Below are 56,367 nucleotides of genomic sequence, written 5' to 3'. Positions count from 1 at the left end.
CGGTCAGCAGCACCCGATCCCGCTCCAGCGTACCGAGCGCCGTGGTAGAGACCTGCGGCTGGCAGGCAGTCAGCAGGCTAAACAGGCCCAAAGGCAACAGACAATGACGCAAGATCGACACTCCTCTCGTGACCTGCAATCTCGTCCCGATACAAGGCATTCCGGGGCGCTGGGCCGGCACGTCTCTCACTGACAAGCCGGTTCATTGAGTGGTCAGCATACCCGCTGTCATCCCTGATTTCCTCGTCCCAGCTCACCCATTTGTACTTAGCGCGTTGACCCAAAAAGAGAAATACCCGAATACTGCAGACCGGCGTGATGTTGATGACTCGCGTTTTTAATAAAAAGCCGATTAAATGGAAGCAAGAAGCGATCTCACTGGGGATCATGACGAGAGTAAGGGAGCCGGGTGTTAAGCAAAGAGTGGTTACTGTTATCAGCCGATATGGAATACGCCTGTCTGCGCATCGTGCCCGGGCTGACCAAACCCGTTTCGGAGAGCAACATCCTGGCGTTGTTGCAGGCCTCCAACTGTCGCCGCTACCAGCCGCTGCCTGAGGGGATCAAGCAGGCCATCAGCTTGCTCAATACCCTGTTGAGCAACCCGGCCGCCCCGCTGCCCCGTAACCCCGTGCCCATCGCCCAGCGCCACGATGCCCGTGTCACGCTGATCGTCGAGAAGGACCGGATGAGCGCTGTCGCCCAGATAACCGCCGATTGGGGTGGCAAGTGTCTCACCACAGAACAGCTGGAGCTGGCAATCCAGGCCAGCGAGGCCAACCAGGGAATTCAGGATGCGCTCATTGCCGCAGCCATACAGACCGCCAGGGAAGCGGCACCGGGCTCCTTGCTCAAGTTGCCGGTGGCGCTGGGCCAGGCAGCGGTCAATGGCAAGGACACCCATCTGGAGCTGCTGGTGGAGACACCCGCCGAGCGGATCCTCAAGCCCCAGGAACAAGATAATGGCCGGGTCGACATGCGGGATCTGGGCACCATAGTCACGGTCAAAGCCGGTGCCCAGTTGATGCGGCGCCACCCTGCGACCAAGGGGGTGCCCGGTTTTACCGTCACGGGCCAGGATCTGCCCGCCAAAGATGGCAAAGACAGCACCATGAGCGCAGGCGATGGCACTTGTCTCTCCCCTGACGATCCGGATTTGCTGCTTGCCAGCCGGGCAGGCCTCCCCTGCAAGGAAAAAGCGGGCATGAAGGTAGATGAGGTCTTGAGCGTCAAGCAGGTGGATGCTCGCCATGGCCATATCACCTTTGAAGGGGGGCTCATCGTCAATGCCGACGTCCAGCCCGGCATGAAGGTCAAGGTCAGTGGCGACATCGTCATCGGTGGTTTTATCGAAGGGGCCGAGATCGAAGCTGGCGGCAGCATAACGGTACGCCATGGCATCATAGGTCGGCGCAACGAGCAGGGGGAATACCTGTGCCGCCTCAGTGCCCAGGGCGAGATCCACGCCAGTTATGCCCAGTACGCCAAGCTGGAAGCAGGGGGCGACATCCAGATCCAGAGCCAGCTCAACCATTGTTACAGTTGCAGCGGGCAAGACATCAAAGTGGGCGACACCAATATGCGTAAAGGGCATCTGCTCGGCGGCACCAGCATTGCCAATCGCCTCATCATGGCCCCCATTCTGGGCGCCTCAGCGGCCAACCACACCAAGTTGCAGATCCTTGGCGGCTACTTCACCCACAAGGAGCAGGAGCTGGCCCTGCGCCAGCGCAAGCAGGAGTGCCGGGATCAGTTGGACAAGCTGCAGGATCTGCTGCTCAAGCTGTTGCAGTTGCCCAGCGACAAACGCAACCCCGAGACCCTGCAGAAGATAAAGCTGATCCGTACCAAGCATCTCGAGGAGAGCAAGCTGCTGGATGAGCAGCTGGAGGCTGCTCAGGAGGAGCTGCAAAAGCTGATGGCGGAGATGGATATCATCGCCACCCAACGGGTCTTCTCCGGAGTCGAGGTGGAGATGGCCCACTATCACTGCCGGGTCGATATCGAGCATGGCCCCATCCACTTTGCCATTCGCGAAGATCAGGTGCAGCTGACCCCTTACGTACCGCAAAAATGACCCTGGCCGGAGACAACCGGCCCTCTCCTCATCGCCCTTCCACCTTGCGAGCGGGCGCCCAATACTCGGAATCCATCCCGTCAATCCGTGATCAAGACGGCGATTTTCGCTACACTCGGCCTCCCATTGGCCCCATAGGGCGGGCCAGCCAGACTTCAGGTAGTGAGAGATGTACAAGCTGATCGCATTGGATATGGATGGCACCCTGCTGAACCCCCAGGGCCAGATTTCACCCCGCACCCACGCCGCCATTGCCGCCGCCCGCGCCAAGGGAGTGACAGTGGTGCTTGCCTCGGGCCGCCCGCTGGAAGGGATGAGCCGCTATCTGGCAGAGCTCGGCCTCACGGGGCAGGATGACTACGTCATCTGTTACAACGGCGCTCTGGTGCAGCAGGTTGCCGACCAGCGCATCATTCGCAGCCAGCTGCTCACCGGAAGCGACGCCAGCGCCATCGCCAGACTGGCCGACGAGCTGGAGGTGAACGTACACGGCTTCTCGGTCAGTCAGGGCCTCATCAGTCCCAGAGTCAGCACCTATACAGAGCACGAATCCCGCCTCATCGGCATGCCCATCAATCTGATCGATTTTGCCACTCTGGCGGCCGACGAACAGATCATGAAGGTGATGATGATCGACGAGCCACCCCGGCTCTCCCGCGCTATCGAACGCCTGCCAACCGAACTGTACCAGCGCTACACTGTGGTGCAGAGCGCCCCCTTCTTCCTCGAATTCATGAACAAGCAGAGCAACAAGGGCACAGGAGTCGCCGCACTGGCCGAACATCTGGGCCTTGACGCCTCCCAGGTCATCGCCGTGGGGGATGCAGGCAACGACCATCACATGATTGAATACGCCGGACTGGGCGTGGCCATGGGCAACGCCACTGATGAAATCAAGGCGCTGGCCCAACACATCACGGGTCGCAACGACGAGGATGGCGTCGCCCAAGTGATCGAACGGTTCATCCTGAACGCCTGAGCCAAACAAGGGGCCTCCACCAGGGCCCCTTCTGCTATCTGGCCAACCTGACCAGATGTTTAATATATCCACCACAAGTATCCCCTTCATACCCACTGCATCCCGTCAAAGCCTCTATAAAAGGGACTCAAGCCTGTGTGTCGATCATGGCGATTAACATTTCAGTATCATTTCGTTTGACATATTGAACGGCCTTGGCAGACTGAGATCAGGATCCAGGCCGTCATTGCCCAGGCTGACCGACGATTCTGGTACTGCGGCACGACCCTGATCCCACGACCATGCCTTGAGGCATGCCCTTGCCTTCTCGCTGGCAGCAAGGGCCTTCCCAAGGCGCAGGACCGCAAAGGATAGCCAAGGTGAATCATGACTCGCATCCCCCACACCCCGCGTAAACCCGTCGTACTGATGACAATGGGCGCCCAACCCCGCAACGGTCATGCCTATCAGGTGATGACCCACAAATACATCACCCCCCTGGTGGACATCAGTGGCTGTGTGCCACTACTGGTCCCCACCTGCTGCGGAACAGAAGACCTGGCGCAGTATCTGGATCTGGCCGATGGCGTCTATCTGAGCGGCGCCGGATCCAACATAGATCCTGCCCTCTATGGCCAGGAGAACCTTACCCCGGAGAAGCAGCAGGACAGAGACAGGGATCTGTTCGACATTCCGCTGGTACGTGCCGCTCTCGATCGCGGTCTGCCAATCCTCGGGATCTGTCGCGGCATGCAGGAGATCAACGTGGCCCTCGGGGGCGACATACACCAGAAGGTCTATAGCGAACCCGGCTTTGACGACCACAGGGAAGATTCAGACGATCCGGTCGATGAACAGTACGGGGAGAGTCACCAGGTTGAACTAGTGCCCGGCAGCTGGTTTGCAGATCTGATGGGGCAACCTGCTATCCCCGTCAACTCGCTGCATGGACAGGGGATCAAGACGCTGGCAAAGGGGCTTGAGCCGCTGGCCCATGCCGAAGACGGGCTGGTCGAGGCCATTCATGCCCCCACCCTCTCCCCATTCCTGCTGGCGGTACAGTGGCATCCTGAGTGGAAGGCGACCGAAAATCCCCACTCCATCAAGATCTTCCAGGCCTTTGGTGATGCCTGCCGCCAACGCCGTGATGCCACTCCCGACAACTAGTCACCGAACCCACGCGGCTTGAGCTTGGGCAAGCCACCGCGCTCGGGACGCATAGTGCTGCACACATCCATGCCCTTGAGCCCACGCTGGATATGATCCGGCGTGTGGCCAAACACCATGCCGTTGCTGCGATAAAGGTTGTCATCGTCGAGCTCGAACAGCTCGCCACCAATGAGCATCTGTTCACGACCATCCACCACCTTGCCCCGCTTCAGTGGCAGCGTCATGTCGGTCAGCACCTCGCCGGTGGCACACCCCTCAAGCCAGCGGGCCTCGTCGGAGAAAGGGGTAATGGCAATCTCGCGCCAGGATCCATCCCTGAACTCGACCCTGTATCTGTCAGTGAACAGATCGCATCCAGCCAGTGGCAACAATGCCACCAAGCAGATGATTTTCTTTGTTAATTGCACCAAGTCACACTCTCCTGTCGAGACTGACAACAGCATAAATAAATCGTGTCGCCAGCGCACCCTTTACCCTTGTCTAACCAGCTATGCTGGAAATATCCAACGATAAGGGGCTGTTATGTTTAGCGATAATTTCGTTGCCCTACCTACCTTGCAATGGATTGGCGAACACCCGTTCTGGACCCTGCTGACCCTGTTCTTGCTCATCACCCATTTTCTGCGCAGCCCGGGGCGGCGGCGCGAGCTGATTTCCGAGCTCGGCTTCGTCATGATGAGCATGGTCGTGATCCTGCTGATCCAGTTCGAGGGAGGCTGGTTCCGCCTGCCGCTACCCCATCACTGGCTGGTGGAGATCTCCAGTCTGCTGGCCGGTCTGGTGCTGGTGAAGGTCTGGGGCATACTGCTGTTCCAGTTTCTGCTGCCCCTGTGCCAGATCCGCATACCGCGCATCATAGCGGACATCGTCATCACCGTCGGCTACATCAGCTGGTGCCTGTTCCGGCTATACGCTTCCGGCATGGCCCTTGGCGAGATAGTCACCACCTCGGCCGTCATCACCGCCATCATCGCCTTCTCCATGCAGGACACACTGGGCAACCTGCTGGCTGGAGTCTCCATCCAGCTGGACAACTCCATCGCCATCGGTGACTGGTTGCAGGTGGAAGCCATCCAGGGCCGGGTGGTGGAGATCAACTGGCGCGCCACCACCATGGAGACCCGCAACTGGGAAACCGTGGTGATCCCCAACAGCCACTTGCTCAAGCAGCGTTTCACCGTGCTGGGACGGCGACAAAATGCCCCCCTCCAATGGCGGCGCTGGGTCTGGTTCGATCTGACCCTGGATACATTGCCGACCCAGATCATCGCCCTGATCGAGAAGTCCTTGCGGGAAACCAATCTGCCCTGTGTGGCCAAATATCCTCAACCCGACTGTCTGTTGATGAATGTGGAAGGGGGAATTGCCCGTTATGCCGTTCGCTACTGGCTGACCGACCTGGCGCGGGACGACCCGACCGATTCCATGGTGCGCAGCCTGATCGATGCCGCCCTGCGCCGTAACGACCGGCGTCTCACACCCCCCATTTTCAATGTCTTCATGGCCAAGGAGAAACAGCATCAGGATGCCCGCCACAAGCGCCACACAGTCGAGCGCACCGCCACCCTGCGCAAGTTGCCGCTGTTTGCCATGTTGCAGGAGGATGAGCTGATCCAGCTCGCCGATCAGGTCAAATTCGCCCCCTTCGTCAGTGGCGACATCATGCTGGAGCAGGGGGAGGTTTCCAGCTGGCTGTTCGTGCTGGTCAAAGGAGAAGCTGAAATGCTGGTCAAAGTGGAGGGGCGTGAATTGCCGCTCGGCACCCTCAACACCGGCGACTTCTTCGGCGAGCTGAGCCTGCTCACCGGCGACCCCAGTCCATTCACGGTGCGGGCACTCGGCACCGTTGAAACCTACCGCATCAATCAGGCCATGTTCCAGGAGCTGGTGATGCACAGGGAGTCTCTGGTCGAGCCGCTCTATCGGGTGCTGAGCAGTCGCGAGCAGGAGCAGCAGACACTGTTGGCAAGGGAGGCGGAGTCCATGAAGCAACCGCCGCAGCCGCGTGATCTGCTCAATAAACTGATGAAGCTGTTCAGTGGAGGATGACGTAGCATGGGGCACCACATAATGCCGGGAGACCCCACACAATGTTACTGACCGCACTGGCTTTGAGCGCCAGTCTGCGATTTGACTGCCCGCCAGCCATAGACACCCGCCAGCAGCTGCTGAGCCAGCCTCTCGGCTGGCAAGCCGTGGCCCGGAACAACCAGGGAGAAGCGGGCCAGACCCTGAGCCACAGGCTGGATAACCTGGCCCTGTTCGATGGTGATCCGGGCGAGCTTGCCCAGCTCAAACCGGACAATGGTGACAACGACGAGACTCACTACTGGAGTCTGGACAGCCGCAATCCGCAACCATTTTATCTGGTCTGCCACTATGGAGGCACAGCCATCACCTTGCAGCAGGCGCTCCCCCCGGGCATCAACTACTGCCGCGTCAACCAGACCGACCATGACCAGCTGCGCGGACTGATTTGCCGTCAATAAGGGCCGCTAACAGCAGCCGGAGAAAACGATCAGAGCAGCAGGTCTGCCAGCTCTCCCAGTCCGTTCAGTTCCACATCCGGCAACAATGGCAACTGCCGCCAGGAGCGCTGGCGGTCATTGAGCCAGGCGGCGCGAAAGCCGTGCAGGCGGGCGCCCAGCACATCCGTCACTGAATGATCCCCCACGTGCAGTATCCGGTCTGGTGCCAGCTTGAGGGCGGCCTGCGCCTGGACAAACATGTCCGGCGCCGGTTTCATCCTGGCACCCGCCCCCGCCTTGCAGACCAGGGTGAAGTAATCATTCAGCCCGGCCTGGGTCAGGTCCAGATTGCCATTGGTGATCACCACCAGCGGATAGCGCTCGGCCAGTCGTGCCAGCAACTCATGGGCCGCGTCACTCACTTCAATCTTTGAGCGTTCGGCGAGAAAGCCGGCGAAGACCTGCTCCGCCTCGCGACTGGCGATGGCTGCCGCCATGCCGCCCTGCAACATGGCCTCATGAATGGTCCGCTGGCGCGCCAGACTGACATCCTGGCGCAGCTCGGGATGGGCGATCAGCATGGTGCGTTTGAGATCCAGCCAGCGCGGCTTGTCCAGCATGGCGGTCGCCAGGTATTCGCTGCGCAGATGCTCAAGCATCCACTGCTCGGCCCGTTCAATGGCCGGGCCGTTGTCGTAGAGGGTGTCATCGAGGTCGAACGAGATGGCAGCAACCGGCTGCCAACGGCGATAAAAATGCATTCATGCTCCTTCACTGCGGGGTTATCAAGCCCCCTTGTTCATCTTCCGGCACCCTGGCGGCGTGGATGTTCAGATAACCGCAGACACTCCTTCACAGAGGTAAAGGTCACTCATCTTCCGGCGTGGCAGGATCCCGCTTTGCTCTTGGGTGAGCATTGTCATAGACCTTGGCCAGATGCTGAAAGTCGAGATGGGTATAGATCTGGGTAGTGGAGAGATCCGCATGACCCAGCAGCTCCTGCACGGCACGCAGATCGCCGGAGGACTCCAGCATGTGGGTAGCGAAGCTGTGGCGCAGCTTGTGGGGATGGACGTGGGCATTGAGCGCCTGCTTGTTGCCCCAGCCATCGAGCCGCTCCTGTACGGAACGGGCCGACAGCCGCTGTTTGCGCTTGGAGACGAACAAGGCGTCGGCCTCGTCCCCCGCCAGCAGATGGCGTACCTTGAGCCACTTGTGCAGCCACTCCACCGCCATTCTTCCCATGGGCAGCACCCGCTCCCGCGAGCCCTTGCCGGTCACCTTGAGCTGACGGTCATCGAGCTTGATGTCACCCAGATTGAGCCCCACCAGCTCGGCCAGCCGCAGGCCGGAAGAGTACATCAGCTCCATGATGGCCCGATCCCGTACCGCCAGGGGATCCTGCTCGTCTGTGATGTTGAGCAACTGGTACATCTCGTCCACATCCAGATTTTTCGGCAGCGGTCGCCCCTGCTTGGGGGTCACTATGCCACGGGCCGGGTTGGCGGTGAGCCGTCCCTGGCGCACCTGCCAGTCGCAGAAACTGCGCAAGGCGGAGATCTTGGTAGAAAGGGAGCGGGGAGCGAGCCCGGCCTTGTGCATCCGGGTCACCAGACTGCGCACCTGGCTCGCCTCGAGCCGGGCCCAGTCGCTTACACCCAGCCTGACCAGCTCGGTGGCCATGGCCTGCAGATGGGATTCATAGTTGCTGCGAGTGTGAGGGCTGAGCTGGCGCTCGACCCTCAGGTATTCGATAAAGGCCGCCAGCTCATCGGCCAGAGAGGCTGGCAGAGGCTCGGCGGCAGGGAGAGACGCTTTGGCCGGTTCCCTAGCCATGGGTCAGTTCAGGCAGACGCAACTGCAACAAGCGACCCAGCTGACCCAGCAGCAGGGTGTCGTTATGGGGGCTGAAGTGGCTGGGATCGGAACTGGCAAAGGCCAGCACGCCGAGATCGCCGAGCCGCATCAGAGCCACGGAGTTGACCAGCACATCGTGGCCAAACAAGGCCTGCTTCTCACTCTGGTTGAGGCGGCCAAAATAGTAATCCTGCCCCGGCAGCCGTTGACCCAGCAGTTGCTCGAGTTGCTTGCCGTCCGCCATGAAGCGCAGCTCGGGGCCGCTCAACTGGAATTTCTTCGGGCTGAGCCAGAGCCGCAGGCCGGTCAGCCGCAGCCGCTGCACGAACGCCTTGCCCATCACGGCACTCACCTCGAACAGAGACTGGCAACCATAGAGCTCGCCGTAGAGGTCGGCATAGACCCGGAAGATCCGCTCGTTCTCGCTGGCAATCCCCATCAACTCGGTGATCTCCTGCTCCAGCTGCTCGATGCGCTCCCGCTGCCTGTCCATCTGGCGTTCAACCAGAGAGACCGAGCCTTTGCGTTCATGGGGAATGCGGATCCGGTCCAACATGGCCGCGTGGCGCTGGAAAAACTCGGGATAACGGGCCAGGTACTCCAGCACTGTGGCTTCATCCACCAGTGGCTCCTGCCGTTTGAGTTCGCTCATAAATTGGTTGGTCCATTACAGAAAAAGGGCACTGGGCCCTGACATTATCGCGCAGCAGAGAGGGCTTGCGCCCTCGTCATGCCTATAACTCTATCTGGCCGTCGAATACATGCTCGGCCGGGCCCGTCATATAGACCGGCTGACCCGGCCCCTTCCAGGCGATGGTCAGCTTGCCACCCGGCAGACTGACGGTGACCCGCTCCTTGAGCTTGCCCTGACTGATGCCAATCACCGCCGCCGCACAGGCACCGGTACCGCAGGCCAGGGTCTCCCCCACACCGCGCTCGAATACCCGCAAACGGATCTCGGTGGCGTTGACCATCTCCATGAAGCCGACGTTGACCCGTTCGGGGAAACGCTCGTGCCGCTCCATGATGGCACCCAGAGTCTCCACCGGCGCATCGGCCACCGACGGAACTTCAATGACGCAGTGGGGGTTGCCCATCGAGACCACACCACACATCACAGTATGCTCTTGTGCCCGCAACAGATAGGTTTTTTCCGCCTTCTGGGCCCGAAACGGGATCTTGCCCGGCTCAAACTGGGGAACCCCCATGTTGACCGTGACCTGATTCTCTCCTTCCAGCTGCAGGCTAATGCGGCCACGGGCCGTGCTGACCGCAATGCGATCCCGGTTGATCAGCCCCTTGAGGCGCACGAAACGGGCGAAACAGCGGGCACCATTGCCGCACTGCTCCACCTCGCTGCCATCGGCATTGAAGATGCGATAGTGGAAGTCGAGTTCAGGGTCATAGGGCGGCTCCACCAACAACAGCTGGTCAAAACCGATCCCGAAGTGGCGATCCGCCAGCTTCTTGATGACGTCATTGCTGAAAAACACCTTCTGGGTGACACCATCCACCACCATGAAGTCGTTGCCCAGCCCATGCATCTTGGAAAAATCTATCAACATAGTGCGTTCCTGTACCCTTTAGGCAGTAAATGCTCGGCGCACCAGCGATCCGCTCAATCGTGCGTTCCCCTGCTATCAGGGCCGTCAATGCTCGCAACACCGGCAATCGGTCAACTGCTCGCGCGTTCAACGCACACAGAGACGCATCTGGAAAATCCAGTCGCCGTGGTGCCTTCCTGTGTTCAGGGCAGTAGATGCTCACCACGCCAGAGATCGGCCAACTGCTCGCGCTCTCTGATGAGGAAGGATTGGGTGCCATCCACCAGCACCTCGGCCGCACGCGGACGAGTGTTGTAGTTGGATGACATGGTAAAGCCATAGGCACCGGCGGAGCGTACCGCCAGCAGGGAGCCCTCGGCGATGGCCAGGGTGCGCTCCTTGCCGAGGAAGTCGCCGGTCTCGCAGACCGGGCCGACCACGTCATACAGCGCCTTCTCATGGGCCGTGCGGCTGTCCACCTCTATGATGTTCATCCAGGCGCCGTAAAGAGAGGGGCGCAGCAGGTCGTTCATGCCGGCATCGATCAGGGCAAAGTTGCGAGTTTCACCCGGCTTCAGGTACTCCACCCGGGTCAGCAGCACACCGGCGTTGGCAACGATGGCTCGGCCCGGTTCGAACAGCAGGGTCAGATCCCTACCCGCCAGCTTTTGCTTGAGCGCCTCGGCATACTCGGTGGGATGAGGTGGCTGCTCGGCACCATAGTTGACCCCGAGGCCGCCGCCCACGTCCAGGTGATGGATGTGAATGCCTTCCGCCGCCAGGGTATCGATCAGGCGCAGCAGCTTGTCGGCCGCCTCCATGAAGGGGTTGAGTTCGGTCAGCTGGGAACCGATGTGGCAATCCACCCCCTTGATCTCTATGTTGGCCATGGCCGCCGCCTTGCGATAGATGGCAGGCGCCTGCTCGATGGGGATGCCGAATTTGTTCTGCTTGAGGCCGGTGGAGATATAGGGATGAGTACCGGCGTCGATGTCGGGGTTGACCCGCACCGAGACTCGGGCCTTCTTGCCCATGCTGCCCGCCACCCGGTTCAGACGCTCCAGTTCGGCTTCCGACTCCAGGTTGAAACAGAGGATCTCTTTATCCAGCGCCAGCCGCATCTCGGCTTCGCTCTTGGCCACGCCGGAGAAAACCACCTTGGCCGGATCACCGCCCGCCGCCAGTACCCGCGACAACTCGCCGCCGGAGACGATGTCAAAACCCGAGCCCAGGCGGGCCAGCAGGTTGAGCAGCGCCAGATTGGAGTTGGCCTTGACCGCATAGCAGATCAGATGGGGAATATCGCCCGCTGCCTGATCGAAGGCATGCCAGTGGCGTTCCAGGGTCGCACGGGAGTATACGTACAGCGGGGTGCCGTATTGCTCGGCAAGGTGTTGCAGCGAGGTTTGCTCGGCCTGAAGCTGGCCGTCGGCATCGTAGTTAAAGTGATCCAAGGGGGCGGTTCCTTCCTAAATTATTGCGGCGCGGCCTCTGGGGCAGCTTCAACGGTCGCAGGCGTCTGTGCTTGCGGTGTACTCTCGGTCTGGGGCTGCTCGGGAGGCGGCATGTAAAGCGGTCCCGTCAGGCCACACGCGGCCAAACCAAGAGACAGAAGAGTGGCGAGCAGACACTTGGTAAGCTGGGTAATCATAATGGTTCGCTGCGAAAAAATTTTTGGCCCTCTATAATCGCACTCACATTGTTAAAAGCAACAGGATAAACCGATGAAGGATCACGAGTATCACGCCCTGACCGACGCCTTTTTCCAATATGTGGAAGACACTGTCGACGCAGGATATCCGGATATTGACTGTGAACGTGCCGGTGGGGTCTTGACCCTGTCGTTCGAGAACAAGACCAAGGTCATCATCAACAAGCAGGAGCCCCTGCACCAGATCTGGGTCGCCACCCGCGAGAACGGTTTCCACTTCGAGCTGCAAGGGGAAACCTGGATCGACAACCGCTTCGGCCATGAGCTCAAGGCGCTGCTGACCAAAGCCTGCACCACCCAGGCAGGTGAGTCAGTGGTATTCCCATGATTGACATTTATCCACAGGACGCCCGCCAAGCCGTGATCTGGCTGCACGGGCTGGGGGATTCCGGGGCCGGGCTGGCCCCGCTGGTGGACGCACTGGACTTGCCTGCCGACCTGCCGGTTCGTCATCTGCTGCCCGACGCGCCCGAGCGGCCCATCACCATCAACATGGGCTACAAGATGCGCGGCTGGTACGACATCAAGAGCTTCGACAATCCGGCGGACCGCGCCGTTGAGTCCCATGTGCGTGAATCCGCCACTCGTATCGCCGCCCTGCTGGACCAGCTGGTGGCCGAAGGGTTTGCCCCAGAGCGCATCCTGCTGGCTGGCTTCTCCCAGGGCGGAGTGATCGCCTCCTTTACCGCCCTGCGCCATCCGGTTCGGCTGGCTGGCCTGCTCTGCATGTCCACCTATCTGGCTGCGCCAGATGCCCTGCTGGCCGAGATGAACGAGGTCACCCGCGCCCTGCCCATCTGCTACATGCACGGCATCTATGACGACGTGGTGAATCTCTCCATGGGCTGGGATGCCAAGAACCGGCTGGAAGCGGCGGGGCTCACCCTCGAGTGGCACGAATACCCGATGCGCCACGAGATCTGCCGCCCCCAGCTTGACGACATCCGTCACTGGCTGCTGGCCCGCCTCAGTGCCTGATCGGGTTCACGACGGATAAAACAACGGCCTGCTTCTGCAGGCCGCTTTATATTCGATTTGTTCGAGGCTGTTCGTTTGCCTCTCTTGCGACCCTTCGCCGGGCCACATGAGCTAGCCAGTGGCAGACCCCAGCTCGCGGGCCGGACTGGCGTTGTCACGCATCTGCCCCTGACTGCGGTAGGGGATCACCTCCAGCTCGCCGTTGATCTGCACTATCTCGTAGTACTGGGGCAAGTTGAAGTTGCTGAACTGGCCCGCATCGCTGAAACGCTCGTGACTGGAGGCATAGAAACGGTTCACCCCCTGCACCAGCTCATCCTTGTTGCCGGCAAAATGCTGGTAGATCTCCACCCGGTTCGCCTCATCCAGAATATAGATGTTGGTGCCCGCATCCCGGGTATCAAAGAAGAACTGCACCAGCCCTTCACTGGCGTAGGCATCGACTATGTCGGGCAGATGCTGGCTGTGGGTCTTGTCGAGCCGCAGCGGCAGGTGATCCAGCTTGTTGTGGGAAATATGGCGGTAGAAGTCGATGGCGTTTTCCAGCTTCTTGACCGACACGCCGCGCCGTTCGAAGAAGATGCCGTACTTCTCGCGCCCCAGCGCCAGCGTCTTGACCAGTTGCAGCTTGTCACGGGCGAGACGCAACTCGATGCACTCGGCCACCAGTTGCTGGAAGCGGGTCCGGATAAGAGAGCGGAAGTGCTGGCTGTAACAGAACACTTCGATCATCTCGGGAGCGGCCGCATCCTGATGCATCTTGCCGAGAATGGTGGTGAGAGCATCCACCACGGCTTCGTCGCCCTGGAAGTGCAGGGTGCGGATCTCGCTCCAGGAGTTGCGATAGACCAGATCCACCGAGCCCACCAGACACTCCTGATTGCGACCGAACGAGAACACATCGGCAGCATTGGCGTCGAACTCGATCACCTGACCCATCCAGTGGCTGGTCGGATCCGTCTCCAGGTTGAGGAAAATGGAGAGCTGACGGATCTCGCACGGACGGCTGAGGGCCAGGTTGGTGGCGCGGGGATACTTGACCGGAAAGGTACCGGACAGGTCGCGGCAGAACTGGTGTAGATTGTCGATGTGCAGATCCGAGCCCTGATTGAACAGGTGCACCCGGGACTGGGGCGTCAGCAGACCGTTGAAGTAGGCCCAGGAGACCAGCTTGCTGATGTAGCCGTTATATTCGAGCGGCGCCCGGCCAATGATGTCTACCGGATCCAGTGAATGCTTGTAGAGATACCAGCCGGCGCGGTTGAGGCGACCATGGGGCACCTGCACCAGGCTGAGATCCGGCTCGCTCAGATCCGGCGCTATGGTCAGATTGATGCGCTGCACCTTGCCCGGCAGGCTCTCGAACGCGGCATAGAGCTTGCGTGACAGTATGCCTATGTCTTCCGGGTTGATGGACTCGCTGATGTTGTTGCGCCGGGCAAACTGGATCAGGTTGCGATAGCTCTGCATCAGGGCTTCCAGCAACTCGGCGTGGGCTACCTTGACGTCTTCGACCTTCCACTCCTGGCGGTGATCCAGATGGTGGAGCCGCTCCGGGCTCCAGCCCCAGTAGGAGACCAGCTGGGTCATCTGCTCGCGGCGCCAGGCCGGGGAGTGCTCCTCCTTCGGATGGCTGAGGCCGTCACACACTTTCAGATAGAAGCAGCGGCGCACCAGATCGAGGCGCTGCATGTCACCAATGGACTTGAGGTAGTTGGTCACCTTGTCCAGCATCAGACAGTAGTTGTCGAGCCGGTAGTGCATGCCATCGTTGTGCTGGAACCAGTCGCGACTGGTGACTGACAGCAGACGGGTGTTGGGATACTCGTGAGAGTAAGCCTCCATCAGCACCGACTTGAGCACGGCTTTGTAAGGGGAGTCGATGCCCTTATAGAGCTGCCACAAGGCGGAACCGAAGTACTCCTCGGCAGGAATCCGGTTGAACCCACCCAGATCGAGCCAGTCATCCTGGCTCAGCTTGCCATCCGCAAACAGGCTGTCCACATACTCGTCGTAGTGATCGTCATACTCGGCAGGCACCAGATACCAGAGCAGGCGCTTGCCGGCGATCAGCATGGCACTGCGGTAGAACTCGTCGAGCAGCAGCAGGTGCTGGGCGCTGCCACAGCTCTCTCCCTGCATCTGGGCGTCGTTGCACTGGCGGAACTTGTCTTCGGGGATCAGGAAGAAGTTGAGATCCACCCCCCGCTGCTCGGCCCACTTGGAAAGTTGCTGGCACTTGAGATCCAGCAACTCGAGCCGCGCCTGCGACAAACCGGCCACGTGGCAGACCCAGATGTCGAGATCCGAGTGGCAGCACTGACCAATGGACGAAGTGCTGCCCATGGAGTAGAGCCCCTGGATCGACTTGTCATGGGTAGTGAGGCCGTTCTGGCAGTTGGCGTTCTGGCACAGATCCTGGATGAAGGCCTGCTGGGCCTCGTTGGCGGTAAAACTCCAGATGCCGTGGGGCACATCACCTGCCACATAACCGGGCAACAGGGGATGATTGAAGTGCAGCATGACAGGCAGCAGTTGGAAGACCTGCTGCCCATAGCGACTCATGAGACCTAACGCCCGTTGCGTCTTGAGACGATTGAGTTCGTCGTAGCGCGCCACCAGCGTATCGAGTTTTACCAGCAATGCCCTGCCTATACCAAGGTAAGAAATGACGCACCAAAACGGGGAGACGTCAAAAAAGTGTGATCATGTTAACAATGCAAACAGCGGTGGTAAACAAGCCCGCACTGAATCACCGGATTATTTCTGACAAGCCACTAAACAGTATCAATGGAAAGCAATAAAAATTAATAATTTCATGTAGTTAATAAATTAATTCACCTTAATGAAAATCATTTTCAGCAGCCCTTTTTGAGCTTGGCCCCGCTTTTGCTGGCTGCGCCATGAAAGCCCCTGCAAAGGGTGGTAAGATCGTTTTCCTTCTAAAGATGAAACAACTGATTGATATGGCAGCCCGAACCCTGAAAATTGCCACTCGCAAGAGCCCATTGGCCCTGTGGCAGGCCAACTTCGTCAAAGACCGGCTGGAAGCCCTGTACCCCGAGTTGCAGGTCGAGCTGGTGCCCATGAGCACTCAGGGTGACAAGATCCTGGATACCCCTCTCGCCAAAGTGGGTGGCAAGGGGCTGTTCGTCAAGGAGCTGGAAACCGCCATGCTGGAGGGCCGCGCCGACATCGCCGTCCACTCCATGAAGGATGTGCCGGTGGAGTTCCCGGAAGGGCTGGGCTTGCACACCATCTGTGAGCGCGAAGATCCGCGCGATGCCTTCGTTTCCAACCATTTCAGCCAGATAGAAGCACTGCCGCAGGGCGCCGTGGTCGGCACCTCCAGCCTGCGCCGTCAGTGTCAGCTGCGGGCCTCCCGCCCGGATCTGGTGATCCGCGACCTGCGTGGCAACGTCAATACCCGTCTCGCCAAGCTGGATGCCGGTGAATATGACGCCATCATTCTCGCCGCCGCCGGCCTGAAGCGTCTGGAGATGGCACATCGCATCACCGCCTTCATCGAGCCGGAGCAGAGCCTGCCTGCCAACGGCCAGGGGGCGGTCGGCATCGAATGCCGCCTCGACGATCACGAGCTGCACACCCTGCTGGCACCGCTGGAGCACGCCGAGACCCGGATACGGGTGCTGACCGAGCGAGCCATGAACCGCGCCCTGCAAGGGGGCTGCCAGGTGCCTATCGGCGCCTACGCCCTGGTGCAGGGGGATGAGGTCTGGTTGCGCGGTCTGGTGGGCAGCCCGGATGGCTGTCAGGTGATCCACGACGAGATCCGCGGTCCGCTGGCAGACGGTGAGGCCCTCGGCCACACCCTGGCCCAGCGTCTGCTGGCGGCCGGTGCCGACGTTATCCTGGCCGAGGTCTACCGGGCATGATACCCCTGGTGGTGCGCCCGGCCGCTCAGGCCACCGAGCTGGTGCAACTGCTGCGCCAGCACGGCCACGCACCGCTCTGCTGTCCACTGCTTGAAACGGCAGCGGGCAGCGAACTCCCCCGCCTGCCCGAACTGCTGCCCCAGGCTGACATCGTCATTGCAGTCAGCGTGCATGCAGTTCATTTCACTCATCATTTTCTGTTGCAAACTGGTCAGACCTGGCCAAGTATTGACTACTTTGCGGTCGGCCAGGCCAGCGCGGATGCCTTCGCCGACGTCGGTATAGAGGCGAGCTGCCCTGACGATCCCCGTAGCGAAGGGCTGCTGGCCCTGCCCGCCCTGCAACAGGTGAGCGGCAAGCGGGTATTGATACTCAGAGGCAACGGGGGCCGGGATCTTATCGCCCGGACGCTGGCCTCACGCGGTGCTCTGGTGCACTATTGTGCGGCCTATGAGCGCCACTACCCCGAACTCGACGGGGACGCATTGACTCGCCATTGGCAGGCAGCCGGGCTCGACAGCCTGCTCATTACCAGTGGTGAACTGTTGCAACGGCTGCTGGAGCTGGTGCCAGACCAGCAGCAGCCCTGGCTTTATGACCGCCTCTTGGTGGTACCCAGCCCCCGCGTGGCCGACATGGCCAAGATGGCGGGCTTTACCCATATCACGATTGCCCAGGGTGCATCCAACCAGGCCCTGACGGCCGCTCTGGAACTGAGGAAGATGGAATGACTGAACAACAAGAATCCCAGGTCAAGCCCCAGCCGACCGCCGTGGTCAATGGCGGCAAGAGCCGCTCCGGCGTTCTGCTGGGTGGCGTTGCCATACTGCTGGCCCTCGGCCTGACTGGCGGTCTCTACCTGCATGGCCACCAGAGCGCCTTAGCCCAGCAGGGGGAACTGGATCAGCTCAAGCAGCAACTGGCCGAGGCCATGAACAAGCTGGATCAGAGCAACAGCAAGGATAGCGAGCAACTGAGTGCGCTGGGCAAAACCCAGCAGCAACTGCAAGAAGAGCTCAAGGGTCTGCAGAATCGGGTGCTGGATCTCAACGACAAGCGTCCCAACGACTGGATGCTGGCCGAATCCGAATACCTGGTACGCATGGCGGGCCGCAAGTTGTGGCTGGAACATGACCTCATCTCCGCCATTACCTTGCTTGGCAATGCCGACGAGCGGATCAAGGCGCTCAACGATCCCAGCCTGATGCCCATTCGCAAGGCGCTGGCGGAAGACATAGCCCAGCTCAAGGGGATGCCGCGCATCGACCGTGAAGGATTGACTCTGAAACTGGCCGCCCTCTCTGACCAGATAGAGCTGCTGCCCCTCTCCACCGTCAGCATGCCGGAAGCCAAGACTGAGCCGGATCAAGCCGTCAGCACCAATCCGGACGAGTGGGAAAGCAACCTGAAGAAGAACTGGGTCAAGTTCACCGAGAACTTCATCACCATACGTCGCCGCGATGGCGCCGTGGAAGCCCTGCTCTCCCCGCAGCAGGAGATCTTCCTGCGCGAAAACCTCAAGACCAAGCTGCTGCAAGCCCAGCTCGCCGTCTACCGCGAGCAGCAGGCACTGTATGACGACAGCCTGGAGAAGGCACAACGCTGGCTGACCCAGTATTTCGATACCGACAACAGCGCCACTCACTACATGCAGTCCGAGCTGGACAAGCTCAAGAGCGAGCAGATCCAGTTCACCTATCCGGATCGCTTCAAGACCCAAGCCATGCTGGAAGAGGTGCTGACCGAGCGCCTGCAACGCATTCTGGCCAGCAACTGAGGAGGGCACCATGATTCGTCTGATTGTTCTGGTGGCCGTGATGATAGCCGGGCTGATGTTTGGCCCTGAAGCATCCGGCAACAAGGGGTATGTGCTGATCGCCCTGGGTAACTACACGGTGGAGTCCTCTGTCACCAGTGCCGTTATCCTGGCTGTGCTGTTCTACGGCGCCCTGCTTGTCATCGAATGGCTGCTGGCCAGGGTATTCGGTCTGCGCCGCAAGACGCTGGGCTGGTACGGTTCACGCCGGCGCCGCAAGGCCAACCAGCAGACGGTGGCAGCGACACTGGCCATGGCCGAAGGTCACTACAGCCAGGCCGAGAAGCTGATGCTCAAGGGCGCCAGCAACAGCGATACCCCGCTGCTCAACTACCTGAGTGCCGCCAAGGCCGCCCAGGCCCGTGGCGACGACGTGCGCCGGGATCAATACCTGCAAAAGGCGCAGGAGGAGAACCCCAAGGCCGAGCTGGCACTGACCCTGACCCAGACCCAGCTGCAAATTGAGCAGGGCCAGTACGACACTGCGCTGGCCATGCTGGAATCCGTCTACGCCCTCAACCCGCGCCACCCCATGGTGCTGGATCAGCTGCGTCAGGTACATCTGGCGCGCGAGGACTGGGCGGCCCTCATCGACCTGATCCCCGTGCTGCACAAGGTGGGCAAGCTGACCCCCAAACAGGAAGAAGATTTGCTGCATCGGGCCTGGACCGGTCGGCTCAAGGCTGCCAGTGACGCCCTCGAAACCCTGCGCCCTGTCTGGCAGGATCTGCCCCGCAAGCTGCGCCAGGATCCGGATCTGCTGGCCGCCTACGGCGATCGCCTGCGTGAGCTCGGCGCCGACAGCGAAGCCGCCGAACTCTGGCTGGACGCGCTGCGCAAGCAGGTATCCCCCCAGTTGCTGGCTCGCCTGCCCAAACTCAAGCTCGAGAGCTACCAGCCGGTGCTGACCCTGTTGCAGAAGATACAGGATCAACCGGGCGTCGAGGCGGCCCTGGCCCAGGTCTATCTGCTGGCGGGTCAGCTGGACCAAGCCCAGCGCCTGCTGGAGCAGGAAGTGGCCAAGACACCTAGCGCCGCCATCTACCACGCCCTTGGCCAGGTAATGGACAAGCGCCGGCTCACCAACAAGGCCAACGAGTATTATCGTCAGGCCTTGGCGCTGGCCGACGTCTGACCCGGGTGCCGCTGACGGATACCACCCAAAAAGAGAGGCCGCGATTGCGGCCTCTCTTTTTTCTGATCTGCTCTGATTTTACGCCGCGGCCGGTTTATGCCGTCTGTCGCTCCAGCTCACCGATGAGCCAGATGGCCTCTTCCCGATGAAAGCCGCACACATCCTGCATGGGTCGAAAACCACCGCAGACCGCCGGCCGATCAGGCTGGTCGAAGATCTTGCAACCCAGCTGCATGTCGAGCTGTACGCAGGGTACACCGGCCGGCTTGCCGGCGGGCATACCCGGGATGGCACTGCTGATACTGGGGGCAATGCAGCAGGCACCACAACCTTGACGACATTCCATGTAACGCTTTCCTGTGCGTGGCGAACCAGTCTAGCAAAAAGCCGTGATTCCCCTTAGCCTTATCCCGGCGCACCCTGAAATAGCGACCTCCCAGACAACAAAAAGCCCGACGGCAACAGCCGTCGGGCTTTTTCAACAGCAGCGTCAGCGCATCACAGAATGATGTCGCGCACCACGCTGTCTTTGCGCTCCAGGAAGTGGATCGACTTGATGCGACGAATCGTCCGCGACTTGCCACGGATCAACAGGGTCTCTGTGGTCGCCATGACGCCATCGCTGGTGATGCCGTCCAGCAGATCACCCTTGGTGATGCCGGTCGCCGAGAAGATGACGTTGTCATTCTTGGCCAGATCTTCCAGCTTGAGCACCTTGGTCACATCGATGCCGAGCTCCACGCAGCGAGCAATTTCCTGCTCGCCCAGCGCACGCACTTCCGGGCTGTCGCCCTTGACCTGATGACGGGGCATCAGGCGAGCCTGCATGTCACCATCCAGCGCACGGATCACCGCCGCCGAGATCACCCCTTCCGGCGCGCCGCCGATGCCATACAGCATGTCGACTTCGCTGTCCGGCAGACAGGTCAGGATGGACGCAGCCACGTCGCCATCAGGGATGGCAAACACCCGCACGCCCAGCCCCTGCATCTCCTTGATCGCCTTGTCGTGACGCGGCTTGGCCAGGGTGATCACGGTCAGGCGGGAGAGCGGCTTGCCCAGCGCCTTGGCCACGGCCTTGAGGTTCAGCTCGAGGGCCTGATCCAGGTCGATGGCCCCCTTGGCCTTGGGACCCACGATCAGTTTTTCCATGTACATGTCGGGCGCCTTGAGGAAGGAACCCTTATCGCCGACCGCCAGCACGGCCAAGGCGTTGGCCTGGCCCATGGCGGTCATGCGGGTACCTTCGATAGGATCGACCGCGATATCCACGGCATCACCCAGCCCGGTCCCCACCTTCTCGCCTATGTAGAGCATGGGGGCTTCGTCGATTTCACCTTCACCGATCACAATCTCACCATCGATCTGGATCTGATTGAGGATATGGCGCATGGCCGCTACGGCCGCCCCATCGGCGATATTCTTGTCACCACGTCCGAGCCACTTGTAGCCAGCCAGTGCAGCCGCTTCCGTCACTCGGGAAAACTCGATTGCCAGTTCACGTCTCATCGCATATCCAACCTTTGGAGCTCGAAAACGGGCGGCATTCTATCACAAGGGCAAACCTTTGCGCGCAAAAGTGGCGGATGGTCACACAAATCCCGGGCCGTCACCAAACTGACATCAAACCGCCATCGACACTTAACGGGATTGTCACCCCGCCGTCATTCCCCCTGCCTAGCATGGCCCCGTCTTTTAAAACAAAAGCTTGCAACAAGGGATCAAGATGAAAAAGCTGACTGTAGTGGCACTGGCTCTCACCGCGGCCTTCCAGGCTCAGGCCGTTGAAGTGTACAAAAACGACACCACGATGGTGGATTTGTATGGACGTATCTACGCTGGCCATTTCTTCGGTGACAAGAAGGAAGGGGTCGACACTGCAAACCCGAATGGCACTCATGACTACAGTGCCAAGCAGGGTGCAAACCAGTTTGTCCGCTTCGGTGCCAAGGTGGATAGCCAGATCAACAGCCAACTGAAGGCGCTGGCCCAGTACGAAGTGCAGATGTACATCAATGACAGCGAAAAAACCATCAGCGACAACTCGGACAACCTGCGTACCCGCCTGGCGTTCGCCGGTGTGGGCGCTGACTGGGGCAACATCACCTTCGGTCGCCAGAAGGGAGCCCCCGGCTTCCTGGCCGACTGGACTGACGTCTCCCTCTCCGATGGCTATGGCAACGAAGCCCTCGGCGCCAAGACCGACACCTTCGCCACCAACCGTGCCGGTTCAGTGCTGAAGTACTCCGGCCTGTTCAACGGCTTCCAGATAGACACCAGCTACAAGTTCGATGGCGGTGATACCGAAGAGACCACCAGCAAGGACAGCGATGCCGCCTACGGTGCCGCTGTGGCCTACACCTTCCCGTTCAATCTGGCACTGGGTACCGCCTACAACGTGGGGATCCGTGACAAGAACGGTGAAGAAGATGCCAAGCTGTGGCTCATCTCCGCCAAATACGACAACAAGGCCGTCTATGCCGCCCTGAGCTATGCCGACGGCACCGACTTCCTGGCCACCGGCACTGACCACACCGGTTGGGAAGCCGCGCTCGGTTACAACTTCGAGAACGGTTTCGGCCTGATGGCACTGTGGAACAAGCAGGAACAGGACAAGGCGGGTACCAAGAAAGACAATCTGGATTACTACACCCTGGGCGCCCAGTACAAGTTCAACAAGAACCTGCGCGTCATCGGCGAGTACCGCATCAACAACCTGGACAGCGTTGCCGGTAAAGCAACCGCCAACAAGGATGACTTCCAGCTGGCGGCCCGTTACGACTTCTAAGTCGGGTTTTCAGCAAGAAAAACAACGCGCTGGCTTATGCCGGCGCGTTTTTTTGTGGCCCCCTGTCAACCCGGCATCCAGCCATGATCTAGGCTCAACAGAACCATGAAGAGGAGATCACCATGCTGTTACGCCTGCTTGTCTGCTGCTGCCTGTTGTTCACCCTTCCCGTTCAGGCGCTGACCATCGCCATGGTGCTGTGGCGCGGTGAAACCGATGCCGAGCGGGGCTTTCGTGCCGAACTGATCCGGCTGGGATACAACCCCACCTTCATCACCTTCAACGCCAATCAGGATCGCTCCGCTCTGGCGACGCTGCTGCGCCAGCAACTGCTGCCCTCCCTCGCCCAATACGACTATATCTACAGCTTCGGGACCACGGCCACCACCATGGTCAAGAGTCTCATCGGTGAGCGCAAGCCGCTGATTTTCAATATAGTCTCTGACCCTGTCGGGGCCGGGATCCTGTCAGAAGAGCGAAGCGACAACCCCATGGTGGCCGGCTCCAGCAACCTGGTGCCCATGGCACTCCAGCTCGCCAACGCCCGCAAACATCTGCCCAACAGCAAGGGACTGCTGCTGCCCTTCAACCCCCGCGAGCAGAATACCTTGCTGACCGCTGAACTGCTGCTGCGTGAAGCCAAGCGCTACCAGTGGGACCTCACGACCTGGCGCATAGCACCGGACAAACGGCGGCTCACAAACGAGCTCAAACGCCTGCAGCAAGATGCGAAACAGAGCATCGTCTTCCTTGCCGCCGACAGCTATCTGCTCTCCATCGCCCCCGAGCTGCTGGCCGCCCTCAACGAGGCGGGCATCCCCACCATCTGCAGCGCCGAGCAGTTTGTCCAACACGACTGTACCGTCAGCACCATCAGCAGCTATGACACCCTGGGACGAATGACGGCCAGCATCATCCACCGCCACTTGCAGGGCACGCCGCTGCAAGAGATACCACTGCAGACGGATCCGGCTCCGCGACTGGTGCTGGGCAAGCAACTGGCGCCATAGCACCGGATTTTTCTGCCCATACCCTCAACCCCCAGTCACTCGTCCAGCCACACGGGCCTGACATCATGTGCGCTCCATCCGATCCCCCTGCATATTTGCATCACATCTTTATGTTGCAGAGCTAATGAAAATCAATATCATTAGCATCCTCTCGGATGAGAGAAACCAATAATTATAAATAAATCAATAAGTTCAGACCATCAGGTCGCTTCCTCAAGAGTCAACACGCAACATGTACACACCGAATCACCCACGCGCCCTGCTGGGCGTGGCTCTGCTGGCCCTGAGTGCCGGCGCTCGCGCCGAAGACGAGACCATGACGGTCGTCGGCAAACGCAGCCAGCATGAAGAGGTCGCCACCGCGACCCGCACCAACACCCCGGCCAAACTGGTGCCCCAGGCCATCGACAGCGTCAAGGCCAGCGAACTGACCGCCTTCGGCCAACCCACCCTGAGCGAGGCCCTGACCGGTATTCCCGGGGTCAACGCCAGCGGTGACACCCGCTTCGATAGCGTCAATATCCGTGGTTTCAGTGCCAGCAATGACTTCTATCTGGACGGCTTTCGCGATGACATGCAGTACACCCGGGATCTCGGCAACATAGAGAGGGTCGAGGTGCTCAAGGGCCCGGCGGCGGTGCTGTACGGCCGTGGCAGCACGGGTGGCATCATCAACCGGGTCAGCAAGAAACCGCAGAAGGGCCAGGAGTCCAGCGTCACCGCCCTGGTGGGCAGTTTCGATACCAGGCGCGTGGCCGCCGACCTCAATGCCGAGGCGGGTGAACGGGTGCAGCTGCGCCTCAACCTGGCACAGGAAGACAAGGACAGTTTTCGCAACGACGTGACCAGCAAGCGCACCCTGCTGGCCCCCTCCGCCAACTGGGAGATCAGCGACAAGCTGAACTGGCTGGTACAGTACGAGCGCAATGCCCACGACCGCACCCCGGATCGCGGCATTCCCGGCGTCAATGGCCGTCCGGCCGACGTGCCGAAGGAATATGTCTACAGCGATACTCGCCGCGACTTTATCGACGACGTGGCGCAATCCACCCGCTCCCGCCTCTCCTGGGATCTCAATGATCAGTGGCAACTGCGCCAGCAGCTGGGCTACAGCACCCTCGACAGCCAGTTCGACAACACCTATGTCACCAGCGTCAAAGGGGATCAGGTCACACGTGCCCGCTGGCAGCAGGATCTCAAGGCCAACAGCCTGATCAGCAACACAGAGGCCGAAGGCCAGCTGCAGACAGGCCCCGTCGAGCATCGTCTGCTGATCGGGTTCGAGCAGAACTGGCAGGAGCGCACCCCCAAGCTCTACCAGAACACCAGCCCCATCCCGGCCGGCAATCTTTACGATCCCGGCTCACTGCCCACCTATGATGGCGCCATGAAGTTATCCAGCGACGCCAACCACAAGGTGCGCGGCTACGGCCTCTATCTGCAGGATCAACTCAGCCTGGGTGACTGGCATCTGGTAGGCGGCTTGCGCCGCGACGACTTCACCGTCACCAGCCGCCGCAACGACCTCAACAAGGAAGAGACCCTCTCGGTCACCAGCCTGAGCCCACGGCTGGGGCTGGTGTGGAATCCCCTCGAGGATCACGCCTTCTACACCTCCTACAGCAAGACCTTCACGCCGGTTGGCGGGGAGCTTATCGGCATCACACCGGGGGACAAGAACAACAGTCTGGATCCCCAGAACACCCGGCTGTATGAGGGTGGCGTGAAGAGCGACTGGCTGGATGGCCGCCTGGCGACCACCCTCTCTCTCTACCGGTTGGAGATGTACAACAAGCGCAGCAAGGACCCGCTGGATCCCACCAAGGTGACCCTCACCGGTCTGCAGCGCACAGATGGCATAGAGCTGAGTGCCCGCGCCCAGCTGACCGACGAGCTTTACCTGCGCGGCGGCATCGCCATCCAGGATGCCGAGCAGGTGAAGGCGGATGCGGATCTGCAGGGCAAGCGACCGATGAACGTCTCCCGCCAGAACGGCCAGCTGTTTGCCGGCTATGAGAGCGGCCAGCAGGGTTGGTTCGGCGAAACCGGCGTGACTGCGGTAGGCGATCGCTTCGCCGACAACGCCAACACCACCACCTTGCCCGGCTATGCCCGCTTCGATGCCCGCGCCGGCTACCGCTGGCAGCAATGGGAAGCCCAGCTGAGCGCCGAGAACCTGACCGACCACGACTACTTCGTCAGCGCCACCAGTGCCTCCCAGATCCTGCCGGGCACGCCCCGCCAGCTGAATCTGAGCGCAGCCTACCGTTTCTGATCTTCCTTTCATCACAGATGACCCCTGGCCAGCGATTGCTGGCCAGATTTTTATGAAGCGCAAAATATGAAACGCAAAAAACTCCCTCTTCACAACAACAAATGGGTGCGCCGCATCCATGCCTGGGCCGGCTTTGCCACCCTCACCCTGATGCTGCTCTACGGCCTCACCGGCTTGTGGCTGCAACACAGGGCCGTGCTGCCCATTCCCGGCCCCCACACCGACAAGTCGAGCGAGGAGATAGCGCTGAACGCGCCGCTGGCCAGCCCGGACGAGCTGAAAACCCTGCTGCAACAGCGCTATCCGGAGGGCTTTGAGGAGGGACGCGCCATGATCACCCCGGCCCAGACCCTGCCCACCCCGGCTGGCCCTCTCACACTGCCGGCCCGCTGGGAGATGCGCGGCGTCACCCTCAGCCAGAGCGTGACGGCCAGCTATGTGGAGGGGACCCTGCTGGTTCGCACCGAATTGCAGCAGGCCAACTTCGCCGCCAGCCTGAACCGGCTGCATCGCGGCATGGGTACCGGCCTCTCCTGGCAGCTGTTCGGCGATCTGGCGGCGCTGGCCATGTTGCTGCTGGCGCTCACCAGTTTGCTGATGTGGAACAAACTGCACGGCCCGGCCGGCAGGGGCATAGCCCTGCTGCTGACAGGCGCCATCGCCACAGTGATGGTCGCTCTGCTCTAGCCCATTTACCGACACCAAAGCGGGATCAGGCTCTCACGGGCGGTAACCCTGCTCGCCGCCGAAGTAACAAAGGGTAACCGGCTGCCGATGGGGGTCACACTTGTCGGCGCCGTGACTGGATGGGGGCCGCTCGCGACTGTTAGGGTGCGGCCTTGACTCCAGACGGCCACAGGCATAATGCGCATCTCCAGCATAGAGTGCGGGCGAGTAGTGGCCATCATGGCCGTGATGACCATTCACCTCTCCCCCCTCAGCAATCCGTTCGATCCCGCCCTGTGGGACGGCACCCTCTATTTCTGGCTGGGGGGCATCATCAACCAGCTGTGCCGCTTCGCGGTCCCGCTCTTCTTTCTCTGCGCCGGCTACTTTCTGCAACCAGCCCTCGCCGCAGGCAACCCCATGACGGCAGCACTGCGTTACTGCCGCCCTCTGCTGGGACTCTGGCTGGTGTGGAGCCTGCTCTATCTGCTGATCCCCTTCAACCCGCTGGCGGCGATTGAGCAAGGCTACCTGCCGGCCATGGCGAGCCAGTGGCAGATGCAGCTGGGGGATCCCCTCAACGCCTGGTGGGTGGGTGGCATGATCCATCTCTGGTTCCTGCCCGCCCTGATGCTGGCCGTCTTGCTGCAGGCACTGTGTCACAGGATTGGGCTGCCACGGCTGGCGCTGGTGCTCGGTGTCCTGCTCTACCTGCTGGCCTTGCTCGGCGGCTCCTATGGCCAGCCTCTGCTGGGGGGCGAGTGGGCACTCTTGACCCGCAACGGTCCCTTCTTCTCCTCGATTTTCGTGGCGCTGGGCGCCGAGCTGCGGGCCCGTCACTGGCGGCCGGACACCCGGCGCAGCGCCCTGATGTTGAGCGTGGGGATGGGGATCTATGCACTGGAAGCCTGGGGCTTGCTGCACTTCGCCGACGTGCCCCTCAGTCGCCACGACTTTCTGCTCGGCTCGCTGCTCTGGGGCCTGGGCCTGTTCGGCCTGCTGCTGGCCAACCCGGGCTGGGGCCAAGGCAGCTGGCTGGAACGCCAGGCTCCAAGAGTGCTGGGTCTCTACTGCCTGCACATGATGCTGGTGGTCTGGCTGATGATCTTTGGCCCGCAGGGGAAGTTGCTCTGGTGGGAACTGCTGAAAGTACCGGCCTTGATCACCCTCTCCCTGCTCGCCTACCGGCTGCTGGCGGCAACCCCGGCCAGCCGCAGCTTGCTGCGCGCCCGTTGATGAGGGACATATGAGACTGAGAGGAGAGGAGGCGGGAGCTATGCCGATCCCTCCCTACTCGCGACTGAACGGGTGGTTCAATTTTTATTCATCGCCGACAGATAAACTCCGGTCTCCTTAACGCGAAACCCAACCTGGAGTCATGACCGCATGAAGTTGCTCACCAAGAAGTCGTTTACCAAGCAATACGGCCTTGTCCTCGTTCTGCTCGCCGCCAGCGGCTCCCTCAGTGCCGCCGAGATCGCCAACAACAACATCACTGAAGCCGAGATCAAAGCCGCGCAGGATGCCTGGGGCAAGGCCCTGATCCAGATCAGCGACGACTACCGCACCGGCGGCATAGAGAAGGCCAAAACGACGGCCACGACAGTGCTCGACAGCGCCTACGGCTACAACAATGGCCCTGTCCTGTTCAAGCCCACCCTGGCCGGAGGCGAACAGACCTTCCGCATCAATCAGGAAGGGGCGCTGGCCTACTTCGTCGGCAACAACAAGGCCTATCCCGCCGACACCGGCTTCGCCCTCAAGAACTGGAAAAGTTACAACTACGACAACGCTGCCGTCTATATCAACGGCGACATGGCCCTGACCATGGGCAAGGTTCACCTGACAGACAGGGACAACAAGGAGACCACGGTCGACAAGACCTGGGGCTTCAAGAAGGGGGATGACGGCAAAGTCCGCATAGTGTTGCACCACTCTTCCCTCCCCTACGCCGGTTAAGCGGCAAAAGGCGACCTGCGGGTCGCCTTTTTGTTATGAGGGCGGCACTTTGGCCACCCACAAGGTGACGGCGAGACTGGCGCTGTTACCATGCTCCTTTTGTAACGAATCCAGACGAGACACCCATGCAGATCCGCCCCTTCACTCCGTCCGACATGGAGGACGTCCTCGCCATCTGGCTGGAGGCCTCCCTGCAGGCGCACCACTTCATCGACCCGGCCTACTGGCACGCCAACCTGGCGCCGATGCGGGAGACCTACCTGCCCGCCGCCGACTCTTATGTGCTCTGGCAAGATGGCACTGCGCTGGGTTTTTATTCTCTGTATGAAGAGACCCTGGCCGCCATCTTCGTTACCCCGGCGCAGCAGGGACGGGGCTATGGCAAGGCTCTGCTGGCCCACGCCAAACAGCAACGGCCAGCGCTGCGCCTGCAGGTGTACCAGCAAAATCGTGCCAGCTGCGACTTCTATCTCGCTCAGGGCTTCCAGATAGAGGCCGAACAGCAGGATCCCCACACCCACTGCGCCGAATGGGTAATGGCCTGGTCGGCAGCAGGCTAGCCCGGTTCGATAGCCGGTGAGCCGGGGCCATCCCCGGCCCGCACCAAGAGGTCACTGTGGCTCAACGCCAAGTCGTGCATCTGCTGCAACAGCGGGAGCAGAGCAATACCAAGCGGGCTCAGGGCATATTCCACTCTGGGAGGTACCTGGGGATGGAGAGTGCGATCGATGACGCCATCGGCCTCCAGCTCCTTGAGCTGGGCGGTGAGCACTTTCTGGCTCACCTCTGGCAAACAGCGTCGCAAGTCACCAAAGCGCAGGGTCTGCTCGCGCAGATGAAACAGGATGGCCGGTTTCCATTTACCGGCGAGCAGCCGCAGCACCCGATAGGCAGGGCAAGGAAGTGAGGACACGTGATGGCTCGTGAGTGGTTACTTTGCGGTAACTATGCCACGAAAAAGTGCCTTCTTGCAGCCAAGATGCCGGCTTCCTATGATGCGGACTCCGTCACTCAATCCGCACCAGAGGTTCATCATGTCCAGTTTGCTGCAAATCCATTTCAACTTTCCCGCCGAGCAGATGGGGGCGGCACTGACTGACGCCGCCATGCCGCTGGCCGAATCCATCACCCGGGAGCCTGGCTTTATCTCCAAGATCTGGACCGAGAACCCGCGCACCGGCGAGGCGGGTGGCATCTATCTGTTCGAGGATGAGGCAAGCGCCCTGAACTACGCCAAGATGCACGAGCAGCGAGTGCTCGCCATGGGCGCCAGCGCGGTGCAGTACAAGCTGTTCGACGTCAACGAGCCCCTTAGCCGGATCACCCGCGGTATTGTCTGACACTGCACTCCACAGCGCTGGCAGGCATCAAAACCTCAGGGTCAGACCGATATTGGCCTGCCACTGTGTCACCAGCTCGCCGCGCACCTTGAACACGCAGTCGTCCGGGTTGCAGAGAAACTGGCTGTTGTCGTTGACCAGGGTGCCGTAGCCGCGCACCTCGGCCCGCAGCGCCAGATGCTCGGTCAGGCGTGGCTGCACCCCGAGTGCCAGCGACATGGAAGGGGCCACCTCGCTGTCGTAGGCGGCGAAGCTCGTCGCCCCTATGCCGGCGCCTATGTAGGGAGCCATCAGGTTGTCCGACAGGGTGAGGGCTCCGGCGAAGTGCAGGGTATCCACCGTCAGCCGCTCCGACTGATCCGGGGAGAGGCGAGTGGATTGGTGGCTGTAGAGCAGCTCTATCATGCCGGGGTCATCCACCTCCTTGCTGATGAACAGGCCCCAGCTGCCGGAACTATCCCCCTGCAATGACTCCAGCTTGGTGGAGACAGGCATGGGTTGGGGGTCATCGTTCGCCTCGAAGTCGATGGATGAGCTGTAGCCGAAAAACGGCGTCACCTGCCAGCCAAGTCCTGCCTCGCCGTCGGCGCTCCATGCCTGCCCCAGCGGCAGCAAGAGCCCCATCATCATGATCCCCGCTCGTTTCATCACAGTTCCTCTGCTTGTGCACCAGTGCCCACCAAGCATATCAGAGCCCCCTGACCCCCATCCTAAACCAGGCCTGTATCAACCCATTTTCGCAGGGAGGATCACACTCAGCTGCCGCGACCATATCCCGCCACCAGGCCACTCATCGCCGCCGCCGTTATTCATCGGCGATTAACCTCTGCCACGTATGCTGGCGCGCAACCGGGTCATGGTGACCCGATTCCACTCATCAGAAGGAAACTCGGGAATGGTTGCCGCGCAACTCAAGGACCCACAACACAAGCTCTCCGACACACTGCGCGCAACCGCCCACGCCATAGAGGAGAGCCATATCAGCCTGCGTCAGATGCTGGCCCTGGTGGGTGAGCAGGGCATGCTGCTGTTTTGCGTGCTGCTCACTGTGCCCTTCCTGCTGCCGGTTTCCATCCCGGGCGTCAGTGCCCCGTTTGGCCTGCTGATCCTGTTTATCGGTATCGGCATCACCCTCAACCGTGTGCCCTGGCTGCCCGCCATCCTGATGGAACGCCGCTTCGCCGCCGATCAGCTAAAGCCGACCCTGCACAAGGGCGCTGACTTGCTGGCCCGCATCGATCGCTTCATTCGCCCACGCTTCTTGCTGCTGACCGGCAGCAGTGCCATCAACCGCTGCAACGGCCTCTTGCTCATGCTGGCCGCCCTGTTGCTGATGCTGCCGCTGGGGGCCATCCCCTTCACCAACGCCATGCCCGCCTGGGCCATTCTGCTGCTGGCCATCGGCATGCTGCAGCGAGACGGCCTGTTCGTCGCCAGCGGTTACCTGCTGGTCAGCGCCACCCTCGTCTGGTTCAGCGCCCTGGCCATAGGTTTGTTGATGGCGGGGCAGAGCGTCTCGACCCTGCTGGGTTGACCCGTCACGCAGACGAAAAAGGGGCGACTAGGTGGTCGCCCCTTTTGTTTCATGTGGCATGCAGGCCGTCAGATCAGGTCATAGATCAGCGCGGAGATGGCGAGCAGACCCACCACCATCACGAACAGTGTGCTCGCACCGCGATACCCCTTGAGCACCGGCAGACGATAGATGGCGTAGGCGGGCAGCAGAAACAGGATCACCGCTATCAGGGGGCCGCTCACCTTCTCTATGATATTCAGCACATTGGGGTTCAGATAGGTGATGACGCCGGTCACCACGAACAGGATGACGGATGAGACCCTGGCTATGGTGACCTCCCCGAGGGAGAGCCCAAGCCCCCGGCAAGCGCCGCTCACCATGCTCACAGTCCCCTCGTTCACCCCCATTGACGTGCCGAGGAAGGATTTGGACATGGCCAGAATGGCGATGAGCGGACCCACATAGGCGATAAGCGGATTGGAAAATTTGTTCGCCAGCGCCGACAGCACGGAAATATTGTCGGTACGGGCCAGCGCCATTTCCGCCTGGCTCAGACTCATCACACAGCTGATGACAAAAAACAGCACGCTGCCGCAGATCAGCAGGCTGCTCCACTTGATGATGCGCTGGCTGCGCATATGGGCGCTCACATGGCAGCGCTTTTTCTGGGCGGCGGTAAAGGAGGAGATAATGGGCGCATGGCTGAATGAAAACACCATCACTGGCACTATCAGCCAGAGGGATTTCCAGACGGCGGGATCACGCCAATCCACCGCCTGACTCTCGGTGAAATAGGAGAGGCTCCACTGGGGCAACAGGTAGAAAGAGATACCCAGCAGGAAGGCGATCATCGGCAGCGCCAGCACACTGATGGCAGAGACCACCACCTGTTTGCCGGTCAGCAAGATCAGGTGCAACCCCAGCATCACCGCCAGCACCAGCCAGCCACGGCTGACCATTGCGCCGCCCATCTGATGCACCATGAAGCTCTCGATGGCATTGGTGATGGAGATGCTGTAGACCAGAATGATGGGGTAGAAGGCCATCAGATAGACCAGCATCAGCAGCTTGCCTGCCCTGGGGCCAAAATGTTCCTCCACCACATGGGTAATATCCCCTTCCCGATGGGAACTGGATAACACGAAGCGACTCAAGGCTCGGTGGGAATAATAAGAGAGCGGAAATGCTGCCAATAAAATAAACAGCAGTATGATCGGAGCATTACTGCCGACTGTAATGGGGAGAAAAAGGGTTCCGGCACCGACGGCTGTGGCATACAAGCCCATGGTCCATACCGAATCACTTCTCTCCCATTTCAACTGTGAGACTGAATTATTCTTTTCAGCAATAGCTATACTCATTGCGATATACACCTTATTTATCTGTCACATTATTTTATTGGCCCGTGTAATAGGCAGGTGATATGTCTGCGCACATCGTACTCATTTTTTAGAAAACACAAACCCGTCAGCGGTCAACAGGACAGCCAATATGAAACGGATATGCCACGCTACCATCGTTGAAAACGCAATCAAGGTCAAGGTTAATAATTCATGACTGTTTGAATAACTTTGTTTGAAATGAAAACAGAATGTGTCATTTCGCTCAAGATACAACCGCTTGATTCCAGAATCACAACATCATGGCAAACGATACATTAATCAGTCGATCATATAAACATGATCAACAATCCATCTGGTAATATCAAAAATATAGATAATGGTTTTGTGAAAATAATTACGCCGCCTTCTGAATTAATTGACTTGAACAATAACAAGACTGCGTTCTGAATATCCTTCACCCCGGCAAGCAGGGCCTGCGGATTGTGATGCGGGGCCGAGCACTGTCCCCGGAGAAGCCGATCCCGCTCACACTGCACACAGGCAAGTGATTGTTTCGCTGGGGCAGTTCCTTTAGGCTGACCATCTTGAGTCTATTGTCACCCCATCAGCCGCCCAGGGACGCCAGCTCAGCGCCAGCAAGCGAGGACGGCCGTCAACCGGAGAAGGAATATCCAGATGAAGAGAACCATAGTCACCGCCAAATTCGATGCCGTGAGCCTGGAGGGCGAACAAGTGACCCTGAAAATTACCATCGGCGCCCCGCAACCCGACCCCAAATCCACCAGTGGCGACTATCGCTGCAAGGTGAAGCTGGCCGGGCTTGGCGACAAGACCTTTATCCATGGCATAGACGCCTTGCAGGCCCTGAGCCTAGCCCTGAAATTTGTCGAAAGTGAGCTGCGCGCTTTCTCCGACGCAGGCTGGCACTTCTATCTGCCCGGCTGCCCGGATCAGCCCGTCGATATCGCTGCCTGTTATTTTCCGGAGATTTGACGAGTCTCCCGGTCGTAAAGCTTTTATCTGAGCGTCGAAACAGGTCACCGGGAATAGATAATTTCCGGTTCTGTGGCCGGAAGGCTTGACCAGATTGAGTCCAAAGTCTTATTTATTGAGGCTCTTTTCATGGACCTGGAGCCAATATGCGACTGACCCCGCCCCTACCCCCGCAGGATGAGGAGCTCGATGCCCTGCGGATCGGCCTGTCTGGCTATAACACAGCCCAGGCTGGTACACACCTGCGCGAGCGGATCGCCAGCTTTATCAAGGATGAACAAGGCAAGGTGCTCGGCGGCATAGTCGCCGATATCAAGTGGGGCTGGCTGCACGTGGACTGGCTCTGGATCGACGAAGGCATCCGCAAGGACGGCTGGGGCGCCCGCCTGCTCGCCACCATGGAGCAATATGCCAGCGACAAGGGCATCACCAACGTTCATCTGGAAACCACCAGCTTCCAGGCCCTGCCCTTCTACCAGAAGCAGGGTTACACCGTCTTTGGCGAACTGCCTGATATGCCGCCTGGGCATATCACCTATTTTCTGAAGAAGATGGAGTAAGCCAGAGCACTTCAGCATAGAGCTGAGAATAATATATCTTAAAATACTTAATGACGCCTCATGAGAATTGCGGCGTTATCATATGCCAATTTATTAATGGCAGCAGTGATTAAAACTGAAATTACCCCCCCTACAATAAAGTTTATTGTATACAACCACCTAACACCCCCCTTATCAAGCCCCATATGGGCACATGACATATGTGCTGCTTGTTATAAAATAACCTTCTAAAACAAAGAGGATTTATCTATGAAAAATTTCCCATTAATATTTTGCATTATTTTTAGCAATCTTGTTTATGCCAATGAGTGTGACCAGTTGATAGTCAACGGTAGTTTCGAAAACTCGCCTGCCAGACCCTCCATTTGGGAAACCTTGCCCGGGAATGACGAGACCAGCCTCCCTGGCTGGAAAACCTTGGGTGAGGGCGTTGAGTGGTCTTCTCACGTATCCGCCTCAGGTGGCAGCAAGCTCTACACACCGGATGGTGACTATATGATTGACCTCAACAATTATTATTCAAAAAATGGTGGGGGTATCGAACAATCATTCCCAACCAAGGTTGGAGCAAAGTACTTAGTCACATTCCACGCTGGCACACAAAAGAACTTTAACCGGGACGGCACTGCCAAATTAAATGTCATTATTGGCGATGAACACTATATATATAATCTTAAGACAGAGCGTAGCGATGCTATTGACTGGACTTATTTCTCATTTTCTTTCGTGGCAGGCCAACCCAGTACAACCATAAAGTTCACAACGGATACCAACTCATTGGAACACTTTACCGTCATTGATGATGTGAATATTGTTCCGCTTAACAAGCCTCGTGCCATTCTCGTCAACTGATATACCCTAGCATTCAAATATAAGGGCTACAAAGTGCCCATAGGAAAGGGAATGCAGGAACAATAACATTCTGTTGCTCCTGCAACCCTCTTCTGCCGATATATCAATGACTGGCCGAGCGGCTGCCGTTCCAGAGCAGCTCGCCACTGCGCAGCTCCATCAGGCTCATGGTGAGCCGATAGCGACTCCCCTCGGACACCAGATCCCCATAGAGCATGTAACCGGCCCCGGTCTGGCGGCCAAGCCGCACCAAGGATGCCGGATTCATTCTCCCCTGCTGATACTCGAGCTGCCCCGTGATGGCGGCCACCTGACCGGGATCGACGAAGCGAAAACCGCTCTTGGACTGGATCCGCTTGCTCATGGCCGCCGCCATTGTGCTGGTATCGAGCTCGTCATTGGTACCGTCTCGGGGCGGAGTAAGCAGCAGCACGGCATTGCCACTCTGCGCCAGCTCCCGCACCTCGGGGGCCTGCACGAAGGCATCCGCCAGGGCGAGCGCCAGCCCGGTCGGGGCCACCGGCTTGGGTAGCGGCGCCCCGGCATCCGGCTTGGTCACTGGTTTCTCTGGCTGGATCACAGGCTGATCCGGCTCGGTGACAGGCGCCGGAGTACCGCCATAGGGATTGATACTGCAACCGCCCAGGAGCAGGGCCCCCACCATCAACAAGGAACGCATATTCATCATCTCTTCTCTCCGCCATCAGTCCGTGGAACGGACTTCGTCAAAAGCCCGTGACGGAGCCCAGGCCCCGCATCAGCTCCATGCTAGAGACAAACCCGCCCCGGGTCGATGCGCACATGACGACGGGGCGACAAAGGCTGGCGAGTGCACCACTACAAAAAGGTGGCAGACCGTCATCAACTTCCTTTACGGTAGTGTGCCGACAGATTCGAAAGGAGAGCATCTTGCACGGACCCGATCCCGCCAATCCCCATCCCATGAAGGGCTTCCCCCAGGTGTGCTTTATCAAGAACACCATCAAGGGGCCCAATATCGAGGTGGGTGACTACAGCTACTACGATGACCCGGAAGACTCGGCAGGCTTTGAGCGCAACGTCCTCTACCACTTTCCCTTCATCGGCGACAAGCTGATCATCGGCAAGTTCTGCGCCATCGCCCGCGGGGTCAAGTTCATCATGAACGGCGCCAACCACCAGAGCTCCGGCTTCTCCACCTACCCCTTCTTTATCTTCGGCAACGGCTGGGAGAGCGCAGCCCCCGCACCGGGCACGCTGCCTTACAAGGGGGATACGGTGATTGGCCACGATGTCTGGATTGGCTATGAAGCGCTGATCATGCCGGGCGTCAAGGTAGGCAACGGCGCCATTATCGCCGCCCGCTCGGTGGTTACCGGCGATGTACCCGCCTACGCTGTTGTCGGCGGCAACCCAGCCCAGGTGATCCGCTACCGCTTTGACGACGACACCATAGCCCGCCTCAACGCCCTCGCCTGGTGGGACTGGCCGGTGGAGCAGATCAGCCGGAATCTGCTGTTGATCGGTGGCGGGGAGATTACGGAATTGGAGAGGGTGGGTTTATAGCAGTCCATCTGGAAGCGTCGAGGAGAACCTACCCATCAGCTCGCGGCACCGCGGCCAGACCCTTGGAGAGAACACATCAATCCCCCAGTCCATTTTGATATATGCGAATTTAATTCAATCAGGCCCTACATGGAGTTACCCGAATGACCGCACCAACACCCGTTTTCACTGTCGTCCACTCAACGCCGCCCGTCGAAACCTATCGCTATCTTCGAACAGCAGCGGGACTTAGCTCGAAGACTATTGAGGCCGCAGAACGTGGCCTGCCCAATACGCTGTTTGCCGTCCAGATATTTTGCGGTCAGACCGCAATCGGCATGGGCCGCATTATCGGAGATGGCGGGACATTTTATCAAGTCGTTGATATTGCAGTCCTGCCTGAATATCAGGGTCAAGGTGTAGGCAAAAAGATCATGGCGGAGATCGCGGACTATATTGCCCGCGAAGTGCCGGAGTCAGGCTATGTCAGCTTGCTGGCAGATGGGCAGGCTCAGCGACTCTATCAACAATTCGGTTTCTCGCTCACGGCTCCTGCCAGTGTTGGCATGGGGCTTAAGCGGGTTGCCGTCGAAAAGGCCTAACCATTCATCCAAATGAAAAAGCAGGACAACCCATGACATTCCAACCACTTGCCAATGCCAATCTCGTTATTCGCCCCTTCGAACCGGGCGATGCCGACGAGTTTGTCCGCGCGGCGCACGAATCCATCGACACGGTCGGCACCTGGATGAGCTGGTGCTCCCACTCATTTACTCGGGACAGAGCGCTGGAATGGTTTGCCACCTGCGATCAGGATCGTGAGGCGGGGCGTGCCTATGATATGGGCCTCTTCTGCGCCGCCACCGGCCAACTATTGGGTGGCGCCGGCATCAATCAGCTGGCCCCCCATCATCGTTACGGCAACATCGGCTATTGGGTGCGGCAATCCCGACAAGGCCAAGGCATCGCCCAACAGGCAGTCGCCCTGCTACGTGACTTTGGTTTTCAGCAGTTGGGTCTATTTCGGCTGGAGATCGTGATGGGAATTGGCAACAGCGCCAGCGAAGCGGTTGCCATTGCAGCAGGGGCTACCTTTGAATGCCGGGCAAGAAATCGCATCTTTCTTTATGGGCAGCCCCTTGATGCGCATATTTATGCCCTTGTTCCCGCAGACTGATTTCTGTAGCAGGGCGTATCTCGCAGGCTTATTTGAGAGACAAAGGAATACGGTCATGGCAACTGCCCTTCCAGTAAGCCTTTAGTTAAAGAACTAAGCCCCTTGCCAAAAGGGCGGTGTTCATGAATTATGCCTAGGTTTTAATGGCTTCATACAAGCCCCAAGAAAAGGTACACTGCTCTACCAGTTAAGATGAGTACTTAGATATTTTTAGGGACCTGCTTCATGAAAGAACTTAGGAAAATAAATCACCTACACATGAAAACATCACATGGATTAGCAGCTCTAAAAATATCAAAAGAGATGTCTCAATTATTTGAGATACTAGAATCACCTGCGATGAAGGCTGCAAGAGAAATTGCTCAATCATATTCGATACCAGAATCGCCTTCGATGAAAGCTGCAAGAGAGATTGCTCAGTCATTTGCGATCCCAGAATCGCCTGCGATGAAAGCTGCAAGAGAGATTGCCCAGTCATTTGCGATCCCAGAATCGCCTGCGATGAAAGCTGCAAGAGAGATTGCCCAGTCATTTGCGATTCCAGAATCGCCTGCAATGAAAGCTGCAAGAGAAATTGTTCAATCATTTGCGATCCCAGAATCGCCTACAATGAAAGCTGCAAGAGAAATTGTTCAATCATTTGCACTCCCAGAATCGCCTACGATGAAAGCTGCAAGAGAAATTGTTCAATCATTTGCGATCCCAGAATCGCCTACGATGAAAGCTGCAAGAGAAATTGTTCAATCATTTGCACTCCCAGAATCGCCTGCAATGAAAGCAGCAAGAGAAATGACATTGCTGTTCGCAGCACAGGATTTATCTGTAATTACGGAGCAGATCAATAAATTACTGTCAGAAAGTTCGGACAGTATAGAGATAAAAGATGATTCTGTAGAACAAACCTTTGTAAAGCTTGCTCAAGTAACATCATCAAATAGTAATGAAGGGTTTCTAAGTTGGTATGACAATCAGCCCTCATCGACACAACTGATTGTAACCCTTTTTTTAAGTTACTTCCTTAATGTATTTAGTAATTTATCTATGCCTCTATATAAAAACTGGGAGTATCTGTTTGAAAGAGAAACGCCAAGGGTCGCAACCAAATTAATTACCCAATCCGCCAATAAAGAGTACGATATTTATGAATTAAGTAATTATCGTTTTGTTTTGGTTTCAATTTTAAATGTTAGAGCAGAACCATCAACAAAAGCAGAGGTTGTTGACGAATTGAAAAATGGGATGGTAGTTAAATTCGTCACCAAATCAAAACGCTGGACTCAGATTGAATTTATATGTGACGAGACCGGTGAGCGTAAAATAGGTTGGGTATTTTCTAGATACTTACGGAAGTTTGAGCTTAAATCGCACATCTGAGCCGGGAGCATGACCCACTAGGCTGAAGCTTAGATCCCCCTCTTATGCGCAGAGGCAAGCACGCTTGTCCAGGCCGCGAGACAGGATGTCGAGCGAGCGGCGCCGGGCCATGGATGGCCCGTCGGCGCGTGCCGTCGGACAAGCGGGTGAGGTGAAGGAACCCGACGAAGTCGGGCGAATAAGCGGGGGTGGCCTTTCTTTTGGTGACTTTTCTTTGGCCACACAAAGAAAAGTTACTCGCCCAAGCCCGAAGGGCGGGCGAAACCCCTTCGAGGCCAGCGGCCTCGCGTCCTGCACGGCAAAGAGGCATGGCCGCCCCTATCGGCCCAATAAGTACCGTAGGGTGCAATGAACGAAGTGAATTGCACCTCAATATACCCAACCACAAGATGCCAAAAATGGTGCAATGCGCTCCGCTTATTGCACCCTACGTTAACACTGTTTATTTATTGTCGTGTGGCACTTCATATTCTGGCATGGCGGTATCTCCCCATGACAAGGGATACCTGCCCTGCTGAACCCAGCGATGGAAGGTGGAATAAGGCCAATCTTTTGGGGCTGTTACCAACCCATGTTTGACGGGGTTGATATGTATGTAATCGAGGTGATTGTTGAAATCATCCTGATCCCGGATCAAATGTTCCCAATAGCGCCGTTGCCAAATACCTCGTTCACCACGACGCCAACGAGATTCTGAGCGAGCCTCTGATTTGGGAATTGCTCGCGAAAACTTGCTCTTGATTCGGCGCCAGCGCAGGGGAAAATTTGTATCCCCTTGCGGCAATTCCAACAAGGCATGTAGATGTTCAGGCAAGACAACCCAACCGTGGATCCGGAATGGGTGTCGATCTTGAACCTCTCTGACAACCTGCCTGAGCAGATCAATCTGTTCGGTCAGCAGATGGTTATTATGACGATCGGCCAAGACCACCGTAAAAAACCAAGTGCCTCCCGGTTGCCATGCCCGCCTGTAATCTGCCATCACGTCCCCCCCATCATCAGCCATGGAGATAAATGTGGCTCAAATAACAGGAATCCGTAGGGTGCAATGAACAACGTGAATTGCACCGTTTACCATGGCAAGTTTGTTGGCGGTGCAATGCGCTCTGCTTATTGCACCCTACGATTGCCCTGATGTTATGGTGGGCCCGGTATTTGTTCCCCCTCCAATCCGCCGAGGGAAAGGGCAAGGTCAGGAGCGCCATCAGGGATGATGGCGCAGACGCAGCTGGCACAGGGATGTGCCGTCTGCGGCGGTCCGTCCGACCTTGCACCTGACCCGAGGGAAACCGCGTAGCGGTCGGATTGGCGGGGGAAAAGACCTTTGGTGACTTTGGGTCTTTCCAAAGTCACTCGCCCCAGCCCGAAGGGCGGGCGAAACCCCTTCGAGGCCAGCGGCCTCGCGTCCTGCACGGCAAAGCCGTGCCACCACACAACGGCTCCTGCCGCCAACGCCATACCTCGGAACGGACGATTACGCCTGACGGCTAATCGACCCTACGATTGCATGGCACAGCCGTGCCTGCTCGCCACAGGCACGGAGTCTGGCTGGACGCCCGGATGCCACCGGCAAAGGGGGCGTGGCCGCCCCTATCGGCCCAAGAAGGGTTCCCAGTCCTTGAACACCGGCTGCAACCCCGCCTGCCTGACGGCATCGGCGACCTCACCCAGCGGGCGGTCGTCGTGGATGGCAAACTGCTCCAGCTCCTCGGCATCCCCTTCGGCATAGCCACCCGGCTGGGTGCGCGATTCGGCCGACATCTGGGTGATGCCAAGGCGCAGGGCACCGTTGCGAAACGCCGGGGATTCACGGGTGGAGAGCGACAACTCCAGGGCCGGCGAGAAGAGACGCCAGGCGCAGATAAGCTGCACCAGCTGCCTGTCCGACATCACCACCTCGGGCTGCAGGCCGCCGGTGCAGGGGCGCAGGCGCGGGAAGGAGAGCGAATAGCGGCTCTGCCAGTGGTGACGTTCCATCCAGGCCAGATGCTCGGCCACAAAATAGCTGTCGGCACGCCAGTCCGAAGAGAGGCCGATCAGCGCCCCCAGCCCTATCTTGTCGATGCCGGCCCTCCCCAGTCGCTCCGGGGTGGCGAGCCGCCACGCAATATCCTGCTTGTTGCCGCGCAGATGATGGCGGGCGTAACTGGGGGCGTGATAGGTCTCCTGATAGACCATGACGGCATCCAATCCCAGGGTTTTGAGCTCGGCGTAATCGGCTTGCGACAGTGGCTGCACCTCCATCGCCAAGGCGCTGAAATGGCGGCGGATCTGCGGCAGGTGCTCACGAAAATAGGCCATGCCCACCTTGCTCTCGTGCTCGCCGGTCACCAGCAACACGCTGTCGAAACCGCGCGCCTTGATGGCCAGACACTCGCGCTCAATTTCCTCTGCATCCAGCGTCTTGCGCTTCAAGCGATTGCTCATGGAGAAACCGCAGTAGGAGCAGTCGTTGGCACAGAGGTTCGACAGATAGAGGGGGACATAGAAGCCCACCGTATTGCCGAAACGCTGGCGGGTGAGACTCTCTGCCAACTGGGCCATCTGGGGTAGATAAGCCTCGGCGGCCGGGGAGATAAGCGCCATAAAGTCGGCCAGGGTGCGGCGCGGACTGGCCAGCGCCCGCTCGACGTCCCGGGTGGTCTTGGCGCGGATCTGCATGCCGATATCGTCCCACTCCAGCTCGCGCCAGCGGTCGGCAAACCCCAACCCCCTCCCGGCCTCCCCCTTGGGAGGGGGAGGAGCGCAGGGCTCGCCCCATTCAAGCGCCGGATCAGCCTCTTCCCTCACCCCCAGCCCCTCTCCCAATCGGAGCGGGGCACATACAGACGCCACATCTTGCCCCATGCCCTGAGTCATAGCGCCTCCAGAAAATCGGTGAGCGGGCTGGAGGCGCAGGCTTGCAGCCCGCGCGCGCCGAGGCCCGCCAGATAGGCGCTGCGACCAGCCTCACAGGCCAGCGCGAAGGCACGGCCCATGGCGACCGGATCCCGGCTCACCGCGATGGCGGTGTTGACCAGCACGGCGTCGGCCCCCAGCTCAAAGGCGGCGGCGGCGTGGCTCGGCGCACCTATCCCCGCATCCACCACCACGGGCACCCGCGCCTGTTCGATGATGATGGCGAGGAAATCCCGGGTCACCAGCCCCTGATTGGAGCCGATGGGGGCGCCGAGCGGCATGACAGCGGCGCAGCCCACCTCTTCGAGCCGCTTGCAGAGCACGGGATCGGCCCCGCAGTAGGGCAGCACCACGAAACCCTCTTTCACCAGCTGTTCGGCGGCCTTGAGGGTCTCTATGGGATCGGGCAGCAGGTACTTGGGATCGGGATGGATCTCCAGCTTCAGCCAGCTTGTACCGAGTGCCTCCCGGGCCAGATGGGCGGCAAACACCGCCTCGGCGGCTGTCTTGGCGCCCGAGGTGTTGGGCAGCAGCTTGACCCCGAGAGCCAGCAGCGGGGTGAGGATATCGTCGTGGCGCTTGCCGGGTTCGAGGCGCTTGATGGCCATGGTCACCAGCCGGGAGCCGCTTGCTTCGATGGCGGCCGCCATCAGATCCGGGTGGGCAAACTTGCCGGTGCCGGTAAAGAGGCGGGACGAAAATTCATGGTCGGCTATGGTCAGCATCTCAGCCTCCGGCGATGGCAGTGAAAAGGTGGAGTTCGTCCCCGTCATTGAGCCGGGTGTCTGGCCAGCGGCTGCGGGGCAGCACGGCGCCGTTGAGGGCCACCGCCACCCCCTGCGGGGCAACCTCGCGGGCCACCAGCAGCTCGGCTACGCAGATCTGGCTATCCGGGCTGGTCGTCAGCACCAGTTCGCTGTCGTTCAATCGGATCTTCATTGCGCATCCTCCATGGGATTGGCAAGGGGAGTGGCGCCGCCGCACACGGAACAGGCGGGATCGGGGGACAACCCCAGGGTCTGCCACTCGTGGGTCAGGGCATCGAAACGGCGCAGGGTGCCCGCCACCGGACTGGGCTTGCCCAGCAGCAGACGCAAGGCTTCCAGCGCCTGCAAGGCGCCCATCACCCCCACCAATGGGCCTGCAACGCCGCTGCTCTGGCAGCTCTCCGTGATGCGGGTATCCAGCGGATAGAGGCAGGCGTAGCAGGCGTGTTCGGGGGCGGTTCGCACCATCAGTTGCCCCTGCCAGCCAACGGCGGCAGCCGAGATCCAGGGCTTGTGCTGCGCCACGCAGACGGTGTTGATGGCGTGGCGACTGGCCAGGTTGTCGCAGCAGTCGATCACCAGATCTACCTCGGCCACGAAGGCGGGCAGGCTCTGCTCATCGAGCCGCTGATTGATGGCAATCAGCTCCACATGGGGGTTGTGGGCCGCCAGCCGCTCGCGGGCCAGCTCGGCCTTGGAGCGGCGCAGCCCTTCTCCATCGAACAGGATCTGGCGCGGCAGGTTGCTGGAATCCACCACGTCGCCGTCGGCGAGCCACAAGGTGCCCACCCCGGCTCCGGCCAGATAGAGGGCCAGCGGCGAGCCGAGCCCGCCGAGGCCGACGATCAGCACGGATGCCTCTTTCAGCCTCGCCTGCCCTGCCTCGCCGATTTCGCTCAGCATCAGTTGCCTGCCGTAGCGCAGGTATTCCGCATCAGAGAGCATGATCGGCCTCCTGCTGCGTGATGGCCTGATGGATAAGCGCAGAGCAGGGCTCATCCCCCTCCCCCACTGCCGCCAGCAATCGGGCTGTGGCCCCCTGCCAGTCGTCGCTGGCGGTGATGGCCGACACCAGGGCAATGCTGCCGACCCCGCACGCCTTGACCGCCGCCACCCGCTCCTCGCCGATGCCGCCGATGGCAACCGTCGGCCAGTCGCGCATGAGGGCCTGGTAGCGTTGCAGTCGCACCAGCCCCTGGGGGCGGGACGGCATCTGCTTGGTGTTGGTTGGGAAGATATGACCCAGCGCTATGTAGGAAGGGGCCAGTTCGCGGGCCCGCATCAACTCGAAGTAGCCGTGGGTGGAGAGACCGAGGCGCAGGCCGGCTGCCTGGATGGCGGCGAGATCCGCTGATCCCATGTCCTCCTGTCCCAGATGGACGCCATAGGCACCGGCGGCTATGGCCTGCTGCCAATGGTCGTTGATAAAGAGCCGCGCACCAAAGCGGCGACCCAGCGCTACCGCATCACGAATGGCCGGTGCCACCTGGGCGGCGGGCAGGTTCTTGATGCGCAGCTGCAGGGTTTTGACCCCGGCCCCCAGCAGACGCTTGAGCCACTTGACCGAATCCACCACAGGATAGAGACCGAGCTGATGTTCGGTCGCGGCAAAGGGGCCCTCAGGCAGGCGGGCCTCGCAGGCGGGATAGAGACCAAAGCGGCGATCCAGGCTTGACCCTGCCAGCACGGCGCGAGGGAAGTGAGCGAGACTGGTCGGCCAGCCGAGATGGGCGATGGGGCCAGGGCCAGCCCCCACCCCTTGCGCCCCAGCCAAGCCTTGTTGCAGGTAGGCACGCGCCAGCGTGATGGCGTCATCGACCGGGTGATCCTGCGCCACCACGGCGGCGATGGCGCTGGCATAACAGCAGCCGGTGCCGTGGCCGTGGCGGGTGTCGATACGCGGCGCTCCCAGCCAGAACTCGCGGTGCTCGTCCTGGTAGTAATCGAGGCAGAGCTCGTCGCTCCAGCCCAGATGGCCGCCCTTGACCAGCACTGCGCGGGCGCCCAGTTCGCGCAGTCGCGCCGCCCCCGCCCGCACCAGCTCAGGGCTGCTGGCGGGAATGCCGGTCAGCGCCTCCAGCTCGGGGCCGTTCGGGGTGATGAGGGAGAGGCGCGGCAGCAGATGTTCGCGCACCGCCGCCAGCATGTTGGCTTCGGCCATGGGGGTGCCCGTGCTGGCGATGGCCACCGGGTCGTAGACCACGAAGGGGGCCGTCAGGGTATCGAGCCGCCGGGCCAATACCTCCACATGGAGCCGGGTCGGCAGCAGGCCTATCTTGATGGCCGCCGGGGGCAAGTCGACGCCGAGGGCGTCGATCTGGGCGGTGAAAGTCTGCATCAGCACGGGATCAACCATCTTCACCGCCACCGAGTTCTGGGCCGTGATGGCGGTGATAACCGAGCAACCGTGCACGCCGAGATCGTGCAAGGTATGCAGATCGGCCTGAATGCCGGCACCGCCCCCCGAGTCGGAACCGGCTATGGTCCAGACGATGGGTCGGCTGTTCATGCCTCCTCCCGCGCCGGTTTGAGGGCCGCCGCCTGATGGTAGAGCTCGCTCCCTTTCTCTTTGAAGGTTTCTGCCATCTGCGCCATGCCGCTCTCGACCTCGGCCACTACCCGCTCCTGCTGGCCATCCATGCCCACCAGTTTCACCTCGACCGCCTCCAGACTGGCCGCGTAGTCGCGCACGTCCTGGGTGATCTTCATGGAGCAGAACTTGGGGCCGCACATGGAGCAGAAGTGCGCCACCTTGCCGGACTCCTGGGGCAGGGTCTCGTCGTGATAGGCGCGGGCGGTCTCGGGATCCAGCGCCAGGTTGAACTGATCCTCCCAACGAAACTCGAAGCGCGCCTTGGACATGGCGTTGTCGCGGATCTGGGCACCCGGGTGACCCTTGGCCAAGTCAGCGGCGTGGGCGGCGATCTTGTAGGTGATGAGACCCTGTTTGACATCCTCCTTGTTCGGCAGCCCCAGGTGCTCCTTGGGGGTGACGTAGCAGAGCATGGCGCAGCCATACCAGCCGATCATGGCGGCGCCTATGCCGGAGGTGAAGTGATCGTAACCGGGAGCTATGTCGGTGGTGAGCGGGCCCAGGGTATAGAAAGGCGCCTCGTGACAATGCTCCAACTGCTCCGTCATGTTGCGCTCTATCATGTGCATGGGCACATGGCCCGGCCCCTCTATCATCACCTGGACGTCGTACTCCCAGGCGATCTTGGTGAGCTCGCCCAGGGTGTGCAGCTCGGCGAACTGGGCCTCGTCGTTGGCGTCATAGACAGAGCCTGGACGCAGACCGTCCCCAAGCGACAGGGCCACGTCATAGGCGGCGCACAGCTCGCAGATCTCGCGAAAATGCTGGTAGAGGAAGTTCTCCTTGTGGTGCGACAGGCACCACTTGGCCATGATGCTGCCGCCACGGGAGACGATGCCGGTGAGGCGCTTGGCGGTCATGGGCACGTACGCTAGCCGTACGCCCGCATGGATGGTGAAATAATCCACCCCCTGCTCGGCCTGTTCGAGCAAGGTATCGCGGAACAGCTCCCAGGTGAGGTCTTCGGCGATACCGTTGGTTTTTTCCAGCGCCTGATAGATGGGCACAGTGCCGATGGGCACAGGGCTGTTGCGCAGGATCCACTCGCGGGTCTCGTGGATGTTGCGACCGGTGGAGAGATCCATGACGGTGTCGGCGCCCCAACGGGTGGACCAGACCAGCTTCTCCACCTCCTCTTCGATGCTGGAGCTGACCGCCGAGTTGCCTATGTTGGCGTTGATCTTCACCAGGAAGTTGCGGCCTATGATCATGGGCTCGGTTTCCGGGTGATTGATGTTGTTGGGGATGATGGCACGGCCAGCGGCCACCTCATCGCGCACGAACTCGGGGGTGATGTTCTCGGGCAGGCGGGCACCGAAACCCTGACCCGGATGCTGGCGCAGCAGCAGCTCGGAGCGCACCCGCTCGCGGCCCATGTTCTCGCGGATGGCGATAAATTCCATCTCGGGGGTGACCAGCCCCTGACGGGCATAGTGCAGCTGGGTTACCCGGCGGCCAGGCTTGGCGCGACGGGGTTTGGGCAAGTTATCGAAGCGCAGGTGATCCAGCCCCTCATCGGCGAGGCGCTCCTGGGTGAAGGCGGAGCTGAGATCATCGAGCTCTTCGGTGTCACCGCGCTCCCGCACCCAGCTTTCCCGCAGGCGCGGCAGACCGAGACGCACATCGATGACCGCATGCTCATCACCGTAGGCACCCGAGGTGTCGTAGACGGGGACAGGCTCGTTGGCTTCGAACTGAGGGTTATCCTTGCTGCCCCCCACCAGGGTGTCGGCCAGGGCAATTTCGCGCAGCCCCACCCGGATATCGGGGCGAGAACCTTCGATAAAGATGCGGCTGGAGTTGGGATGGGCCATCCCCTTGAGATTGTCGATAAAACGCTGGGCACTGGCACGCTGCTCGCGGCGGCCGACGGGGACTGACTTGGCATTTTCCGGTACGGAAGTTTTTGAGGTAGACATAGCAAAACTCACATTAACTGATTGAAGTTATGGGTGTTTGCTTGTCTGGAGTTCGAGGAGAAGTGATGAACCTGTGGGTGAGGTTTGCATTCAAGAGGGAGCAAAACTGAAGCCTTGGCTTCCTCCTGCGCATCTTCTGTACTCCCCCTGATGGACAAGGCGACAGAACAGGATGGCAGGCTCCCTCTTGTGCGCTCTGGCTTGCCGGTCGGATCACTCCTCTCGGCGAGCGGGGAAGCTTGTTCCTCCCCGGCGCGGCAACCCACTGGTTACCCTTGTTTCCCTTCGCAGGTGCTAGCCTGATCAGGTTCCACGGATCCCGAATTAACGGTCTCAGCCTTGCATCGTTCGACGGTTGGCACTCCGACAAGATGGCGCCAGTATAAGTGGGGAAATGGAAAGCACAAGCCTTTAACAAGACCGACCAGTGCAAACAACAACCGGGCCATGGGCCCGGTTCTCTTAATGCAACACACTGCCATTATTGGTTGGCAGCAGGGGTCACGCTGAGGCTGACATTGTTGAAGCCAAGCCCTGAGAGCTCTTGTGCATCGAGCGGGATCTCCAGTCTCAGACCCTGACCGGCACCCAGGTTGCGAGCACGGCTCGAGTGGCTGGCGGCAGCGACCGGCACGGGAGCGCCGATTTCGATGTTGCCGGCAAACTGGCTCTCGGCACTGAAATCACCGGTGATCCCGGCCCGCACCGGGCGCAGCACCCTGGCCAGGTTATTCTGCATGGTAGGCAGACCGTTCTGCTGTATGGTCCAGTTCCAATCCCACCACTTCACTTCACCCGGGATATAACGCTTGTCCCATTGGTAGCGGATACTGCTGGCCTTGTCCTTGTATGGCCCTATGACGAAGGTGTGGTTCCAGTTCGGACGGTTGTCCGGATGGGTATACCAGGCATTACCGCCCCAACGCAGGAAACCGCTCAGGGTCAGGTCATAGCTGACATCGGCCTTGAACTCGTAGGGGTAGGAGATGTCGGCCTTGTAGAGCTCTATCTTCACCGGGATCTTGGAGTGGGCCGGCACTGTCGGGCGCACGGACTGGGACAAAGAGGTGGTGGTCGAGCCCCCGTTCTGGGAGGCCCAGGACTGGTTGGCAGCAATCTCGATGGAGAGCTCGGTTTCCCCCACCAGCGGCCACTTGAACTTGTTCTTGGTGGTCACCTTCTCGCTCAGGCCATAGGTGTTGGTCTTGGACCAGTTGGTGGCGGTGTCGTAGCGCAGGGTGACGTCATAACCGGATTGAGGCGTGTCGCTGTCGTTGATAGCCCAGCCCACCACCGTCTTGACCAGTTGGCGGTCGGACTGGGTCACATCGCCATGCTTGAAACTGTCAGGATCCAGGTTGTAGGCAAAATTGCTCACCTTGATGGAGGTCTTGTCACCACAGCGATAACCGTCGCAGCCACCGTCATTGTTGCCACGGATCACCCAGCCATCGCCATCACGGGTCACATCCATGTCTTCGCCGACATATTGACTGTGATTTCCCCCTACCCAGGCATAGCCGAGATAATGGGCCAGATAACTGGTTGGTTTGATGAAATTCGCACTGTCATGTACCAGCCGCCATTGCACATCAACTTCATCACCATCTGGAATATCCAGGGCAGACAGAGTCGGTATTTCCCCGGTTGCAGGATTGGTCGGATAACACCAGGTATTGGAGGCTGAGCCTGGTTTTATTTCACCATTATACCCCGGCCCCATAATGACCCAACCGTTGGCGAGCCCGCTTATTTGCCATTGTCCCATCATGCCGACAATATTGCTTTTGACGCTCTGCGCCTCTTCTCGATTGAGGGGGCGATACTTGTCGCCACAGACCTCTTGGCCCAATGAAAACAGGCGAAGCTGGTCTGGATAGACGGGCTCTGCCGCTTGCGCCTGTGCCATCAGCAGGCCGGATATGATTAATGACAAGCCAGTTATTTTTAGTTTTTTCATAGCAACCCCAATATATTAAACACTGACATGCATTCACCCGATTTATATATCAACGGGCAGCATGTGAGTATGACAGTACCAGTCGCATTAATTTCATTATGCGATCAAGCCCACACTTTAATATATAAACAAAATTAACCAGAAGATTAATTCAGCACTATTTTATATTGAGCAATATAATATCAGAGCATGCACTCTATTATTTTATTCGTCACTTAATCATATTTAAGAACATCTTAAAAAAGAGAACTCTAATTTAGCAATTTAAATATTCCCCAATTAAGTGAGCAAGGCCTCGCCATTATTTCGGCTCATCCTCCGGATTCGGGATCAGTATCTCGGTCACGCGGCCCGTCTCGTCACGGGTCAGCACCAGGGTACGCCCCGGTTGCAGATCGGCGGGGCTGCCGTTGAGCCAGCGGGTACCGGCATCAAATGTCATTGTGCCCAGCCCCTGCAATTGCAGCGCATGGCCCGTCACGGCGAGCAAGGTTCCCTCCGCCCGGCGCCACTGGGCAGCCGGTTCTGACTCAGGCGCGTGTCCATAAAGGCGAATATGTTCGGCGACGCCGTTGCGACTCAGGATGGCGAGCTTCATACCGGGCTTGAGGTCGGAGAACTGACGCACCCCGGCCAGTGCGGCGCTGCCAAGCTCCAGCTCGGCCCCTTGAAATTGCAGCCGAATGCCATCGTTGTGTTCCAGCTCCACCTGCCAGAGCTCGCCATCGATGGCAAGGGTGCAGAACGGCAGAGCCAGCAGCAGGAGGGAGGTGCGTGTCATGACAGAAGGCCCATGGTCAAACCCTGATGAGGTTTAACTATGGGCCTGGGCGGGCAATTTTTCCGGTCGCCAGAAGCGCCTGCTGCTCAATCATCCTGGCGGCAACGACTCAACCGCATGCCGTCGAACTTGCACTCCAGCTCCAGCCAGCGCCCTTCGAAGGGAGCCAGGCTGTTATCCGAGGTGACATAGCCCCAGATCCGTCCTTGCGCCACCGGTCCCTCCAGCTCCATCTCGTCCTCTTCGTCCAGCGCCTCAACCTCGCGGATCACCCTCACCCCTTCCTCAACCACCCCTTCCAGATCGACCCAGCGGCCACCGAGATCGTCCTCGCTCAGCCCATCCTTGAAGCGGGTCCCTTCGTCGAGCACGAAGGGGATGCCGTTGACCATCAGCTGGCCCAGTTGCCAGGTGGTGCGGCCGGTCAACTTGAACTCGGCCGACTGCGCAGTGCCAAGTGGCAACAATATAAACAGCAGCAGAGCGCACAGAGACTTCTTCATCAGGGATCCTCGGGGTTACACTGCCACACAGGATGCCTCGTCCAGTGTGAGATGACCGTGAAATATCGGTCAAAACCAGGAGATCAAAACATGAAAATACTGGTGGTGGAAGACAATCCCCAGGTAGCGGAAACCATCATGGATTACCTGGAGCTGGCCGGGCACAGGCTGGACTGCGCCTATCACGGTCAGGCTGCCCTGCAACTGCTGGCCGAGCAGCGCTTCGACGTCATCATCATGGATGTCATGATGCCGCGTCTGGATGGCCTCTCCACGGTTGAGCGACTGCGGGCCGATGGCATAGCGACCCCTGTGCTGTTTCTCACCGCCCGCGACAGTCTGGATGACAAGCTGGCGGGCTTTCGGGCCGGTGGCGATGATTATCTGGTCAAGCCCTTCGCCATGGAAGAGCTGGAAGTGCGGCTGCAGGCACTGGCCCTGCGTGGCCCCCGCAGCGACATGGGGGCCCTCAGCGTGGGCGAGCTGACGCTGGATCCCGCCAGTGGCCGCGCCACCCGCGCCGGAGTCGAGCTCAAGCTCGGCAAGATCCCGTTCCAGATCCTCACCCTGCTGGTGCGCCGCGGCCCCCATCTGGTGAGCCGGCAAGAAGTGCTGGAGACAGTCTGGGGGGATGAGGAGCCTGACTCCGACGCCCTGCGCAGCCACATCTATGCCCTGCGCAACGCCCTCGACAAACCCTTCCCTACCCCCATGCTGGAAACCCTCCACGGTCAGGGCTATCGACTGGTGACATCATGACCACACCCGGAGGCCATGACCCATCACCATCAGGTGATTCAATGAACCAGCCAGCCGGAGGCCGTGATCAGGCACAACCGGATACCCAGGTCAGCCTGCCCAGTTTGCGCCATCGCCTGATCCTGACCCTGAGCGGGGCGGGCATGCTGCTGCTGATCATCATCAGCCTGTTGATGGTGGTGGCCGAAGACAAGATGGAAGAGTTGAGCCTGCGTCACTGGCTGGAAGCCGAGGTCACCCGCTACAACGATGACTGGCTGCAGCTCGGCATGGCGGCCCCCGCCCCCAGTCCGCGCCAGTTCTCCAGTTACTGGACCGAAGCGGGCCGACTGCCAGCCTGGCTCAAGCCCTATCAGAGCCCGGGCTTCTTCGAGCACCAGCTTGGCGAGGAGGACAAGCACTTCCTGGTGCGGCCCCATCCCTCCGGTCAGGGACTGCTCTATCTGGTGTTCAACGACGACGCCGACGACTATCTGGATCCTTACGAAGATCAGCTGCATCTGGCTACCCGGCTGATAGGCTTGACCCTGCTGATCGCGTGCATCGGTTTCGGCATCTGGCTGGTGCGCCACATCACGGGGCCACTGCAGCGATTGCAGCAAAGGGTCGCCCACCTCACCCCGGATCAGGCGGATTTCGTGCCCGATGCCCCCTGGCAGGAGTTGCGGGAGATCGAGCTGGCACTGCTGACCGGCAAACACGAGGTGGCCGCCGTGTTCGCCCGCGAGCAGGAGTTCAGCCGTTTTGCCAGCCATGAGCTGCGCACCCCCAACATGGTGATCCAGGGGTCGGCAGCGCTGCTCGGCAAGGTGACGGACTTGCCCGCCCCCGCCGCCCGTGCCACCACCCGCATTCGCGCCGCTGCAGACGAGATGGCGCTGCTCACAGAGACCTTCCTGCTGCTGGGTCGCAAGGAGGCGGTGGAGCGTTCGTTGCAACGGGTAGAACCACTGATCCGGCAGGAGCTGGTGCGCCTCGCCCCGCTGTTGCAGCGAGAGACGCTCGATATCAGGCTCACCCTGGACGAGGCAAGCGAGGTCAATGCCCCCCTCTCCTTGCTCGCCATTGCCCTCGGCAACCTGCTGAAAAATGCCTTGAGCTATGCCGAGGGGCATATCGAGATCGAGCTGTGCGGGCCCGTGCTTACCATCAGCAACCCGACTGCGGCCGCGCCGGATCAGATCCTCGGCTACGGCTGTGGCCTCACCATCATACAGCGCATCTGCGAGAAGCTCGGCTGGCAGATAGACACCCGGCTGGAGGCTGGCGTCTTCAGCGCCAGACTGGAAATGCGGGAATAACCGACACGCAAACAACACAAGGCGCCCGAGGGCGCCTTGTGTTTATACCGCTATGCAAGCCGTCAGCGGCTTATTCGGCAGGCTTGTTCTTGCGGCTCGCCTTGAGTTCCAGGAACTCGATGATCTTGCCAGCCACATCCTTGCCGGAGGCGGCTTCCACTCCTTGCAGACCAGGGGAGGAGTTCACCTCCAGCACCAGAGGACCGCGAGCAGAGCGCAGAATATCCACACCGGCCACATCCAGCCCCATGATCTTGGCCGCCTGCACTGCGGTGGCCCGCTCTTCGGGGCTTATCTTGATCGCCTCGGCAGTGCCGCCACGGTGCAGGTTGGAGCGAAACTCCCCCGGCTGGGCCTGACGGCGCATGGCTGCGACTACCTTGCCATTGACCACCAGACAGCGAATGTCGGCGCCGTTGGCCTCGCGGATATACTCCTGCACCAGGATGTTGTTGTTGGTCTGGATAAAGGCCTCGATCACGCTCTCGGCCGCCTTGTGGGTCTCGCACAACACAACGCCAATTCCCTGGGTGCCTTCCAGCAGCTTCACTACCAGAGGGGCGCCCCCCACCATGGTGATGAGATCCGGCACATCATGGGTGCTGTGGGCATAGCCGGTGATGGGCAGACCTATGCCGTGGCGCGACAACAACTGCATGGCCCGCAGCTTGTCGCGGGAACGGGAGATGGCCACAGAGCTGTTGAGGGCCATGGTGTTCATCATCTCGAACTGGCGCAGCACGGCGGTGCCGTAAAAGGTGATGCTGGCGCCGATACGCGGGATCACGGCGTCGTAACTCTCCAGCTCTCGTCCTTCGTAATGAATGGAGGGGCTGTGGGAGGCGATATTCATGTAGCAGCGCAGGGTGTCGAGCACCTCTACCTGATGACCGCGCGCCTGCGCCACCTCGACCAGACGGCGGGTGGAATAGTTTCTGGGCTCACGGGATAAAATGGCGATCTTCATGACAATTCCGCTAGAAGGCAGTGCCTGGGCAGGATGGGGCGGGAGAGTATAAGGTGCCACAGCGCCAAGACAACGCCAATTGTTTCTCCTGACAACAAGACAAACCACGCAGAACTGCACACTGCAATCCCGTTGTCACCGATATGTCAAACGGCAGCCCTAAGCTGGTCTGTCCACCAGCCCAAGGATGCCGCCGTTTCTCGTCAAAGATCAACCAATGTCACTCGGGAAATCGGGATTCAGTTCAGGTTCGGTCCCAGCCAGCGTTCTGCTTCCGCCAGGGTCATCCCCTTGCGGGCGGCGTAATCTTCCACCTGATCCTGCTGGATCTGCGCCACCGCGAAATATTTGCTGTCGGGGTGGGAGAAGTACCAGCCTGACACGGCCGCCCCCGGCCACATGGCGTAGGATTCCGTCAGCTTCATGCCGATGGCCTGCTCCACGCCCAGCAGCTCCCAGATGCTGCCCTTCTCGGTGTGCTCGGGACAGGCGGGGTAACCGGGCGCCGGGCGTATGCCGCGGTAGTTCTCGCGGATCAGATCCTCATTGCTGAGGGCCTCGTCGGCTGCATAGCCCCAGTGCACCTTGCGCACCTGTTCGTGCAGATACTCGGCGAAGGCCTCGGCGAGACGGTCGCACACCGCCTGGATGAGGATGGCATTGTAGTCGTCATGATCCGCCTTGTAGGCAGTGGCGATGGCCTCTTCCCCGATACCGCCCGTCACCGCGAAGGCACCGATCCAGTCCGGCTTGCCGCTCTCTTTCGGTGCCACATAGTCCGCCAGACAGTAGTTGGGGAAGCCCTGCTTCTCGCTCTGCTGACGCAGATGGTGCAGCACCTTGCGCACCTCGCTGCGCGACTCGTCGGTATAAACCTCTATGCTGTCGCCGATCGTGTTGGCCGGAAACAGACCTATGATACCGGCGCAGCGCACGCTCTCGTCCTGCTCCAGCTTGTCCAGCATGGCGTTGGCATCGGCAAACAGCTTGGTCGCCTCTTCACCTATGATCTCGTCTTCGAGAATGCGCGGATACTTGCCCGCCAACTCCCAGCTGAGGAAAAACGGCGTCCAGTCGATGTAGGGACGCAGCACCGAGACGGGCACGTTCTCAAACGTCTGTACGCCCGGCTCACGGGGGGGCGGCGGTTGATAGTTCACCCAGTCCAGCTGCTGCCGGTTGGCGCGGGCATGGGCCAGGCTGACCGGCTTGGATCTCGGCTGCTTGCGGGCATGCTGATCCCGGGCGACCTCGTACTCCTTGTCGATGCGGGCGACAAACGCTGGCTTGAGTTCCGGGTTCAGCAGGCTCTGGGCCACCCCGACGGCGCGCGACGCGTTCGATACATAGACCACGGGTTCGCTGTAGTTCTGCTCTATCTTGACCGCTGTATGGGCCTTGGAGGTAGTGGCACCACCGATCAAGAGCGGCAGCTTGAAGCCCTGACGCTCCATCTCTTTGGCCACGTGCACCATCTCGTCGAGAGACGGTGTGATCAGGCCCGACAGCCCTATGATGTCCGCTCCTACTTCACGGGCAGTCTTGAGAATGGTCTCGCAGGAGACCATGACCCCGAGATCCACTATTTCGTAGTTGTTGCACTGCAACACCACCCCGACGATGTTCTTGCCGATGTCGTGCACGTCACCCTTGACGGTGGCGAGCACTATCTTGCCGTTGCTGTAGCCGCCCTGTTTCTCGGCTTCGATGTAGGGTTGCAGATAGGCCACAGCCCGCTTCATCACCCGGGCGGATTTGACCACCTGAGGCAGGAACATCTTGCCCGCGCCAAACAGATCGCCGACCACGTTCATGCCGTCCATCAGGGGCCCTTCGATCACGTGCAGCGGCTTCTCGGCCCCGGCCCGCGCCTCCTCGGTATCCTCTTCGATAAAATCCGTGATCCCCTTGACCAGAGCGTGTTCCAGCCGCTTGCCCACCGGCCAGCTGCGCCACTCCTGATCCCGCGGATCCTCGGCCTGGGCACCGGCACCACGATACTTCTCGGCGATGGCCAGCAGATCCTCGGTGGCACTGTCACTCAAGTTGAGCACCACGGCCTCGACCTTCGCCTTCAGCTCCGCCGGTATGTCTTCATAGATGGCGAGCTGACCGGCGTTGACTATACCCATGTCCATGCCGTTCTGGATGGCGTGGTAGAGGAAGACAGCGTGGATGGCTTCGCGCACCGGTTCATTGCCGCGAAACGAGAAAGAGACGTTGGAGACACCACCGGAGATCATGGCATGGGGCAAATGGGTCTTGATGTCCTTCACCGCCTCGATGAAGTCCACCGCATAGTTGTTGTGCTCGTCGATGCCGGTCGCCACCGCGAAGATATTGGGATCGAAGATGATGTCTTCCGGCGGGAAACCCACCTGATCCACCAGGATCCGGTAAGCCCGCTGGCAAATCTCGAACTTGCGGGTGCGAGTGTCAGCCTGGCCCACCTCATCGAACGCCATGACGATGACGGCGGCGCCATAGCGACGCAGCAGTTTGGCCTGCTGGATGAATTTCTCCTCCCCCTCCTTCATGGAGATGGAGTTGACCACAGGCTTGCCCTGCACGCACTTGAGGCCGGCTTCCAGCACCTCCCACTTGGAGGAGTCGATCATCACCGGTACCCGGGCGATATCAGGCTCACCGGCTATGAGGTTCAGGAAGCGCACCATGGCCGCTTCGGCGTCCAGCATCCCCTCGTCCATGTTGATGTCGATGATCTGGGCGCCGCTCTCCACCTGCTGCTTGGCCACATCGAGGGCTTCGTCGTAGAGCCCCTCCTTGATGAGACGCTTGAACTTGGCGGAACCTGTGACGTTGGTACGCTCACCCACGTTCACAAACATGGAGTCCGCCGTGATGATGAGGGGCTCGAGACCCGACAGGCGGCAGGCGACCGGCAACGTGGGCAAAGTGCGCGGCTTGATGC

Annotated in this window: 56 protein-coding genes and 1 riboswitch (2 of these 57 only partly in view); of the genes, 29 read left to right on the top strand and 27 right to left on the bottom strand. The window is 59.8% G+C overall.

Annotated features, from left to right (window positions below; genetic code table 11):
- Positions 1-121, bottom strand: the beginning of a protein-coding gene (locus tag AACX78_RS02085; RefSeq protein WP_159165247.1) for an HlyD family secretion protein. 854 nt of this gene lie to the left of the window's left edge; 121 of the gene's 975 nt are visible here — the first part of the coding sequence; the start codon lies at positions 119-121; its stop codon lies off the left edge, out of view.
- Between the two features lie 288 nt (positions 122-409).
- Between AACX78_RS02085 and AACX78_RS02080 the strand changes: the two genes are divergently transcribed.
- The 3 genes from AACX78_RS02080 to AACX78_RS02070 all read left to right on the top strand — a co-directional run bounded on the left by AACX78_RS02080 (position 410) and on the right by AACX78_RS02070 (position 4,202).
- Entirely contained in the window at positions 410-2,077 is a 1,668-nt protein-coding gene (locus AACX78_RS02080; RefSeq protein WP_321167790.1) for a DUF342 domain-containing protein, read from the top strand.
- 169 nt (positions 2,078-2,246) lie between these two features.
- Positions 2,247-3,056 (top strand): sugar-phosphatase, encoded by an 810-nt coding sequence (yidA, locus tag AACX78_RS02075; RefSeq protein WP_159165246.1) that lies wholly within the window; start codon positions 2,247-2,249, stop codon positions 3,054-3,056.
- A gap of 366 nt (positions 3,057-3,422) precedes the next feature.
- A complete protein-coding gene (locus tag AACX78_RS02070; protein ID WP_159165245.1) occupies positions 3,423-4,202 on the top strand; it encodes a gamma-glutamyl-gamma-aminobutyrate hydrolase family protein in 780 nt (259 codons plus the stop codon).
- Here the strand turns inward: AACX78_RS02070 and AACX78_RS02065 are convergent.
- On the bottom strand, positions 4,199-4,612 hold the full coding sequence (locus AACX78_RS02065; protein ID WP_192873393.1) for a hypothetical protein: 414 nt from the start codon (positions 4,610-4,612) through the stop codon (positions 4,199-4,201). The two genes, AACX78_RS02070 and AACX78_RS02065, sit on opposite strands and share 4 nt — an antisense overlap.
- A 115-nt stretch (positions 4,613-4,727) precedes the next feature.
- Between AACX78_RS02065 and AACX78_RS02060 the strand changes: the two genes are divergently transcribed.
- Both AACX78_RS02060 and AACX78_RS02055 read left to right on the top strand, forming a co-directional pair.
- Positions 4,728-6,254 (top strand): mechanosensitive ion channel family protein, encoded by a 1,527-nt coding sequence (locus AACX78_RS02060; RefSeq protein WP_159165244.1) that lies wholly within the window; start codon positions 4,728-4,730, stop codon positions 6,252-6,254.
- Between the two features lie 41 nt (positions 6,255-6,295).
- The gene (locus tag AACX78_RS02055; RefSeq protein WP_159165243.1) at positions 6,296-6,694 is read left to right on the top strand and encodes an STY0301 family protein; all 399 of its coding nucleotides are present in this window, start codon (positions 6,296-6,298) and stop codon (positions 6,692-6,694) included.
- Between the two features lie 29 nt (positions 6,695-6,723).
- Here AACX78_RS02055 and AACX78_RS02050 read toward each other — a convergent pair whose 3' ends face one another.
- The 6 genes from AACX78_RS02050 to lptM form a co-directional block, all read right to left on the bottom strand.
- Entirely contained in the window at positions 6,724-7,434 is a 711-nt protein-coding gene (locus AACX78_RS02050) for an HAD-IA family hydrolase (RefSeq protein ID WP_159165242.1), read from the bottom strand.
- 106 nt (positions 7,435-7,540) lie between these two features.
- Positions 7,541-8,509 carry a tyrosine recombinase XerC gene (xerC, locus tag AACX78_RS02045; protein WP_159165241.1) on the bottom strand — a complete coding sequence of 323 codons (969 nt, stop codon included), beginning with the start codon at positions 8,507-8,509 and terminating at the stop codon, positions 7,541-7,543.
- On the bottom strand, positions 8,502-9,182 hold the full coding sequence (locus tag AACX78_RS02040; protein WP_005316158.1) for a DUF484 family protein: 681 nt from the start codon (positions 9,180-9,182) through the stop codon (positions 8,502-8,504). Before AACX78_RS02040 ends, xerC begins: the two co-directional genes overlap by 8 nt.
- A gap of 82 nt (positions 9,183-9,264) precedes the next feature.
- Positions 9,265-10,095 carry a diaminopimelate epimerase gene (gene dapF, locus AACX78_RS02035; protein WP_011899114.1) on the bottom strand — a complete coding sequence of 277 codons (831 nt, stop codon included), beginning with the start codon at positions 10,093-10,095 and terminating at the stop codon, positions 9,265-9,267.
- A gap of 182 nt (positions 10,096-10,277) precedes the next feature.
- Complete coding sequence (gene lysA, locus AACX78_RS02030) at positions 10,278-11,528, bottom strand: diaminopimelate decarboxylase (protein ID WP_005316164.1); 1,251 nt, start codon at positions 11,526-11,528, stop codon at positions 10,278-10,280.
- A gap of 20 nt (positions 11,529-11,548) precedes the next feature.
- Entirely contained in the window at positions 11,549-11,725 is a 177-nt protein-coding gene (gene lptM, locus AACX78_RS02025; RefSeq protein ID WP_073531790.1) for an LPS translocon maturation chaperone LptM, read from the bottom strand.
- 73 nt (positions 11,726-11,798) lie between these two features.
- Here lptM and cyaY point away from each other — a divergent pair, with 73 nt between their 5' ends.
- Positions 11,799-12,113, top strand: coding sequence for an iron donor protein CyaY (gene cyaY, locus AACX78_RS02020; RefSeq protein WP_005316166.1), 315 nt, complete (start codon positions 11,799-11,801; stop codon positions 12,111-12,113).
- Positions 12,110-12,763: an alpha/beta hydrolase gene (locus AACX78_RS02015; protein WP_159165240.1), complete on the top strand. Its 654-nt coding sequence runs from the start codon at positions 12,110-12,112 to the stop codon at positions 12,761-12,763. Before cyaY ends, AACX78_RS02015 begins: the two co-directional genes overlap by 4 nt.
- 111 nt (positions 12,764-12,874) lie before the next feature.
- Here AACX78_RS02015 and AACX78_RS02010 read toward each other — a convergent pair whose 3' ends face one another.
- On the bottom strand, positions 12,875-15,406 hold the full coding sequence (locus AACX78_RS02010) for a class I adenylate cyclase (protein WP_058394812.1): 2,532 nt from the start codon (positions 15,404-15,406) through the stop codon (positions 12,875-12,877).
- Positions 15,407-15,729: 323 nt separating this feature from the next.
- Here AACX78_RS02010 and hemC point away from each other — a divergent pair, with 323 nt between their 5' ends.
- From hemC to AACX78_RS01990, 4 genes are read left to right on the top strand one after another with little or no spacing between them, the layout of a single operon-like run.
- Positions 15,730-16,659, top strand: coding sequence for a hydroxymethylbilane synthase (gene hemC, locus AACX78_RS02005; protein ID WP_159167425.1), 930 nt, complete (start codon positions 15,730-15,732; stop codon positions 16,657-16,659).
- Positions 16,656-17,390, top strand: coding sequence for a uroporphyrinogen-III synthase (locus AACX78_RS02000; protein ID WP_159165239.1), 735 nt, complete (start codon positions 16,656-16,658; stop codon positions 17,388-17,390). The genes hemC and AACX78_RS02000 overlap by 4 nt, the downstream gene beginning before the upstream one ends.
- On the top strand, positions 17,387-18,436 hold the full coding sequence (locus tag AACX78_RS01995; RefSeq protein ID WP_159165238.1) for a uroporphyrinogen-III C-methyltransferase: 1,050 nt from the start codon (positions 17,387-17,389) through the stop codon (positions 18,434-18,436). The genes AACX78_RS02000 and AACX78_RS01995 overlap by 4 nt, the downstream gene beginning before the upstream one ends.
- Before the next feature lie 10 nt (positions 18,437-18,446).
- The gene (locus tag AACX78_RS01990) at positions 18,447-19,610 is read left to right on the top strand and encodes a heme biosynthesis HemY N-terminal domain-containing protein (RefSeq protein ID WP_159165237.1); all 1,164 of its coding nucleotides are present in this window, start codon (positions 18,447-18,449) and stop codon (positions 19,608-19,610) included.
- A 94-nt stretch (positions 19,611-19,704) separates the two neighbouring features.
- On the opposite strand, the gene AACX78_RS01985 is transcribed toward AACX78_RS01990, so the two are convergent.
- Positions 19,705-19,956, bottom strand: coding sequence for a YkgJ family cysteine cluster protein (locus tag AACX78_RS01985; protein ID WP_005316205.1), 252 nt, complete (start codon positions 19,954-19,956; stop codon positions 19,705-19,707).
- Between the two features lie 152 nt (positions 19,957-20,108).
- Positions 20,109-21,119, bottom strand: a complete 1,011-nt coding sequence (glpX, locus tag AACX78_RS01980; RefSeq protein ID WP_005316208.1) for a class II fructose-bisphosphatase — start codon at positions 21,117-21,119, stop codon at positions 20,109-20,111.
- 217 nt (positions 21,120-21,336) lie between these two features.
- Between glpX and AACX78_RS01975 the strand changes: the two genes are divergently transcribed.
- The 7 genes from AACX78_RS01975 to AACX78_RS01945 all read left to right on the top strand — a co-directional run bounded on the left by AACX78_RS01975 (position 21,337) and on the right by AACX78_RS01945 (position 28,868).
- Positions 21,337-22,398: a porin gene (locus tag AACX78_RS01975; protein WP_021138938.1), complete on the top strand. Its 1,062-nt coding sequence runs from the start codon at positions 21,337-21,339 to the stop codon at positions 22,396-22,398.
- Positions 22,399-22,520: 122 nt separating this feature from the next.
- On the top strand, positions 22,521-23,408 hold the full coding sequence (locus tag AACX78_RS01970) for an ABC transporter substrate-binding protein (RefSeq protein ID WP_111589213.1): 888 nt from the start codon (positions 22,521-22,523) through the stop codon (positions 23,406-23,408).
- A 232-nt stretch (positions 23,409-23,640) separates the two neighbouring features.
- Positions 23,641-25,683, top strand: a complete 2,043-nt coding sequence (locus tag AACX78_RS01965; protein WP_159165236.1) for a TonB-dependent receptor — start codon at positions 23,641-23,643, stop codon at positions 25,681-25,683.
- Positions 25,684-25,749: 66 nt separating this feature from the next.
- On the top strand, positions 25,750-26,370 hold the full coding sequence (locus tag AACX78_RS01960; RefSeq protein ID WP_159165235.1) for a PepSY-associated TM helix domain-containing protein: 621 nt from the start codon (positions 25,750-25,752) through the stop codon (positions 26,368-26,370).
- 177 nt (positions 26,371-26,547) lie between these two features.
- Positions 26,548-27,585, top strand: a complete 1,038-nt coding sequence (locus AACX78_RS01955) for an acyltransferase (RefSeq protein WP_159165234.1) — start codon at positions 26,548-26,550, stop codon at positions 27,583-27,585.
- A gap of 150 nt (positions 27,586-27,735) precedes the next feature.
- The gene (locus tag AACX78_RS01950; protein ID WP_005316227.1) at positions 27,736-28,308 is read left to right on the top strand and encodes a hypothetical protein; all 573 of its coding nucleotides are present in this window, start codon (positions 27,736-27,738) and stop codon (positions 28,306-28,308) included.
- Positions 28,309-28,433: 125 nt separating this feature from the next.
- Positions 28,434-28,868 carry an N-acetyltransferase gene (locus AACX78_RS01945; protein WP_159165233.1) on the top strand — a complete coding sequence of 145 codons (435 nt, stop codon included), beginning with the start codon at positions 28,434-28,436 and terminating at the stop codon, positions 28,866-28,868.
- Here the strand turns inward: AACX78_RS01945 and AACX78_RS01940 are convergent.
- The gene (locus AACX78_RS01940; protein ID WP_159165232.1) at positions 28,865-29,221 is read right to left on the bottom strand and encodes a winged helix-turn-helix transcriptional regulator; all 357 of its coding nucleotides are present in this window, start codon (positions 29,219-29,221) and stop codon (positions 28,865-28,867) included. The two genes, AACX78_RS01945 and AACX78_RS01940, sit on opposite strands and share 4 nt — an antisense overlap.
- Positions 29,222-29,342: 121 nt before the next feature.
- Between AACX78_RS01940 and AACX78_RS01935 the strand changes: the two genes are divergently transcribed.
- On the top strand, positions 29,343-29,648 hold the full coding sequence (locus AACX78_RS01935) for a monooxygenase (RefSeq protein ID WP_125729817.1): 306 nt from the start codon (positions 29,343-29,345) through the stop codon (positions 29,646-29,648).
- A gap of 27 nt (positions 29,649-29,675) precedes the next feature.
- Here AACX78_RS01935 and AACX78_RS01930 read toward each other — a convergent pair whose 3' ends face one another.
- Positions 29,676-30,296 carry an outer membrane beta-barrel protein gene (locus AACX78_RS01930; RefSeq protein ID WP_159165231.1) on the bottom strand — a complete coding sequence of 207 codons (621 nt, stop codon included), beginning with the start codon at positions 30,294-30,296 and terminating at the stop codon, positions 29,676-29,678.
- A 247-nt stretch (positions 30,297-30,543) separates the two neighbouring features.
- Between AACX78_RS01930 and AACX78_RS01925 the strand changes: the two genes are divergently transcribed.
- Positions 30,544-31,182, top strand: a complete 639-nt coding sequence (locus AACX78_RS01925) for an exopolysaccharide biosynthesis protein (RefSeq protein WP_201302752.1) — start codon at positions 30,544-30,546, stop codon at positions 31,180-31,182.
- A gap of 68 nt (positions 31,183-31,250) precedes the next feature.
- Here AACX78_RS01925 and AACX78_RS01920 read toward each other — a convergent pair whose 3' ends face one another.
- Positions 31,251-32,306 carry an amino acid permease gene (locus tag AACX78_RS01920; protein ID WP_236556278.1) on the bottom strand — a complete coding sequence of 352 codons (1,056 nt, stop codon included), beginning with the start codon at positions 32,304-32,306 and terminating at the stop codon, positions 31,251-31,253.
- 876 nt (positions 32,307-33,182) lie between these two features.
- On the opposite strand from AACX78_RS01920, the gene AACX78_RS01915 reads away from it, so the two are divergent.
- The 3 genes from AACX78_RS01915 to AACX78_RS01905 all read left to right on the top strand — a co-directional run bounded on the left by AACX78_RS01915 (position 33,183) and on the right by AACX78_RS01905 (position 34,912).
- Positions 33,183-33,500: a DUF6968 family protein gene (locus AACX78_RS01915; RefSeq protein ID WP_159165229.1), complete on the top strand. Its 318-nt coding sequence runs from the start codon at positions 33,183-33,185 to the stop codon at positions 33,498-33,500.
- 146 nt (positions 33,501-33,646) lie between these two features.
- Positions 33,647-34,060, top strand: coding sequence for a GNAT family N-acetyltransferase (locus AACX78_RS01910; protein WP_159165228.1), 414 nt, complete (start codon positions 33,647-33,649; stop codon positions 34,058-34,060).
- Positions 34,061-34,309: 249 nt separating this feature from the next.
- Positions 34,310-34,912: a DUF642 domain-containing protein gene (locus AACX78_RS01905; protein WP_159165227.1), complete on the top strand. Its 603-nt coding sequence runs from the start codon at positions 34,310-34,312 to the stop codon at positions 34,910-34,912.
- Between the two features lie 103 nt (positions 34,913-35,015).
- Here AACX78_RS01905 and AACX78_RS01900 read toward each other — a convergent pair whose 3' ends face one another.
- Positions 35,016-35,597: a penicillin-binding protein activator LpoB gene (locus AACX78_RS01900; RefSeq protein ID WP_159167423.1), complete on the bottom strand. Its 582-nt coding sequence runs from the start codon at positions 35,595-35,597 to the stop codon at positions 35,016-35,018.
- A gap of 221 nt (positions 35,598-35,818) precedes the next feature.
- On the opposite strand from AACX78_RS01900, the gene AACX78_RS01895 reads away from it, so the two are divergent.
- The 4 genes from AACX78_RS01895 to AACX78_RS01880 all read left to right on the top strand — a co-directional run bounded on the left by AACX78_RS01895 (position 35,819) and on the right by AACX78_RS01880 (position 38,987).
- The gene (locus AACX78_RS01895; protein WP_407704529.1) at positions 35,819-36,457 is read left to right on the top strand and encodes a Vat family streptogramin A O-acetyltransferase; all 639 of its coding nucleotides are present in this window, start codon (positions 35,819-35,821) and stop codon (positions 36,455-36,457) included.
- 143 nt (positions 36,458-36,600) lie between these two features.
- On the top strand, positions 36,601-37,038 hold the full coding sequence (locus AACX78_RS01890) for a GNAT family N-acetyltransferase (protein WP_159165225.1): 438 nt from the start codon (positions 36,601-36,603) through the stop codon (positions 37,036-37,038).
- Between the two features lie 32 nt (positions 37,039-37,070).
- The gene (locus AACX78_RS01885) at positions 37,071-37,613 is read left to right on the top strand and encodes a GNAT family N-acetyltransferase (RefSeq protein WP_159165224.1); all 543 of its coding nucleotides are present in this window, start codon (positions 37,071-37,073) and stop codon (positions 37,611-37,613) included.
- A 225-nt stretch (positions 37,614-37,838) separates the two neighbouring features.
- The gene (locus AACX78_RS01880; protein WP_159165223.1) at positions 37,839-38,987 is read left to right on the top strand and encodes an SH3 domain-containing protein; all 1,149 of its coding nucleotides are present in this window, start codon (positions 37,839-37,841) and stop codon (positions 38,985-38,987) included.
- A gap of 442 nt (positions 38,988-39,429) precedes the next feature.
- Here the strand turns inward: AACX78_RS01880 and AACX78_RS01875 are convergent, their stop codons facing one another.
- The 10 genes from AACX78_RS01875 to AACX78_RS01830 form a co-directional block, all read right to left on the bottom strand.
- On the bottom strand, positions 39,430-39,969 hold the full coding sequence (locus AACX78_RS01875; RefSeq protein WP_159165221.1) for an REP-associated tyrosine transposase: 540 nt from the start codon (positions 39,967-39,969) through the stop codon (positions 39,430-39,432).
- A 608-nt stretch (positions 39,970-40,577) separates the two neighbouring features.
- Positions 40,578-41,822, bottom strand: coding sequence for a 2-iminoacetate synthase ThiH (thiH, locus tag AACX78_RS01870; protein WP_265342321.1), 1,245 nt, complete (start codon positions 41,820-41,822; stop codon positions 40,578-40,580).
- Between the two features lie 20 nt (positions 41,823-41,842).
- Positions 41,843-42,610 (bottom strand): thiazole synthase, encoded by a 768-nt coding sequence (locus AACX78_RS01865; RefSeq protein ID WP_159165219.1) that lies wholly within the window; start codon positions 42,608-42,610, stop codon positions 41,843-41,845.
- A 1-nt stretch (position 42,611) separates the two neighbouring features.
- On the bottom strand, positions 42,612-42,824 hold the full coding sequence (thiS, locus tag AACX78_RS01860; protein ID WP_155602141.1) for a sulfur carrier protein ThiS: 213 nt from the start codon (positions 42,822-42,824) through the stop codon (positions 42,612-42,614).
- The gene (locus tag AACX78_RS01855; protein WP_159165218.1) at positions 42,821-43,597 is read right to left on the bottom strand and encodes a HesA/MoeB/ThiF family protein; all 777 of its coding nucleotides are present in this window, start codon (positions 43,595-43,597) and stop codon (positions 42,821-42,823) included. The genes thiS and AACX78_RS01855 overlap by 4 nt, the downstream gene beginning before the upstream one ends.
- A complete protein-coding gene (gene thiE / locus AACX78_RS01850; protein WP_159165217.1) occupies positions 43,587-45,161 on the bottom strand; it encodes a thiamine phosphate synthase in 1,575 nt (524 codons plus the stop codon). Before thiE ends, AACX78_RS01855 begins: the two co-directional genes overlap by 11 nt.
- The gene (gene thiC / locus AACX78_RS01845; protein WP_159165216.1) at positions 45,158-47,164 is read right to left on the bottom strand and encodes a phosphomethylpyrimidine synthase ThiC; all 2,007 of its coding nucleotides are present in this window, start codon (positions 47,162-47,164) and stop codon (positions 45,158-45,160) included. The genes thiE and thiC overlap by 4 nt, the downstream gene beginning before the upstream one ends.
- A 262-nt stretch (positions 47,165-47,426) precedes the next feature.
- A riboswitch (TPP riboswitch) is annotated at positions 47,427-47,540 on the bottom strand.
- Positions 47,541-47,645: 105 nt separating this feature from the next.
- A complete protein-coding gene (gene aerA / locus AACX78_RS01840; RefSeq protein ID WP_034524475.1) occupies positions 47,646-49,124 on the bottom strand; it encodes a beta-barrel pore-forming toxin aerolysin in 1,479 nt (492 codons plus the stop codon).
- A 301-nt stretch (positions 49,125-49,425) separates the two neighbouring features.
- On the bottom strand, positions 49,426-49,905 hold the full coding sequence (locus tag AACX78_RS01835; RefSeq protein WP_159165214.1) for a hypothetical protein: 480 nt from the start codon (positions 49,903-49,905) through the stop codon (positions 49,426-49,428).
- 86 nt (positions 49,906-49,991) lie between these two features.
- Entirely contained in the window at positions 49,992-50,408 is a 417-nt protein-coding gene (locus AACX78_RS01830; RefSeq protein ID WP_059168861.1) for a hypothetical protein, read from the bottom strand.
- Positions 50,409-50,498: 90 nt separating this feature from the next.
- Between AACX78_RS01830 and AACX78_RS01825 the strand changes: the two genes are divergently transcribed.
- The gene (locus tag AACX78_RS01825) at positions 50,499-51,167 is read left to right on the top strand and encodes a response regulator transcription factor (protein WP_159165213.1); all 669 of its coding nucleotides are present in this window, start codon (positions 50,499-50,501) and stop codon (positions 51,165-51,167) included.
- 41 nt (positions 51,168-51,208) lie between these two features.
- On the top strand, positions 51,209-52,468 hold the full coding sequence (locus AACX78_RS01820) for a sensor histidine kinase (protein WP_159165212.1): 1,260 nt from the start codon (positions 51,209-51,211) through the stop codon (positions 52,466-52,468).
- A gap of 70 nt (positions 52,469-52,538) precedes the next feature.
- Here the strand turns inward: AACX78_RS01820 and rimK are convergent, their stop codons facing one another.
- Together rimK and metH are read right to left on the bottom strand one after the other, a co-directional pair.
- Positions 52,539-53,435, bottom strand: a complete 897-nt coding sequence (rimK, locus tag AACX78_RS01815; RefSeq protein ID WP_005316298.1) for a 30S ribosomal protein S6--L-glutamate ligase — start codon at positions 53,433-53,435, stop codon at positions 52,539-52,541.
- Positions 53,436-53,674: 239 nt separating this feature from the next.
- A protein-coding gene (gene metH / locus AACX78_RS01810; RefSeq protein ID WP_159167422.1) for a methionine synthase crosses the window boundary here: on the bottom strand, positions 53,675-56,367 show its 3' portion. It continues 1,000 nt past the right edge of the window; 2,693 of the gene's 3,693 nt are visible here — the last part of the coding sequence; its start codon lies beyond the right edge, outside the window; the stop codon is at positions 53,675-53,677.

The organism is Aeromonas sp. 9A (assembly GCF_963900955.1).
Lineage (GTDB): Bacteria > Pseudomonadota > Gammaproteobacteria > Enterobacterales > Aeromonadaceae > Aeromonas > Aeromonas salmonicida.
The sequence above is the reverse complement of the archived record's forward strand: the minus strand, read 5'-3'. Positions and strand labels throughout refer to the sequence as shown.

What these genes read in the sequence shown, in the direction of transcription:
- yidA (WP_159165246.1), top strand. Translation starts at nt 2,247, where the DNA reads ATGTACAAGCTGATCGCATTGGATATGGATGGCACCCTGCTGAACCCC.
- AACX78_RS02070 (WP_159165245.1), top strand. Translation starts at nt 3,423, where the DNA reads ATGACTCGCATCCCCCACACCCCGCGTAAACCCGTCGTACTGATGACA.
- AACX78_RS02060 (WP_159165244.1), top strand. Translation starts at nt 4,728, where the DNA reads ATGTTTAGCGATAATTTCGTTGCCCTACCTACCTTGCAATGGATTGGC.
- AACX78_RS02055 (WP_159165243.1), top strand. Translation starts at nt 6,296, where the DNA reads ATGTTACTGACCGCACTGGCTTTGAGCGCCAGTCTGCGATTTGACTGC.
- AACX78_RS02050 (WP_159165242.1), bottom strand. Translation starts at nt 7,434, where the DNA reads ATGCATTTTTATCGCCGTTGGCAGCCGGTTGCTGCCATCTCGTTCGAC.
- xerC (WP_159165241.1), bottom strand. Translation starts at nt 8,509, where the DNA reads ATGGCTAGGGAACCGGCCAAAGCGTCTCTCCCTGCCGCCGAGCCTCTG.
- AACX78_RS02040 (WP_005316158.1), bottom strand. Translation starts at nt 9,182, where the DNA reads ATGAGCGAACTCAAACGGCAGGAGCCACTGGTGGATGAAGCCACAGTG.
- dapF (WP_011899114.1), bottom strand. Translation starts at nt 10,095, where the DNA reads ATGTTGATAGATTTTTCCAAGATGCATGGGCTGGGCAACGACTTCATG.
- lptM (WP_073531790.1), bottom strand. Translation starts at nt 11,725, where the DNA reads ATGATTACCCAGCTTACCAAGTGTCTGCTCGCCACTCTTCTGTCTCTT.
- cyaY (WP_005316166.1), top strand. Translation starts at nt 11,799, where the DNA reads ATGAAGGATCACGAGTATCACGCCCTGACCGACGCCTTTTTCCAATAT.
- AACX78_RS02015 (WP_159165240.1), top strand. Translation starts at nt 12,110, where the DNA reads ATGATTGACATTTATCCACAGGACGCCCGCCAAGCCGTGATCTGGCTG.
- hemC (WP_159167425.1), top strand. Translation starts at nt 15,730, where the DNA reads ATGGCAGCCCGAACCCTGAAAATTGCCACTCGCAAGAGCCCATTGGCC.
- AACX78_RS02000 (WP_159165239.1), top strand. Translation starts at nt 16,656, where the DNA reads ATGATACCCCTGGTGGTGCGCCCGGCCGCTCAGGCCACCGAGCTGGTG.
- AACX78_RS01995 (WP_159165238.1), top strand. Translation starts at nt 17,387, where the DNA reads ATGACTGAACAACAAGAATCCCAGGTCAAGCCCCAGCCGACCGCCGTG.
- AACX78_RS01990 (WP_159165237.1), top strand. Translation starts at nt 18,447, where the DNA reads ATGATTCGTCTGATTGTTCTGGTGGCCGTGATGATAGCCGGGCTGATG.
- AACX78_RS01985 (WP_005316205.1), bottom strand. Translation starts at nt 19,956, where the DNA reads ATGGAATGTCGTCAAGGTTGTGGTGCCTGCTGCATTGCCCCCAGTATC.
- glpX (WP_005316208.1), bottom strand. Translation starts at nt 21,119, where the DNA reads ATGAGACGTGAACTGGCAATCGAGTTTTCCCGAGTGACGGAAGCGGCT.
- AACX78_RS01975 (WP_021138938.1), top strand. Translation starts at nt 21,337, where the DNA reads ATGAAAAAGCTGACTGTAGTGGCACTGGCTCTCACCGCGGCCTTCCAG.
- AACX78_RS01970 (WP_111589213.1), top strand. Translation starts at nt 22,521, where the DNA reads ATGCTGTTACGCCTGCTTGTCTGCTGCTGCCTGTTGTTCACCCTTCCC.
- AACX78_RS01965 (WP_159165236.1), top strand. Translation starts at nt 23,641, where the DNA reads ATGTACACACCGAATCACCCACGCGCCCTGCTGGGCGTGGCTCTGCTG.
- AACX78_RS01960 (WP_159165235.1), top strand. Translation starts at nt 25,750, where the DNA reads ATGAAACGCAAAAAACTCCCTCTTCACAACAACAAATGGGTGCGCCGC.
- AACX78_RS01955 (WP_159165234.1), top strand. Translation starts at nt 26,548, where the DNA reads ATGCGCATCTCCAGCATAGAGTGCGGGCGAGTAGTGGCCATCATGGCC.
- AACX78_RS01950 (WP_005316227.1), top strand. Translation starts at nt 27,736, where the DNA reads ATGAAGTTGCTCACCAAGAAGTCGTTTACCAAGCAATACGGCCTTGTC.
- AACX78_RS01945 (WP_159165233.1), top strand. Translation starts at nt 28,434, where the DNA reads ATGCAGATCCGCCCCTTCACTCCGTCCGACATGGAGGACGTCCTCGCC.
- AACX78_RS01935 (WP_125729817.1), top strand. Translation starts at nt 29,343, where the DNA reads ATGTCCAGTTTGCTGCAAATCCATTTCAACTTTCCCGCCGAGCAGATG.
- AACX78_RS01930 (WP_159165231.1), bottom strand. Translation starts at nt 30,296, where the DNA reads ATGAAACGAGCGGGGATCATGATGATGGGGCTCTTGCTGCCGCTGGGG.
- AACX78_RS01925 (WP_201302752.1), top strand. Translation starts at nt 30,544, where the DNA reads ATGGTTGCCGCGCAACTCAAGGACCCACAACACAAGCTCTCCGACACA.
- AACX78_RS01915 (WP_159165229.1), top strand. Translation starts at nt 33,183, where the DNA reads ATGAAGAGAACCATAGTCACCGCCAAATTCGATGCCGTGAGCCTGGAG.
- AACX78_RS01910 (WP_159165228.1), top strand. Translation starts at nt 33,647, where the DNA reads ATGCGACTGACCCCGCCCCTACCCCCGCAGGATGAGGAGCTCGATGCC.
- AACX78_RS01905 (WP_159165227.1), top strand. Translation starts at nt 34,310, where the DNA reads ATGAAAAATTTCCCATTAATATTTTGCATTATTTTTAGCAATCTTGTT.
- AACX78_RS01900 (WP_159167423.1), bottom strand. Translation starts at nt 35,597, where the DNA reads ATGAATATGCGTTCCTTGTTGATGGTGGGGGCCCTGCTCCTGGGCGGT.
- AACX78_RS01890 (WP_159165225.1), top strand. Translation starts at nt 36,601, where the DNA reads ATGACCGCACCAACACCCGTTTTCACTGTCGTCCACTCAACGCCGCCC.
- AACX78_RS01885 (WP_159165224.1), top strand. Translation starts at nt 37,071, where the DNA reads ATGACATTCCAACCACTTGCCAATGCCAATCTCGTTATTCGCCCCTTC.
- AACX78_RS01880 (WP_159165223.1), top strand. Translation starts at nt 37,839, where the DNA reads ATGAAAGAACTTAGGAAAATAAATCACCTACACATGAAAACATCACAT.
- AACX78_RS01875 (WP_159165221.1), bottom strand. Translation starts at nt 39,969, where the DNA reads ATGGCAGATTACAGGCGGGCATGGCAACCGGGAGGCACTTGGTTTTTT.
- AACX78_RS01865 (WP_159165219.1), bottom strand. Translation starts at nt 42,610, where the DNA reads ATGCTGACCATAGCCGACCATGAATTTTCGTCCCGCCTCTTTACCGGC.
- thiS (WP_155602141.1), bottom strand. Translation starts at nt 42,824, where the DNA reads ATGAAGATCCGATTGAACGACAGCGAACTGGTGCTGACGACCAGCCCG.
- AACX78_RS01855 (WP_159165218.1), bottom strand. Translation starts at nt 43,597, where the DNA reads ATGCTCTCTGATGCGGAATACCTGCGCTACGGCAGGCAACTGATGCTG.
- thiE (WP_159165217.1), bottom strand. Translation starts at nt 45,161, where the DNA reads ATGAACAGCCGACCCATCGTCTGGACCATAGCCGGTTCCGACTCGGGG.
- thiC (WP_159165216.1), bottom strand. Translation starts at nt 47,164, where the DNA reads ATGTCTACCTCAAAAACTTCCGTACCGGAAAATGCCAAGTCAGTCCCC.
- aerA (WP_034524475.1), bottom strand. Translation starts at nt 49,124, where the DNA reads ATGAAAAAACTAAAAATAACTGGCTTGTCATTAATCATATCCGGCCTG.
- AACX78_RS01835 (WP_159165214.1), bottom strand. Translation starts at nt 49,905, where the DNA reads ATGACACGCACCTCCCTCCTGCTGCTGGCTCTGCCGTTCTGCACCCTT.
- AACX78_RS01830 (WP_059168861.1), bottom strand. Translation starts at nt 50,408, where the DNA reads ATGAAGAAGTCTCTGTGCGCTCTGCTGCTGTTTATATTGTTGCCACTT.
- AACX78_RS01825 (WP_159165213.1), top strand. Translation starts at nt 50,499, where the DNA reads ATGAAAATACTGGTGGTGGAAGACAATCCCCAGGTAGCGGAAACCATC.
- AACX78_RS01820 (WP_159165212.1), top strand. Translation starts at nt 51,209, where the DNA reads ATGAACCAGCCAGCCGGAGGCCGTGATCAGGCACAACCGGATACCCAG.
- rimK (WP_005316298.1), bottom strand. Translation starts at nt 53,435, where the DNA reads ATGAAGATCGCCATTTTATCCCGTGAGCCCAGAAACTATTCCACCCGC.